Source organism: Streptomyces sp. NPDC043680 (genome assembly GCF_056436685.1).
The window spans coordinates 269178-325652 of sequence record NZ_JBWKCE010000003.1 but is presented as its reverse complement, the minus strand read 5'-3'; the positions used below and the strand labels follow the sequence as shown (position 1 = coordinate 325652).

48 protein-coding genes and 1 pseudogene (1 of these 49 cut by a window edge) are annotated in these 56475 nt (G+C 72.8%); 24 read left to right on the top strand and 25 right to left on the bottom strand.

Translation table 11 applies throughout. From position 1 onward, the window contains the following. On the top strand, positions 1-347 hold the 3' portion of the coding sequence (locus AC0666_RS08025; RefSeq protein ID WP_361714727.1) for a transaldolase family protein. It extends 682 nt beyond the left edge of the window; only the last 347 of its 1029 coding nucleotides appear in the window; its start codon lies off the left edge, out of view; its stop codon occupies positions 345-347. Here AC0666_RS08025 and pabB read toward each other — a convergent pair. Together pabB and AC0666_RS08015 are read right to left on the bottom strand one after the other, a co-directional pair. After that, positions 274-2457 carry an aminodeoxychorismate synthase component I gene (gene pabB / locus AC0666_RS08020; protein WP_478707277.1) on the bottom strand — a complete coding sequence of 728 codons (2184 nt, stop codon included), beginning with the start codon at positions 2455-2457 and terminating at the stop codon, positions 274-276. The two genes, AC0666_RS08025 and pabB, sit on opposite strands and share 74 nt — an antisense overlap. A gap of 24 nt (positions 2458-2481) precedes the next feature. Next, positions 2482-3240, bottom strand: a complete 759-nt coding sequence (locus AC0666_RS08015) for a methyltransferase domain-containing protein (protein WP_468965937.1) — start codon at positions 3238-3240, stop codon at positions 2482-2484. Between the two features lie 323 nt (positions 3241-3563). Between AC0666_RS08015 and AC0666_RS08010 the strand changes: the two genes are divergently transcribed. Beyond that, positions 3564-5471: a helix-turn-helix domain-containing protein gene (locus tag AC0666_RS08010; protein WP_478707276.1), complete on the top strand. Its 1908-nt coding sequence runs from the start codon at positions 3564-3566 to the stop codon at positions 5469-5471. A gap of 40 nt (positions 5472-5511) precedes the next feature. On the opposite strand, the gene AC0666_RS08005 is transcribed toward AC0666_RS08010, so the two are convergent. Next, positions 5512-6669, bottom strand: coding sequence for an IS701 family transposase (locus tag AC0666_RS08005; RefSeq protein WP_361714715.1), 1158 nt, complete (start codon positions 6667-6669; stop codon positions 5512-5514). Between the two features lie 364 nt (positions 6670-7033). Between AC0666_RS08005 and AC0666_RS08000 the strand changes: the two genes are divergently transcribed. Next, the gene (locus tag AC0666_RS08000) at positions 7034-8254 is read left to right on the top strand and encodes a DUF1266 domain-containing protein (protein ID WP_468965941.1); all 1221 of its coding nucleotides are present in this window, start codon (positions 7034-7036) and stop codon (positions 8252-8254) included. 74 nt (positions 8255-8328) lie between these two features. Then, the gene (locus AC0666_RS07995; protein ID WP_468965942.1) at positions 8329-8745 is read left to right on the top strand and encodes a PPOX class F420-dependent oxidoreductase; all 417 of its coding nucleotides are present in this window, start codon (positions 8329-8331) and stop codon (positions 8743-8745) included. A gap of 12 nt (positions 8746-8757) precedes the next feature. Here the strand turns inward: AC0666_RS07995 and AC0666_RS07990 are convergent, their stop codons facing one another. The 9 genes and pseudogenes from AC0666_RS07990 to pdhA (AC0666_RS07950) form a co-directional block, all read right to left on the bottom strand. Then, on the bottom strand, positions 8758-9513 hold the full coding sequence (locus AC0666_RS07990; RefSeq protein WP_468965944.1) for a hypothetical protein: 756 nt from the start codon (positions 9511-9513) through the stop codon (positions 8758-8760). Positions 9514-9521: 8 nt separating this feature from the next. Then, positions 9522-10256 (bottom strand): hypothetical protein, encoded by a 735-nt coding sequence (locus AC0666_RS07985; protein ID WP_468965946.1) that lies wholly within the window; start codon positions 10254-10256, stop codon positions 9522-9524. Beyond that, positions 10249-14883, bottom strand: a complete 4635-nt coding sequence (locus AC0666_RS07980) for a putative T7SS-secreted protein (RefSeq protein WP_478707275.1) — start codon at positions 14881-14883, stop codon at positions 10249-10251. Before AC0666_RS07980 ends, AC0666_RS07985 begins: the two co-directional genes overlap by 8 nt. Further along, positions 14883-15440, bottom strand: a complete 558-nt coding sequence (locus AC0666_RS07975; RefSeq protein WP_478707274.1) for a hypothetical protein — start codon at positions 15438-15440, stop codon at positions 14883-14885. The genes AC0666_RS07980 and AC0666_RS07975 overlap by 1 nt, the downstream gene beginning before the upstream one ends. Continuing rightward, positions 15440-15835: an SseB family protein gene (locus AC0666_RS07970; protein WP_468965956.1), complete on the bottom strand. Its 396-nt coding sequence runs from the start codon at positions 15833-15835 to the stop codon at positions 15440-15442. The genes AC0666_RS07975 and AC0666_RS07970 overlap by 1 nt, the downstream gene beginning before the upstream one ends. Before the next feature lie 48 nt (positions 15836-15883). Continuing rightward, positions 15884-16821, bottom strand: a pseudogene (locus AC0666_RS07965) (GNAT family N-acetyltransferase). Between the two features lie 78 nt (positions 16822-16899). Next, a complete protein-coding gene (locus AC0666_RS07960) occupies positions 16900-18342 on the bottom strand; it encodes a dihydrolipoamide acetyltransferase family protein (protein ID WP_478707361.1) in 1443 nt (480 codons plus the stop codon). Between the two features lie 34 nt (positions 18343-18376). Next, on the bottom strand, positions 18377-19357 hold the full coding sequence (locus AC0666_RS07955) for an alpha-ketoacid dehydrogenase subunit beta (RefSeq protein ID WP_361714689.1): 981 nt from the start codon (positions 19355-19357) through the stop codon (positions 18377-18379). Further along, complete coding sequence (gene pdhA, locus AC0666_RS07950; protein ID WP_356845701.1) at positions 19357-20559, bottom strand: pyruvate dehydrogenase (acetyl-transferring) E1 component subunit alpha; 1203 nt, start codon at positions 20557-20559, stop codon at positions 19357-19359. Before pdhA (AC0666_RS07950) ends, AC0666_RS07955 begins: the two co-directional genes overlap by 1 nt. A 325-nt stretch (positions 20560-20884) precedes the next feature. On the opposite strand from pdhA (AC0666_RS07950), the gene AC0666_RS07945 reads away from it, so the two are divergent. After that, positions 20885-21547, top strand: coding sequence for a response regulator transcription factor (locus tag AC0666_RS07945; RefSeq protein WP_361714686.1), 663 nt, complete (start codon positions 20885-20887; stop codon positions 21545-21547). Positions 21548-21566: 19 nt separating this feature from the next. Here the strand turns inward: AC0666_RS07945 and AC0666_RS07940 are convergent, their stop codons facing one another. Then, positions 21567-23162 (bottom strand): protein kinase domain-containing protein, encoded by a 1596-nt coding sequence (locus AC0666_RS07940; RefSeq protein WP_468965962.1) that lies wholly within the window; start codon positions 23160-23162, stop codon positions 21567-21569. A gap of 229 nt (positions 23163-23391) precedes the next feature. On the opposite strand from AC0666_RS07940, the gene AC0666_RS07935 reads away from it, so the two are divergent. From AC0666_RS07935 to AC0666_RS07890, 10 genes are all read left to right on the top strand, one after another. Continuing rightward, entirely contained in the window at positions 23392-25032 is a 1641-nt protein-coding gene (locus tag AC0666_RS07935; RefSeq protein WP_468583168.1) for a Stk1 family PASTA domain-containing Ser/Thr kinase, read from the top strand. 169 nt (positions 25033-25201) lie between these two features. Continuing rightward, on the top strand, positions 25202-25753 hold the full coding sequence (locus AC0666_RS07930) for a hypothetical protein (RefSeq protein WP_478707273.1): 552 nt from the start codon (positions 25202-25204) through the stop codon (positions 25751-25753). Positions 25754-25860: 107 nt separating this feature from the next. Beyond that, the gene (locus AC0666_RS07925; RefSeq protein ID WP_468583170.1) at positions 25861-26535 is read left to right on the top strand and encodes a PadR family transcriptional regulator; all 675 of its coding nucleotides are present in this window, start codon (positions 25861-25863) and stop codon (positions 26533-26535) included. Positions 26536-26562: 27 nt separating this feature from the next. After that, positions 26563-27318, top strand: a complete 756-nt coding sequence (locus tag AC0666_RS07920; protein ID WP_361714671.1) for an ABC transporter ATP-binding protein — start codon at positions 26563-26565, stop codon at positions 27316-27318. Then, positions 27315-30140, top strand: coding sequence for an FtsX-like permease family protein (locus AC0666_RS07915; protein ID WP_478707272.1), 2826 nt, complete (start codon positions 27315-27317; stop codon positions 30138-30140). The genes AC0666_RS07920 and AC0666_RS07915 overlap by 4 nt, the downstream gene beginning before the upstream one ends. Before the next feature lie 94 nt (positions 30141-30234). Further along, positions 30235-30768, top strand: coding sequence for a bacterial proteasome activator family protein (locus AC0666_RS07910; protein WP_361714665.1), 534 nt, complete (start codon positions 30235-30237; stop codon positions 30766-30768). Between the two features lie 115 nt (positions 30769-30883). Further along, positions 30884-31768, top strand: coding sequence for an NTP transferase domain-containing protein (locus AC0666_RS07905; protein WP_478707271.1), 885 nt, complete (start codon positions 30884-30886; stop codon positions 31766-31768). Continuing rightward, positions 31765-33087 carry a molybdopterin molybdotransferase MoeA gene (locus tag AC0666_RS07900; RefSeq protein WP_478707270.1) on the top strand — a complete coding sequence of 441 codons (1323 nt, stop codon included), beginning with the start codon at positions 31765-31767 and terminating at the stop codon, positions 33085-33087. The genes AC0666_RS07905 and AC0666_RS07900 overlap by 4 nt, the downstream gene beginning before the upstream one ends. Then, on the top strand, positions 33075-34172 hold the full coding sequence (locus AC0666_RS07895) for a potassium channel family protein (RefSeq protein WP_478707269.1): 1098 nt from the start codon (positions 33075-33077) through the stop codon (positions 34170-34172). Before AC0666_RS07900 ends, AC0666_RS07895 begins: the two co-directional genes overlap by 13 nt. Before the next feature lie 52 nt (positions 34173-34224). Beyond that, positions 34225-35202: an NAD(P)H-quinone oxidoreductase gene (locus AC0666_RS07890; RefSeq protein WP_468965981.1), complete on the top strand. Its 978-nt coding sequence runs from the start codon at positions 34225-34227 to the stop codon at positions 35200-35202. 38 nt (positions 35203-35240) lie between these two features. Here AC0666_RS07890 and AC0666_RS07885 read toward each other — a convergent pair whose 3' ends face one another. After that, positions 35241-35801, bottom strand: a complete 561-nt coding sequence (locus AC0666_RS07885; RefSeq protein WP_478707268.1) for a TetR/AcrR family transcriptional regulator — start codon at positions 35799-35801, stop codon at positions 35241-35243. A gap of 81 nt (positions 35802-35882) precedes the next feature. Between AC0666_RS07885 and AC0666_RS07880 the strand changes: the two genes are divergently transcribed. Beyond that, the gene (locus tag AC0666_RS07880) at positions 35883-37145 is read left to right on the top strand and encodes an FAD-dependent monooxygenase (protein ID WP_478707267.1); all 1263 of its coding nucleotides are present in this window, start codon (positions 35883-35885) and stop codon (positions 37143-37145) included. On the opposite strand, the gene AC0666_RS07875 is transcribed toward AC0666_RS07880, so the two are convergent. The 3 genes from AC0666_RS07875 to pdhA (AC0666_RS07865) are packed head-to-tail and all read right to left on the bottom strand — an operon-like array spanning position 37094 to position 40610. Then, positions 37094-38440, bottom strand: coding sequence for a dihydrolipoamide acetyltransferase family protein (locus AC0666_RS07875; RefSeq protein WP_468965991.1), 1347 nt, complete (start codon positions 38438-38440; stop codon positions 37094-37096). The two genes, AC0666_RS07880 and AC0666_RS07875, sit on opposite strands and share 52 nt — an antisense overlap. Then, the gene (locus tag AC0666_RS07870) at positions 38440-39408 is read right to left on the bottom strand and encodes an alpha-ketoacid dehydrogenase subunit beta (RefSeq protein ID WP_361714790.1); all 969 of its coding nucleotides are present in this window, start codon (positions 39406-39408) and stop codon (positions 38440-38442) included. Before AC0666_RS07870 ends, AC0666_RS07875 begins: the two co-directional genes overlap by 1 nt. 50 nt (positions 39409-39458) lie before the next feature. Further along, on the bottom strand, positions 39459-40610 hold the full coding sequence (gene pdhA / locus AC0666_RS07865; protein ID WP_468583182.1) for a pyruvate dehydrogenase (acetyl-transferring) E1 component subunit alpha: 1152 nt from the start codon (positions 40608-40610) through the stop codon (positions 39459-39461). A gap of 178 nt (positions 40611-40788) precedes the next feature. On the opposite strand from pdhA (AC0666_RS07865), the gene AC0666_RS07860 reads away from it, so the two are divergent. Next, positions 40789-41358, top strand: coding sequence for an Lrp/AsnC family transcriptional regulator (locus tag AC0666_RS07860; RefSeq protein WP_468583183.1), 570 nt, complete (start codon positions 40789-40791; stop codon positions 41356-41358). Between the two features lie 106 nt (positions 41359-41464). Here the strand turns inward: AC0666_RS07860 and AC0666_RS07855 are convergent, their stop codons facing one another. The 3 genes from AC0666_RS07855 to AC0666_RS07845 all read right to left on the bottom strand — a co-directional run bounded on the left by AC0666_RS07855 (position 41465) and on the right by AC0666_RS07845 (position 45383). Then, positions 41465-43150 carry a PKD domain-containing protein gene (locus AC0666_RS07855; protein WP_478707266.1) on the bottom strand — a complete coding sequence of 562 codons (1686 nt, stop codon included), beginning with the start codon at positions 43148-43150 and terminating at the stop codon, positions 41465-41467. A 119-nt stretch (positions 43151-43269) separates the two neighbouring features. Then, positions 43270-43860 (bottom strand): TetR/AcrR family transcriptional regulator, encoded by a 591-nt coding sequence (locus tag AC0666_RS07850; RefSeq protein WP_468965999.1) that lies wholly within the window; start codon positions 43858-43860, stop codon positions 43270-43272. Further along, positions 43857-45383, bottom strand: coding sequence for a 3-hydroxyacyl-CoA dehydrogenase (locus AC0666_RS07845; protein ID WP_468966002.1), 1527 nt, complete (start codon positions 45381-45383; stop codon positions 43857-43859). Before AC0666_RS07845 ends, AC0666_RS07850 begins: the two co-directional genes overlap by 4 nt. Before the next feature lie 169 nt (positions 45384-45552). Between AC0666_RS07845 and paaN the strand changes: the two genes are divergently transcribed. Further along, positions 45553-47235 carry a phenylacetic acid degradation protein PaaN gene (paaN, locus tag AC0666_RS07840; RefSeq protein WP_468966005.1) on the top strand — a complete coding sequence of 561 codons (1683 nt, stop codon included), beginning with the start codon at positions 45553-45555 and terminating at the stop codon, positions 47233-47235. Here paaN and AC0666_RS07835 read toward each other — a convergent pair. Genes AC0666_RS07835 through AC0666_RS07825 form a run of 3 tightly spaced genes read right to left on the bottom strand, consistent with a single transcriptional unit; the run spans position 47232 to position 49997 of the window. Beyond that, positions 47232-48002 carry a TrmH family RNA methyltransferase gene (locus AC0666_RS07835; RefSeq protein ID WP_468583189.1) on the bottom strand — a complete coding sequence of 257 codons (771 nt, stop codon included), beginning with the start codon at positions 48000-48002 and terminating at the stop codon, positions 47232-47234. The two genes, paaN and AC0666_RS07835, sit on opposite strands and share 4 nt — an antisense overlap. Positions 48003-48012: 10 nt before the next feature. Next, positions 48013-49260: an HTTM domain-containing protein gene (locus AC0666_RS07830; RefSeq protein WP_478707360.1), complete on the bottom strand. Its 1248-nt coding sequence runs from the start codon at positions 49258-49260 to the stop codon at positions 48013-48015. Continuing rightward, positions 49257-49997 (bottom strand): DUF5819 family protein, encoded by a 741-nt coding sequence (locus tag AC0666_RS07825; protein WP_468966009.1) that lies wholly within the window; start codon positions 49995-49997, stop codon positions 49257-49259. The genes AC0666_RS07830 and AC0666_RS07825 overlap by 4 nt, the downstream gene beginning before the upstream one ends. Positions 49998-50134: 137 nt before the next feature. On the opposite strand from AC0666_RS07825, the gene paaA reads away from it, so the two are divergent. The 6 genes from paaA (at position 50135) to AC0666_RS07795 (ending at position 55129) form a co-directional block, all read left to right on the top strand. Further along, positions 50135-51178: a 1,2-phenylacetyl-CoA epoxidase subunit PaaA gene (paaA, locus tag AC0666_RS07820; protein WP_468966012.1), complete on the top strand. Its 1044-nt coding sequence runs from the start codon at positions 50135-50137 to the stop codon at positions 51176-51178. After that, entirely contained in the window at positions 51175-51459 is a 285-nt protein-coding gene (gene paaB / locus AC0666_RS07815) for a 1,2-phenylacetyl-CoA epoxidase subunit PaaB (protein ID WP_356845677.1), read from the top strand. Before paaA ends, paaB begins: the two co-directional genes overlap by 4 nt. After that, positions 51456-52181: a 1,2-phenylacetyl-CoA epoxidase subunit PaaC gene (gene paaC / locus AC0666_RS07810; protein WP_468966015.1), complete on the top strand. Its 726-nt coding sequence runs from the start codon at positions 51456-51458 to the stop codon at positions 52179-52181. The genes paaB and paaC overlap by 4 nt, the downstream gene beginning before the upstream one ends. Then, positions 52175-52702, top strand: a complete 528-nt coding sequence (gene paaD / locus AC0666_RS07805) for a 1,2-phenylacetyl-CoA epoxidase subunit PaaD (RefSeq protein ID WP_361714615.1) — start codon at positions 52175-52177, stop codon at positions 52700-52702. The genes paaC and paaD overlap by 7 nt, the downstream gene beginning before the upstream one ends. Then, positions 52703-53857: a 1,2-phenylacetyl-CoA epoxidase subunit PaaE gene (gene paaE, locus AC0666_RS07800; protein WP_478707265.1), complete on the top strand. Its 1155-nt coding sequence runs from the start codon at positions 52703-52705 to the stop codon at positions 53855-53857. It abuts the gene before it with no gap. Between the two features lie 126 nt (positions 53858-53983). Further along, a complete protein-coding gene (locus AC0666_RS07795; RefSeq protein WP_478707264.1) occupies positions 53984-55129 on the top strand; it encodes an acyl-CoA dehydrogenase family protein in 1146 nt (381 codons plus the stop codon). Positions 55130-55145: 16 nt separating this feature from the next. Here the strand turns inward: AC0666_RS07795 and AC0666_RS07790 are convergent, their stop codons facing one another. Further along, complete coding sequence (locus tag AC0666_RS07790; protein WP_468583196.1) at positions 55146-55490, bottom strand: rhodanese-like domain-containing protein; 345 nt, start codon at positions 55488-55490, stop codon at positions 55146-55148. Between the two features lie 87 nt (positions 55491-55577). Continuing rightward, on the bottom strand, positions 55578-56399 hold the full coding sequence (locus tag AC0666_RS07785; RefSeq protein WP_469154593.1) for a J domain-containing protein: 822 nt from the start codon (positions 56397-56399) through the stop codon (positions 55578-55580). Positions 56400-56475 lie beyond the last annotated feature (76 nt).

Sequence of the window (56475 nt, the reverse complement as noted above, 5' to 3'; positions counted from 1 at the left end):
CCAACGGCGCGCCGCAGCCGCGCCTGCTGTGGGGGACCGGGGCCGACGGCAGTGTGGGCACGCTCATCGGCTGGAACACGGCCCTGGCCCTGTCCGTGGACACCCTGGAGGAGGCCGCGCAGGACGCGGAGCTGTCCGGCGACACCCTGCTGAACGGGGACGGGGCCGCGACCTGCGCCCTGCAGGCACTGGAACGGCTCGGCGTCCCCGCGGAGCAGGTCGCCGCCGTGCTGGAGACGGCGGAACTCGCCCGTCTCCAGCACCGCTGGCTCCTCAGGAGGGGATCCGGTCTCGCTGCCTCTCCGGGAAGCGAGTACTGGTCAGCGCCAGCAGCGGAGCAGCCTTGACCGCGGTCTCCTCGTACTCCGCTGCCGGGTCGGACAACGCCACCACGGCTCCGCCCACCCCGTACGAGACCCGTCCGCCGGTGACGGTGGCGGTGCGGATCACGATGCTCAGATCGGCGGCGCCCGAGAGGGAGAAGTAGCCGATGGCTCCGGAGTACACCCCGCGCGGGCCCGCCTCCAGCCGGTCGATGATCTGCATGGTCCGGAGCTTGGGCGCGCCGGTCATCGAACCGCCGGGGAAGGCGGCGCGTACGCAGTCGACGGCGCTCGCCTCCGGCCGCAGCCGGGCCCGTACGGTGCTCACCAGCTGGTGGACGGTGGCGTAGGTCTCGACCCGGAAGAGCTCCTCGGCCTCGACCGAGCCCGGCACCGCGCACCGGCCGAGGTCGTTGCGGACCAGGTCGACGATCATGAGGTTCTCGGAGCGGTCCTTCTCGTCGCTCAGCAGGTCCGCGACCAGGGCCGCGTCCTCGGCGGGCGTCGCGCCGCGGGGCCGGGTGCCCTTGATGGGCGAGGACTCGACCAGGCCGTCGCGGGAGACCCGCAGGAACCGCTCGGGCGAGGTGCTGAGCACCGACAGCTCGCCGAACTGGAGCAGCGCGGCGAACGGCGCCGGGCTGGTGCGGCGCAGGGTGCGGTACGCGGTCCAGGGGTCGAGGGAGGTCTCGGCCTCGGCCATGTTGGTGAGGCAGACCTCGTAGGTCTCGCCGGCGGTGATCTCCTCCAGGCAGGTGTCGATCAGGTCCAGGTAGGCCCCGCGGTCGTGGCGCAGGGTGATCTCCCCGGCGGCGGCGGGCGGCCGGGGGGCCGGCAGGCGCAGGCCGGCGAGCCGTGCGAGCCGTTCCGCCGTGCCGACCAGCCAGGCCTCGGCGGCGGCTTCGGACGCGTGCGGCGCGCCGTGCCCTTCGCCGGCCCCTTCGGTGCCCTCTCTTGTGCCCTCTTCGACGAGGGCGAGCAGGTGGGTGGTGCCGGTGGCGTGGTCGAGGACCAGGGCCCGGTCGGCGAAGACCATGGTGGCGTCGGCGACCGGGGAGCGGTGCACGAGGCCCCCGCCGCACTCGGCCTTGAGCTCGTAGCCGAGGTAGCCGACCCAGCCGAGGGTGAAGTCGAAGGGGAGCTCGGACGGCGCGGGGAGCTCCGTGTGCAGGGAGCGCAGGTCGCGGTCGATCCACTCCAGGAAGGCGCCGGCGACGAGCTCGCTCTCGCCCGCTGCGGAGGTGACGGTGACGACCCCGCTCCAGACGTCGGCCGTGGCGACTCGGGCCAGCGGTCCCGTGGCGTCGCCCATGACGGAGAACCGGCCGCGGTCACCGCCGGGCAGGCTGCTGTCCAGCCAGTAGGCGTGGTCGTTGCCGCGGAACAGCTGGTCGAAGACGGCCTCGGCGTCCCAGCGGGTGGGCAGCCGGCGGGTGGTCAGGCGCAGGCGGCGGGCGGCGGCGGGCGCGGCCTCGGGCGCCGGGGCGTCGGCGGGGGCCGGAGCCGGAGCCGCTGAAGGGGCCGGGGCGGTGAGGCGGACGGCCCGGTGCTCCGCCTGGTGGGAGCGGGTCAGTTCGGCGAAGTTGGCGAGCAGCTCGGTTCCGTACTGACTGCAAATCGACTCGGGGTGGAACTGCACCCCCCACAAGGGTCTCTTCCGGTGGCGCAGCCCCATCAGGATGCCGTCCGGCGTCCAGGCGGTGGCCGCCAGCTCGTCGGGCAGGTCCGTCACCGCGAGGGAGTGGTAGCGCACCACCTCCATCGGGGAGGGCAGCCCGGCGAACAGGCCGGTGCCCTCGTGCAGCACGGGCGAGGTGCGGCCGTGCCGGGGCTCGGGGGCCCGGTCGACGGTGGCGCCGTGCAGGTGGCCGATGCCCTGGTGGCCGAGGCAGATGCCCAGGAGCGGCACGGGCGAGTGCTCGACGATCCCGGCGCAGATGCCGAAGTCGGCGGCCCGGTGCGGCGTCCCGGGGCCGGGCGAGACGACCACGTTGTCGAACGCGGCAAGTTGTTCGATCTTCCAATGCGGGTCGTCATTTCGGACGACTTCCGGCTCCCGACCATTGACCTCGGTCAGATAGTGGAAGAGGTTATAGGTAAAAGAGTCGTAGTTGTCGACCAGAAGCGTGCGCACGATGAAATCTCCCCCCGGAGCGGCTCAGGACAAGTTTGCGGCAGTTGGCTTGATTTCGATCAGCATGTGCTCAACCATGTCCTCTCCGTACTCGCCCTCGCGGACCCGGCAGCTGGCGACCGTCTCCAGTTCGCGCCGGCAGGCGTCGGCGATCTCGTACAGCGCGGCCAGGTCGCCGCGGTCGCTGAAGTGCAGCAGGACGCGGCCGCCCGGGGCGGTCCAGTGCACCGACTGCTCCAGGTAGCGGCGGTGCGTCTGGTAGCCGGTGTCCACGTAGGCCCGCTCGTGCACCGACTTGTACTCGTAGCTCTCCGGCCCCATCACGTAGTTGGAGCTCCAGAAGACGACGTCGAACCGCTCCTCCTCGCGCAGCCCGGAGAACAGGTCGCTGTGCACGGCCTGCAGACGGTCCGCCACCCCGTGGCGCTCGGCGTTGACGGAGGCGTTCTCCACGGCGGAGGGGCTGATGTCGGCCGCGACCACCCGGTCGTATCCGGCCAGTGCCGCCGTCACCGCTATCACGCCGGTCCCGCACCCTATCTCCAGGAACGAACCCGAACGCGGCGCGGCCTGCGGGAGGTTGAGGCCCAGCAGCTCCAGCGCCACCCCCGTGGAAGGGGAGTAGACGGGGGCGAAGACCTCGTCGAACAGGTCCCACTCGCGGTCGCCGAGGGTGAACACCCGGGGGCGGTCCTCGCGGGTCAGGGACAGCCGGCTGCGCAGCAGCGACCGCTCGTAGCTCTGGAGCTGAGACAGCTGATCCAGCTGAGACAGCTGAGACATGCGAACTCCTCGTGAAACTTCGGGCTGTGGACGGCACGGTGGTGGTGCCGGCGGTGGCGTCGGCACCGGAACGCTCGGCGCTCAGCCTGCCCTTGAGTGGTCCTCGACCAGAAGGTGTCCACGTGACAGGATCACTCATGGAGAGTGGTGACCCGATCACCCTCCGCGTCGCTGACCTGTGATCACTTGTCCGGCGTTTCTTGACCGATTCTTGCCCCAAGGGATACTTTCAGGCGGGCCAGGGATTGCTTGCACCTGAGTTGGTGCAATCGTGAACGGCTTTATGGGGGTCGGGGGAAGTCGTGGTTGACCACGCTTACGAAATGCTGGAACTGCTGAACAGAGAGGCGCCTGCGGCTGCCTTCGACGAGGTGGTCCGCAAAGCGCGTGAATCCGGCCTGTCCGGGGATGCACTCGCACAGCTCAGCAGGGCCAGGGACCAGAGCCTCGGCATTCGCGCCCTCTTCGTGCGGCGCCAGCAGCGCGAGGCCGGCCTCGCCGCGCTCGTCGACACCGCGCGGGACCTGACCCTCCCGTACGACCTCGACGAACTCCTCAAGGTGATCACCCGGCGCGCCCGGCTGCTGCTGGGGCTCGACATGGCCTGGGTGAGCTTCGACGACCACGAGGCACAGGTGTCCCGGGTGCGTTCGGCGGACGGCCACGCCTCCGCGCTGACCATCGGCTTCGCCATCCCGCTGACCGGCGGGGGCGTGGGCAAGCGGGCCTCGGACGGCTCGGCCCCGTTCTGGTCGGCCGACTACATGAACGACAAGACCTTCCAGCACAGCCCGGTGATCGACGAGGTGGTGCAGGCCGAGGGACTGCACGCCGTGATGGCCGTGCCGCTGCGGCACGCCGGGACCGCCCTGGGCGCGCTGTACGTGGCCGACCGGCACATCCGGCACTTCACCCCCGACGAGGTGTCGCTGATGAGTTCGCTCGGCGACCTTGCAACCGTTGCGATCGAAAAGGCGCGGCTGCTGGAGCAGACCCGGTACGAGGTCGAGGAGCTGGAGCAGGACACCTCCCGCGCCCTCGATTCCTCCACCACCGCCCGCCAGCTCCGCGAGACGCACGGCCGTCTCCTCGACCTGGTGCTCCAGGGCGTCGGCCTCGGCAGCCTGGCCGCCGAGGCGGTCAAGGGCCTCGACGGCACCCTGCTGGTACGGGACGCCGCCGGCCGCGATCTCGCCTGCCCGGGCGGGGAACCCCCGCAGCTCAACGAGGCGGAGATCCGCACCGTGCTGCTGGACGCGCACACCGACCGGCAGCCGCGCAGCACGAGCGACGGCACCTGGGTCGCCTCGGTCGCGGCGGGCGACGACATGCTGGGCACCCTCATCCTGGTCTGCGACGAGCCCGTCACCGACCGGCAGATCCAACTCCTCGCGCTCACCGCCCAGGTGACCGCCGTGGTATTGCTCATGGAGCAGGGCATGGCCGCCGCCGAGGGTCACATGCGCGACGAGTTCTTCCACGACCTGCTCCGCGGCACTTCGCTGTCCCCCGTGCAGATCGCCGAGCAGAGCCGCCGGCTCGCGCTCAACCTCGACGAGCCCCACGTCATCGTGATCGCCCGCCCCGAGGGCGGGGTCCAGGGCCGCGTGCTCGCCTGGGCGGCCTCGTACGCCAACCGCCACCACGGCCTCAAGAGCGTGGACGGCGACGTGGTGGTGCTGCTCCTGCCCGGCACCGAGGCGGGCGCCATAGCCCGTGCGGCGTCCAAGGAGCTCTCCGAGGTGCTCGGCAAGCCGGTGACGGCCGGCTCGGCCGGACCGGTCGACGATCCGGTGGCGATCGTCCGCATGTACCAGGAGGCCCGCCGCTGCCTGGACGCGGTGGCGGCGCTCACCGGCACCGGCAGCACCGCTTCGCCGGAGGAGCTCGGCTTCCTCGGCGTGCTGCTCTCGGAGAAGCCGGACATCGCCGGGTTCATCAACGACACCATCGGCCCCGTGCTGGACTACGACGACCAGCAGTACACGGAGCTGATCCGCACGATGGAGGCGTACTTCGCCTCGGCCAACAGCCCCTCACGGGCCGCCGAGTCGCTGCACGTCCACCCGAACACGGTCTCCCGCAGGCTGGAGCGGATCACCGAGATCCTCGGCGAGGACTGGCAGAAGCCCACCCAGGCCCTCCAGGTCCAGCTCGCCCTCCAGCTCCAGCGCACCCGCCGGGCCCTCAACCAGGGCCGCCGCGGTCCGTCCCGCCAGACCATCGGCTGATCCCCCGGAAGCCGGCGGCGCGGTCGGGCACGGCATGCGGTCAGGCGCTCTCCTGGGCGCGCTGCGTCAGCATCCGTACGGCATGGGCGGCGGAGGCCAGGGTGGTGTGGCGGTGCCAGCCGCCGAAGGACCGGCCGCCGAAGTCGGTGAGCCCCACCTTCCGGGAGATGTTCGCGAAGTCGGCCTCGACGTTCTGGGACCGCTTCGCCAGCCGCAGCAGTGCTCCGGGCGGCGCCTGCGTCATATCGCTGATCCAGCACTGCTCGGGCCAGCCGCGCGGGTCGTTCCACTCACCGAACAGCAGCAGCGGACGCGGGGAGTGCGGCAGTTCCACCCGTACGCCGACCACCAGGGTGGTGCGCGGACGCATGGTCACCGGATCCATCCAGGTCACCGGGCGGCGCAGCGTCCGGGCCATCAACAGCAGCTGGTGCGCGGCGAGTTCGCGGTTGCCACTGGACGGCAGCACCGGATCGGCGCACTTGACCCGCAGGGAGCCGCGGGCCGCGGCCACGAAGTGCATGCCGGACGGCCCGAAGCGCCGGGCCACCGCGCCCGGGTCGACGTCGGGCAGGTCCAGCACCACGGGCCGGTGGATGCGGCCCACCCAGTCCCGCAGTTCCTCGACCGCTCCGGCGGCGCATTCGAGCGGGGTGGTCGCCAGCTCCGATTCGTGGACGTTGGGGGAGAGCGGTCCCACGCTGTCCCGCCACTTCTGGGTGAGCGCGAGACGCCAGTTCACCGGGCAGCTCTGCTCCTCGCCGACCGACCACACCCCGAAGGCGATCTGGCTGTTGACCATCTGCCCCCGCTCCGGCACGAACCGGCGGGCCACGCCGACGGACTCGGTACCGGCCTTGGAGATGACCACCGGCTGGACGACCCAGGCCCGGGGGCGCAGCGCCCGCTCCAAGTAGCGGGCGAGGGCGGCCCGTACGGGACCCCAGTCCCAGGTGGAGGACACCACGAAGTGGTGCAGGCTCTGCTCGGCCGCCCGGTCACCGACGTGGGCCGCGATGTTCCGTATGGACTTGCGGCCCTCCGCCTTGAGCAGACCGCGCAGGTACACCTCCCCCTTGCGGCGCTGATCGCTGCGCGGCAGCGAGGCGAACAGCTCGGCACAGAGCTCGTCCACGATCAGGTCCGGTACGAACCGGCTGCTCAGGGTCTCCAAGCGTTCGAGACTCGGTGCGCTCATGATGGATCCATCCCTTCCCCCGGTGTTCTCTCCAGCCCCTCAACCCTGCGTTCGGGCAGGGCGGGAGAACCAGGTGGAGCCGTCACACACATTCGCCCGCCCGTGCACCGCGGGTCATCAGCCCCCGACGAGCCCCGGCGAGCGGTTGATCATGTGACGAAGTGCCCTGCAGGGCCTTGGCCTGGTCGGGGACCGGTCGCAGACTCGTCGAGGGCTGCTGGAGTCCTGTCGACCCATCCGCCCCACGCGCCCCAGCCCGGCCGCGCCCCCGCCGGATGGTGGTCAGCCCACCGTCACCTCGGCCGCCGATGGTGGCCCGCCCACCACCGACGGGCTGACCAGGGGCCCCGGTTAGGGTTCCCCCATGGGGACGTGGAAGGCGCCGAGCGCCATTGAGCGAGAGCTGTACGAAGCCAAGACCAGGAACGACTGGCCCGCCTACTTCGACACCCTCGCCCGCTCCTGGCTCTTCACCCCGCAGTCCCGCGCGTACCAGGACTCCCACCCCAACCTCGTGCGGCTCCAACCCGTCCACTTCCCGCAGATCCGCGGCACCGCCCATGTCGTCCACACCGCCGGCATGCTCCCCGTGCCCACTGCCGACCCGGTCTTCGAGAAGGTGAGCCTCGACTGGATGGCCGAGCGGTTCGGCTCCGGCAGCCCCGCCTACCTGGCCGTCAATCCCGGCACCCCCTGCGAGGCCTTCCTGCCGGCCTCGCCCGCCGACCGGGCCGTGTGGAAGTACCACTGGGACCGCAACACCGAGTACGGCCTGCCGCAGAACACGGTGCACGCCCTGCACGTCGGCGGCCCACTGCACGGACCCGTCGCCTTCGGACTCGCCTGCGGCGCACACCTGGCCGTGCGCAACGGGGTCTTCTGGAACGCCCTCGCCTACCACGGCGAGGGGTACACGGCCCAACGCGAGAGCCTCCGCGACTCCTGGGGCGTCACCACCCGCGAGGAGTGGCTGCGCAGCACCGAGCGGCTGCTGGCCGCGGACATGGTGAGCGCGGTGTGGGAGTTCACGCTCAGGATCCGCTCGGCCCTCGCCAAGGAATTCGCGGGACCGGTGGACATCGAGCACTGGCGCCACACCACCGAGGCCACCCTGCGGGCCAATGCCGAACGGGCCGCGGAGCCCCGCATCACCCCCGAGGGCGTCACCGTCGCCCGGCCCCGGTCCACCGCCGAGATCGAAGGGGAGATCGCGGGGGTGCAGCGGGTCATCGGCCGCATCACCCGCTACGAGCAGCGCTTCCGCGCCGACGGGATCCTCGGCGAGGACCGGTTCGTCCGGTCCGTGGAGGCCTGGGACTACGGACGGGCCTCGCAGATGGCCCGCTGGGGCCTCGGCGCGCGCTTCGGCACCATCGAGGAGGCCGAGGACGCCGTCATACGCGCCGGCCGCGTCTGCCGGCTCTCGTACCGGTCCTGGGAGGACCTCTCGGCGGGTTTCATCCTGGGCCGCTGCCTGCAGTTCGACGAGGAGGAGTACGGGCACTGGTACACGGACATGGCCGCCACCCACCGGGCACTGATGTCCGACCCGGGCAGCCCCTGGGTCAACCTGCCCTGGAACTGAGCGACTTGCCCTAGTCCGCGCGGCCGCGGAGGAACCGGTCCGAGGGCTCGCAGGCCCCAACTATCCTCGCCGCCATGACGATTGCGTTGAACGACACGGTGCGCAGGCTGCTCGACGCCCCGCACCCGGCGGTCCTGTCCACGCTCAACCCCGACGGCAGCCCGCAGAGTTCGGTGGTCTGGGTGTCCCGGGACGGCGGCGACCTGCTGGTCTCCACGGAGCAGGGGCGCCGCAAGGAGCGCAACATCGTGCGGGACGGGCGGGTCGGGCTGACCGTCTTCGACACCGCCAATCCTTACGTGTACGTGGAGATCCGCGGCACCGCCACCGTCACCGAGGACAAGGACCGTGCGGTCGCCGTCCGCATCGCGGAGGAGTACCTGGGTCCGGGCGGCGGCAAGGAGTACGCGGAGGCTCCGGGCGAGAACCTGAGGGTCGTCGTCCGCATCACCCCGACCAAGGTCCTCGGCAACGCCGCGAAGGCGGGCTGAGGGCTTCCGGGGCTACGGCAGGGCGGGACCGACCGCCAGCCAGGCGTCGACGTCCGCCCGCAGCGGGTCGTCGGCCGCCAGGTGGGGGCGGACCAGCGTCATCCAGGGCAGCAGGCCCTTGATCCGCCTCAGCCGCCCGGCCCCTCCCCGGGGGAGCACCCGCCAGTCCCGGGCCTGCGTCCGCGCCTGCTCGGGGGTCAGGCCCAGCAGGGCCAGCAGCTCGCGGCACAGCTCGGCCGGGTCACCGCCGCGGCCGGGCCCGAACTCCCGGATCATGTAGCCCCGTACGGAGGCCAGTCCGGCCGCGCGTGCCAGCGCGTCCGGATACTCCACCCGGCCGATCGCGGCCAGGGCCACCCTCCCCCAGCGCAGTCGCACCGCTTCGGGCAGGTCCTCGTCGTGCATCCCGTTCACGGCGAGTGCCCGCAGCGGCTCCGGATGCGGCTCCTCACACAGCGGCGGATCGTCGGCCAGCCAGGCTTCCAGGTCCGCCAGGGTGTGCCCGGCGGGCGGTACGCAGGTGAGCACCTGCCCGTCCGCCAGCAGGGCGACCATGGGGCCGGTGAGGTGGACCCGCGCCGCGTGCGGGGGGTCGACCTGCTCGCGGGGGCCGCCCCACGCCTCGATCCGGGTCAAGCGCAGGCGCATGCCGCCCGCGGCATAGACCTGTCCGGGGCGGGCGACCCCGCCGATGACACGGACGATGCACACCCCGCCCGAGACGTCCGCCTCCTCGACCTCGTACACCTGCAACTCGGCGATGGCCACCCCGCCCCCTACGCGTCGGACGCCGTGAGGCGCTCCAGCAGGGGCGCGGCCCAGTCCGGTAGGGCCGCCGCGTCCGGCCGGCGCGGGCGGGGGTCGGCCGTGATGCCGATGCCGCCCGCCGGGTCCCCGTAGACGTGGCGCCCCGACCAGTCCAGCCAGTGGCGGACGAAGAGGTTCGCGCTCCACACCAGGGCGAGGGCGCCGCGCTGCGCCGGGGCCTCGTACCAGTAGCTGGTGAGCACCACGGCGCGGGAGACCGCCTCGTCCGTGTCCGCCGGGCGGGAATCGGCGGTGAGGCCGGCCGCCAGGACCGAGGCCGCGAAGCGGTTGTCCGCCAGCAGACCGCCGCTGTCCCGGACGACCGCGTCCAGGAGCTCGGCGGGGAGGGTCAGGGCAGCCTCCTCCAGCTCCGCCAACAGCACGGGCAGGGCAGGATCGGCGGCCGTCTCCAGGCCGGGCACCACCCGCAGGGCGGCCGGCAGCCGGTCGTCCGCCGTCCGGGCGGCCAGGACGTGCAGGTAGGCCAGCGCGCGCAGGGTCTGCCACCGGCAGAGCGTGTCCAGCAGCGCGATCCGCGACGCGCGGAAGGCGAGCCGCACCGGCCAGTGCGCGGCCCGGACCGCGTCCCCGAGCGCTCGCAGCTCCGCGGGCACGGGGGCGGGGAAGACCAGGCGCTGGCCGCGGTCGTAACCAGGCTTCGTACGGTAGCCCGGCCACGCCGTTCCAGGGTCCTCGCTACTCATTCAACTCTTCCGGTTTCGGGGTTCGCCACTTCGCCGCATCCTTCCCGTCCCTCGGAGTGATGTAGTTGGAGAGGTCCGACTCGTCGATGTGGTAGGCGTGGATCATATGGTCCTGGCGGATGATCGCCACCGGCCGCGACGGGTCGAGGCTGCGATCGATGATGATCCGCGCCCCCGACTGTGCGTCGACGTAGTTGGCCGGCCCCTGCAGATGGCTCCTCAGGTACTTGTCCAGTTTGGCCTCGTCGCCGCCGATACCCTCCAGGTAGTGGTTCGACTTGCCGCTCTCCGCCTCGTTGAGCTGGTGGTCCACACCCTGCGCCGCCCGGGTGCTGTCCGAGTACGGCGCCAGGCCGAAGGGGTCGCACCACTGGTGCGGGTTGGCGACGTACGCCGACGGGTTGGGCGAGGGTTCGAGGCCCATCGGGTCCGGGCTCAGATAGCGCGCGGTCTCGGGGTCGTAGGTGCGGAAGTAGTTGTGGTGCAGCCCCGATTCGGGGTCGAAGTACTGGCCCGGGAACCGCAGCGGGGTGTAGGCGGTGGCGTCCCGGTGCCAAGCGGTGGCCCCCCACAGGGTGGACCGGCTGCGCCAGGCCACTGCGCCCCGCTCGTCGACGAGCTCGGTGGGCGCCCCGACCAGGTCGGTGACGATGGCGTAGAAGCGTTCGTCGACCACCTCCTGGTCGGCCGTCAGGATCCGCTCGGTCTGCGCGAGGGGCTGGAGGCCCTGGAGGTCCCAGGTGACGGCGATCCCGTGGTCGGTGTCCGCCGAGGTCGTGGTCTGCTCGCACAGCACGTTCCCGTCCCAGGTGAAGACCGTCCGCTCGGCCACCTGCGCCCCGTCGGCCGTCAGCCGCTCCTTGGCCGTGCGCCGGCCCAGTGCGTCGTACGCGTACCGCCAGCGCGTCCCGTCCGGGGTGGTGACGGCCGTGATGCGGTCCTCGGCGTCCCATTCGTAGCGCCAGGTGTCGGGCCCCCGCGAGAGGCGGGTCTTCTGCCGCAGCACGACCCGCCCGAGGGCGTCGTGCTCGTGGCGGACGCGGCCCGCGGTGAGCAGCCGGGTGCCCTCGTAGACGCGGGGTCCGGTGGCCTCCTGGCCGCCGGGGTGGGACGCCGGCCAGGACGCCGAGGTCTGGTTGCCCGCCTCGTCGTAGGCGTAGCGCTCGGTCCAGTCCTCGGCGTGCACCGCCGTCACCCGGCCGCGCTGGTCGAGGTCGAAGGTGCGCGGCCCGGCCAGCAGGTCGTCGATGCCGGTCAGCGCCCCGTCGGCCCGGTAGGTGTATCCGCGGCGCTGCAGGACGCGCCGGTCGTGTCCGGTCACCTGCCGGCCGGTCAGCCGGCCGGCCCCGTCCCACCGGCTGTCGAGGGTGACCCCGTCCCCGTAGGCGCGGGTGAGCTCCCGGCCCGCCGCATCCCAGGTGAAGGCGATCCGGCGGCCGGACGTGGTCAGGGCGTCCCCGCGGCCGGCGGCGTCGTACGACCACTCGGCGGCGGCTCCCGACGGGGTGGTCCGGCGGATGCGGCGCCCCGCGCCGTCGTACCCGTACGCGAGCGTGCGGCCGTCCACCGTCTCCTGGAGCAGCCGGCCCGCGCGGTCCCGCAGCCGCGTCAGCGTGCAGCCCGCGCGCTCCGCGGAGGCGAGCTGGTCGAAGACGTCGTACTCGTACGTCGTCACCTCGCCCGCGGCGTCCTTGCGCAGGACCTGGCCCAGGGCGTTGCGCTCGTAGGCGGTCCGCTGCCCGAGGGCGTCGGTACGGGCGGCCAGCCGGCCCGCCGGGTCGTAGGCGTAGCGGAGGCTGCGGCCGTCGAAGTCCTTCTCCTCGATCAGCCGGCCCGCCGGGTCGTAGACGTACTCCCAGGTCAGGCCCTGCGGGTTGCGCACCGCGGTCAACTGCAGCCCGGCGTCGTACGTGTACGCGTGGCGGGAGCCGTCCGCGTCGGTGCGCGCGGCGACGAGGTCGAAGTGGGTGTACTCGAAGCGCACCACCGCCCCGGCCGCGTCCTCGACGGTCAGGCAGTTCCCCTCGCCGTCGTAGGTCCAGGAGCGCCGGCCGCCGTCCGGGGTGCTCCGGTGCAACGGTTTGCCCTCGACCGACCACTGCGTGCGGGTCACCGCGCCGAGCGGGTCGGTGACGGCCGTGGGACGCCCGAAGCCGTCGCGCTCGTACGTCGTGACGGCGCCGAGCCGGTCGGTGACGGCGAGCGGCAGCCCGGCCGGGTCCGTGCGGATCCGGGTGACCGCGCCGAGCGGGTCGGTGATGGCGGTGAGGTGGCCGCGCTCGTCGTAGGTGAAGCGGGTGACGGTGCGGTCGGGCCGGGTGACCGAGGTGCGGTTGCCGCGCTCGTCGAACGTCTGCCGCACGACCGTGCCGTCCGGGGCGACCACCTTCACCGGGCGGCCGAGCTCGTTGTACTCCGCCCGCGCCTCGCGGCCGTCGGGGCGGACCACCGAGACCAGCCGGCCCGCCTCGTCGTAGCTGCTGCGGGTGGTGTGGCCGAGCGGGTCGGTGACCGCGATCCGCCGGCCCCGGCGGTCGTACTGGTAGCGGGTGACCGCGCCGAGCGGATCGGTCTCGGCGACGACCCGGTACCGGTCGTCGACCAGGTAGCGGCGGGTGTGGCCGGCGGCGGTGGTCATCCGGGTCACCCGGTGGCCGGTCTGCGGGTCCACCTCGTCGTAGCCGAAGGTGAGGGCGATGTGGCCCGCCTCGCCGGCCTCGGCGATGCAGCGGTCGAGGTCGTCGTAGGCGTACTCGTACCGGCGGTCGTTGGTGTCGGTCCAGGAGGTGATGCGGGCGCGGTCGTCGTAGGTGAGGCGCAGCGGCAGGCCGGAGGAGTTGGTGACCTCGGTCAGGTTCCCGCCGGTGTAGCCGTACGCGAGGATGCGCGGCCCGCCCGCCAGGTGCAGGCCGGTGATGCGGCCGTCGGCGGTGTCGAAGCGCAGGCGGTGGCCGCCGGAGTGGGTGATGCCCAGCGGGGTGCCCTGCGCGTCGTACTCGAACTCGATCCGGTTGCCGTTGCGGTCCGCCAGCTGGACGATCGGCGCGAGGCCGTCCTGCGCGCCGTCGACCGGAGGGGCGAACCTGCGGACGTGCCCGGTCTCCGGGTCCGTCAGGGTCCAGTCGCCGTCCGGGGCGCGCTCCAGCGGCCACTGCGGGCCCGTCGCCGCCGTCGGCAGGACCGGCACGCCCGGCGCCGGATGCGGATAGCCGACGACGAGGCCGTCCTCCGTGACCAGGACGACCCCCTCGGCGTCGACCTCCAGGTGCTGGTCGGCGGTGGACGCCCAGGTGGGGCCGAACCAGCGGCCCGCCGTGTAGCCGGACTCCGCGCGGCGCGTGAAGGCCAGCGGGAGCACGCCGGGCAGGACCACGTCCGTCTGCGGCAGGTACATCCGCCCGGTGGCGAGGTCGACGGGGTCCGTGCCCTCGCTGGGCTTGTCCGGGTCCGGCCGCTCGCCGTGGTGCGGGCCGTGCTCGTCCAGCCCCTTGCGCCCCGGACCCTTGACGTCGTCCAGGTCGTCCAGGTGCTTGGCGGCCGAGCCGACCTTCTTCAGCGAACCCAGGCCCTTGGACCCGATCAGCTCCGGCAGCATCTTGCCGATGCCCTCGGAGGGGTCCTTCATGAACTCGTCGAGCATCTGCTTGCCCGCGCCCCACGGATCGTTGGCCATCGTGACCAGGCCGGCGGCCGTGGAGTTGAGGCTCGTCAGGTACTCGGCGGGGTGGGTCAGGTTGTACGGGTCGGTGGGGTTGAGCGCGCGGGCGAAGTCGACCAGGCCGGCCGTGCCCTTGACGACCCCGCCCGCCAGGTGCGTCCGGGCGAGGTCCAGGTAGTCCAGGCCGTCCCCGAGCTGTTCCGCGTACGAGGGCTTGGGCGGGGCGTTGTCGCGGGCCGCGCGGACCGCCGCGGCGGCGGTCTCGGCCACCTCGTTGCGCTGCGTGCGGGCGTTGTCGAGCTTGTCCTGGGCCGCCTTGGCCATGGACGTGCCGGGATCGTGGAACTCGCCGGGCTTCGGCGGCAGCGTGTCCTTCTTCGCCTTCACCGCGTCTTCGTAGGCCTCGGCCTGCTTGGTGTGGGCGTCGCGGGCGTCCTGGGAGGCCTTCTTCGCCTTGTTGTAGTCCTCCAGGGCCTCCTTCGCCTTGCCCTGCGCCCACTCCACCGTGTCGGCGAACCGGTTCATCGCGTCGGCGGCCTTGCCGAAGGCCTCCGCCGCCTTGAACCAGCGCGGCGGCTCCTTGGCGGCCGCCTCGCGGAACGCGTCCGCCGACTTGCCCTTCAACCCGTCCGGCTCCGCCAGGGACTTGAGGCCGTTGCCGACCAGCGTGAACGACACCTCGAAGTCGCTCAGGTGCGACACCTGGGCGCGGATCTTGGAGACGCTGCCGTAGACCAGCTTCTTCGGATCCTCGGTCTGGCCGAGCTCCAGCTCGGACACGTCGGCGCCGAGCTGGTTCGCGGCCGACCGGGACTTGTCGCGGATCCAGTCGCCCGCCTCGTCCAGCCCGACCTCCTCGGCGAGGTCGGCGGCCTTGTCCCCGCCCCACTCGACGAAGTCGCCGACCTTCTCCGCGCCGTCCTCGACGACGTCCTCGACCGAGTCCGGTACGAAATCCCGCCAGCCCATCAGCCGCTCCCCCCGTCAGCCTGGTCCAGCAGGTCCTTCAACGAGCCGATCTTCCCCGTCGAGGTCACCGTGTCCTTCGTGTCCGACCAGGTCTGCTTGACGTCCTGCGCGCTCTTCTCGAAGGACTCGGCGCTGTAGTCCGGCTTGTAGACGTCGGCGCTGAAGATGTCGCCCCAGGACTTCTTCTCGATCTCGTCCTCACCGGCGTGCGGATTGCCGTACGCCGCGTTCACCGCCACCTTGAACGCACCCTGGACGTACTGGTCCTCCTCCCACATCGTCCCGGCGGCGATGCCGAGATTGCCGGCGAGGGTGGAGGCGTTCTGGATCAGGCTGCGCACGCCCCACTCCCAGCGCTCGCAGAAGTCCTCGAAGTCCTTCGACAACGCGCCGTGCCCGGTCTCCATCGCCGTCATCGACAGGTTCTCGAACCCCGCCCCCTGCGAGGCCCCGGCCGCATCCCCCGACTCCCGCAGCTCCGAAATCGCCGCCCGCAGACCCTTCTGGATCGCGGCCACCGCCTGGGGGGAGACCTCCAGGTCCCCGTCGCCCGCCATCAGGCGGCATCCGTACGGTCGACCGCACACGCGTCGGGGACGATGCCGACGACCGGCGGGAACAGCATCGAGCCGTCCTCGTCGGCCACGTTGACGGCGACGCCCGCCGGGCCGTCCACCATCGGAACGACCGCGTCGACGAGGCGGGCGCCGAGGACGGACAGGTACTCCCACTCCTGGTGGGCGGCCCCGCGCGCCTCGGCGAACCGGGCGAGGGCCTGCTCGTCCGTGAACGCGTACAGCCAGCGGATACCGCCCTCGACGGCCGACATCAGGCCGCCCTCGGCCCCGTCCGCCAGCGGAGCGAGCAGCAATGCCCGCCGGAACTCCCCCACCAGGCGGGCCGGGTTGCCCCTGCCGTGCCGGTACGCGGCGATTTCTTCCGCCAGTTGCATGGTCTGCATCCCCTTTCGGCGTGCTCCCGCTCCCAGGGGAAACGGTACTCAGGCCCCCGGCGGTTCCTCCAGAACGAGCCGGATCTCGGTGACCTCGTGCCGGCGCGGTCGAAGGCCGCGGCCATCGGGGTGTTGACGGTGTCCGTGGTCGCCGTGATCCGCTGCGCGCCCTGCCCCGCGTGGAAGCGGGTGATCTCGGCCAGGATCTCGTCGATCAGGCCCTGGCCGCGCTGTTCCGGTACGACGCCCAGGTAGCCGACATTGCGGTTATAGGGGGTCGCGGACGGAAGGGCCATGCCCGCGAGGGTGCCGTCCGGGAGCTCCGCCAGCCGCCACCAGGAGCGTTCGCCGGGGCAGTCCCGGTAGAAGGCGAAGTCCTCGCGAGCCAGTTGTCCGGCGTCCATCGCGCGGAGCTCGTTCTGGGTGGCCACGTCCAGACTGCCGTGCGACAGGCGGACGAAGGCGTCGAGGAACTCCTCGTCCGTGCCCTCCCGGAAGACCAGCCGCGCGGTGGGGTCGGCGGTCCCGGCGGACGGGGTCCACTCGTAGCGCAGCCGCTCGATCTCACGGGTCAGGCCCGTCCGGTACGCCGCTTCCCGCCGCCAGTCCACGGCCGCGACCAGATCGGGGCCGGTGCGCCAACCGCCGGGCAGGGAGAGGTTGTAGAGCGGCCGGTTCCCGAAGGCCGCATGTCCGGCGGCCAGCAGTCCGGCGGCGACGGCGGCCGGGTCGGGCACGTGGGCCCGTACCTGGAGGCAGTCGAGCGCGAGGGGCCGCTCGCTGTCCGCGCGCCCCCACCACAGGACCCGGGCCAGCACCTCGCCTGCCTCGTCCTCGGCGAACCAGATCCATTCGGGCCGGAACCGGTGCGCGGAGAGCTCCTCCCGGATCCGGTCGGCGCAGAGGGCGGCGACGGGGCCGTCGGCCGGGTAGGCGGCGGCGCGGTCGAGGTCGGCGGGGTCTGCGGTGGCAGCACGGAATCTCATCCGGACATGATCATCGACCGGTCGCCGACATGCCGATGGCCGGCCTCCCCGGGGGGAAGGCCGGCCATCGGACTGCCGTCACGACCAGGTGATCAGGCGGCGGGGGTGCTCCAGGACCGCCGCGATGTCGGCCAGGAAGCGGGAGCCGAGCTCGCCGTCGATGAGGCGGTGGTCGAAGGACAGCGCCAGGGTGGTGACCTGGCGCGGCTTCACCTTGCCCTTGTGGACCCATGGCTGGAGCTTGATCGCGCCGACCGCGAGGATCGCGGACTCGCCGGGGTTCAGGATGGGCGTACCGGTGTCGACGCCGAAGACGCCGACGTTGGTGATGGTGATGGTGCCGTTCTGCATGTCGGCCGGGGAGGTCTTGCCGTCGCGGGCCGTGGCGACCAGGTCGGACAGGGCCTCGGAGAGCTCCGGCAGCGTCTTGGCGTGGGCGTCCTTGATGTTCGGGACGATCAGGCCGCGCGGAGTGGCCGCCGCAATGCCCAGGTTGACGTAGTGCTTGAGCACGATCTCCTGGGCCGCCTCGTCCCAGGACGCGTTGACGTCGGGGTTGCGGCGGATGGCGACCAGGACCGCCTTGGCGATGAGCAACAGCGGGTTGATCCGCAGCCCCGCCAGGTCCGGGTCGGCCTTGAGCTCCTGCACCAGCTTCATGGTGCGCGTCACGTCGAGGGTGATGAACTCGGTGACGTGCGGGGCGGTGAAGGCGGAGCCGACCATGGCCTGCGCGGTGACCTTGCGGACGCCCTTGACCGGGATACGGGTCTCCCGCGCGCCCGGGACCACGGCGGCCGGGGCCTGCGGTGCCTGGACCGCCTGCGGCGCCTGGGCGGCCGGAGCCGCCGCGGCGGCCGCGGGCCCGGCCTGCGGAGCGAGCGCGGCCGCCGCAGCGGCGTGCACGTCCTCCCGGGTCACGACCCCGCCGTCGCCGGTGGGCACCACGGAGGCCAGGTCGATGCCGAGGTCCTTGGCCAGCTTGCGCACCGGCGGCTTCGCCAGCGGCCGCTCGGCTCCGGCCACCGCGTGCCCGTTGCCGTTCAGCCCCGCGGCCGGGGCCGGCGTGGGCTGGGCGGGGACCGCGGGGGCCGGGGCGGTGCCGTTCTGGGCGGGGGCGCCCGGCACGGCCTTGCGCGGGCGGCGCTTGGTGGAGGCCTGGGAGACCCCGTAGCCCACCAGCACGGGCTGGCGCCCCTCGGCGGCCGGCTCGGCGGTCTCGGCGGCGGCCGGAGCCTGGGCGGCGGCCGGGGCGGCCGCGGCCGCCTCGGCCCCGGCAGTCTCCGTACCGGCGGCGCCGCCCTCGGTCTGCACCGAGATGATGACCTGGCCGACGTCGACGGTGGTGCCCTCCTCGAAGAGGAGCGCGTGCACGGTGCCGTCGAACGGGATCGGCAGCTCCACGGCCGCCTTCGCCGTCTCGACCTCGCAGACGACCTGCCCGTCGGTGACCGTGTCACCCGGCTGGACGTACCACTTGAGGATCTCGGCCTCGGTGAGGCCCTCGCCCACGTCGGGCATCTTGAATTCGCGGATCGTCACGGGAACGCTCTCCTCAGTACGCAAGCGAGCGGTCGACGGCGTCGAGCACCCTGTCCAGGCCCGGCAGGTACTCGTCCTCCAGGCGGGCCGGCGGGTACGGGGCGTGGAAGCCTCCGACACGCAGCACCGGCGCCTCCAGGTGGTAGAAGCACCGCTCCGTGATGCGGGCGGCGATCTCCGAGCCCACGCCCAGGAACACCGGCGCCTCGTGGACGACGACGAGCCGGCGGGTCTTCTCCACCGACGCCTGCAGCCCGTCGAAGTCGATCGGGGACATCGAGCGCAGGTCCACGACCTCCACCGACTTGCCCTCCTCGGCCGCCGCGGCCGCCGCCTCCAGGCAGACCTTCACCATCGGGCCGTACGCCGCCAGGGTCAGGTCCGTGCCCTCCCGCGCCACCCGCGACGCGTGCAGGGCGTCCGGGATCGCGTCGGTGTCGACCTCGCCCTTGTCCCAGTAGCGCCGCTTCGGCTCGAAGAAGATCACCGGGTCGTCGCTGAGGATCGCCTGCTGGAGCATCCAGTACGCGTCCGAGGCGTTCGACGGAGAGACCACCTTCAGGCCCGCGACGTGCGCGAACAGGGCCTCCGGGGACTCCGAGTGGTGCTCGACCGCGCCGATGCCGCCCGCGTACGGGATGCGCACGACGACCGGCAGCTTGATCTTGCCCAGGGCCCGCGCGTGCATCTTCGCGAGCTGCGTGACGATCTGGTCGTACGCGGGGAAGACGAACCCGTCGAACTGGATCTCCACGACCGGCCGGTACCCGCGCAGGGCCAGGCCGATCGCCGTGCCGACGATGCCGGACTCCGCGAGCGGGGTGTCGATGACCCGCTCCTCGCCGAAGTCCTTCTGCAGGCCGTCGGTGATCCGGAAGACACCGCCCAGCTTGCCGACGTCCTCACCCATGATCAGGACCTTGGGGTCCGTCTCCAGGGCCTTGCGCAGCGACTCGTTGAGCGCCTTGGCGATCGACATCTTTTCGACAGCCATCAGTGACCCTCCTCGAAGGACGCGAGGTAGGCGGCGAACTGGGCGCGCTCCTCGTCGACGAGCGCGTGCCCGTCCGCGTAGACGTTCTCGAAGATCGCCATGGTGTCGGGGTCCGGCATGGCGCGCACGACCTCGCGCACCCGCTTGCCCAGGGCCTCGCTCTCCGCCTCCAGCTCCGCGAAGAACGCCTCGTCGGCGCCGCCGCTCGCCAGCAGGTGGGTCTTCAGGCGCAGGATCGGGTCCTTCGCCTCCCAGGCCTGCGTCTCCTCGTCCCGCCGGTACTTCGTCGGGTCGTCGGAGGTGGTGTGGGCGCCCATGCGGTAGGTGAACGCCTCGACCAGGGTCGGGCCCTCGCCGCGGCGCGCCCGCTCCAGCGCCCAGCGGGTGACCGCGAGGCAGGCCAGTACGTCGTTGCCGTCGACGCGGACGCCCGGGAAGCCGAAGCCCTGGGCGCGCTGGTAGAGCGGCACGCGCATCTGGCGCTCGGTCGGCTCGGAGATCGCCCACTGGTTGTTCTGGCAGAAGAACACCACGGGGGAGTTGTAGACGGCCGAGAAGGTGAACGCCTCGGCCACGTCGCCCTGGCTGGACGCGCCGTCGCCGAAGTAGGCGATGACCGCGGAGTCCGCGCCGTCCTTGGCCACACCCATCGCGTAACCGGTCGCGTGCAGCGTCTGCGAGCCGATGACGATCGTGTACAGGTGGAAGTTGTTGGTGTTCGGGTCCCAGCCGCCGTGGTTCACGCCGCGGAACATGCCGAGCAGGTTCGTCGGGTCGACGCCGCGGCACCAGGCCACACCGTGCTCGCGGTAGGTCGGGAAGACGTAGTCGTCGTCGCGCAGGGCCCGGCCGGAGCCGATCTGAGCGGCCTCCTGCCCGAGCAGCGAGGCCCACAGGCCCAGCTCGCCCTGGCGCTGGAGGGCGGTCGCCTCGCCGTCGAAACGGCGGGTCAGGACCATGTCGCGGTAGAGCCCGCGCAGGTCCTCGGTGGTGATGTCCTCGACGAAGGACAGGAACTCTGCGTTTTCAGGATGATCAGCGGCGCTGAGCCGTTCCCCTTCGGGCGTCAGCAGCTGTACGAGCTGGGGCTCGGTGTTCTGCGCGGTGGCAGCGGCGGTCTTGCGGGCGCTCGCCGCGCCTGCCGCCCGCTTGGTGCCGCTGCTGCGTCGCGGCTTGCGCGCGGCAGTGCTCTCCACGGTCACGTGTGCTCCTCCGTCGGTCCGGCTCCCGGGTTCTCCGGGGTCCAGTGCGGCTCACCTGATCCGTACCCGCACACGGGGTGGGTGCGCGTCGCAGTACGGGATCCAGGCGTGACAGGTGCCCCGGCAAGTGCCCTGCGCAATGCACGTTACCCAGTGCGCCGCATAACTGCGAAACCCCATTTGACCTGCGTTTTTGCTTGGATTTCCAAGTAAATCCGCCGGGCTGGGAACAAGCACTGGTCACAGCCTTGCAGGGGGCCGGAACAACGGCACGTTATCCCGGGTAACCGCGGCAGGGAAGGGGTGAATGTGTGAAACTGAGTTCGTGCGCGAAGACGGAAAAATCAAGGTATTCCTCCTGGACGACCATGAAGTGGTACGACGCGGCGTGTATGAGCTCTTGTCGGTCGAAGAGGACATCGAGATCGTCGGCGAGGCCGGTACGGCAACGGAAGCCCTGGTCCGCATTCCCGCCGCCCGCCCCGACGTGGCCGTCCTCGACGTGCGCCTTCCCGACGGCAGTGGCGTGGAGGTCTGCCGCGAGGTCCGCTCGCAGGACGACTCCGTCAAATGCCTGATGCTGACCTCGTTCTCCGACGACGAGGCCCTCTTCGACGCGATCATGGCCGGCGCCTCGGGCTACGTGCTCAAGGCGATCCGCGGCAACGAGCTGCTCAGCGCCGTACGGGACGTCGCGGCCGGCAAGTCCCTGCTGGACCCGGTCGCCACCGCGCGGGTGCTGGAGCGGCTGCGCGACGGCAGCGGCGGCAGGGGCGACGACCGGCTCTCCCACCTCACCGAGCAGGAGCGCAGGATCCTCGACCTGATCGGCGAGGGCCTGACGAACCGGGTCATCGGTGAGCGGCTGCACCTGGCCGAGAAGACCATCAAGAACTACGTCTCCAGCCTGCTGTCCAAGCTGGGCATGGAGCGCCGCTCGCAGGCAGCCGCCTACGTGGCCCGCCTCCAGGCGGAGCGGCGCGCCTGACCCCGGGCGCGCCCCGGGGTCATTCCGAGTCCCCCTGACCCTGGTTCGGCGGCTCTACCGGGGGCGAGTGGCTCTTCGAGGGCGACGGCGCCGACTTCGACGGCGACGGGCTCGACTTCGAGGCCGAGGGCGAAGGGCTGTTCGACAGCGACGGCGAAGGGGTGGGGCTCGGCGAGAACCGGCTGTAGGACGGCGACGGCGAGTAGTCCTCGGTGGAGCGCGGCGAGTTCGACTTCTCCTGCGACGGCGTGCTCTGCGGACTCGCCGAGGTGTTGCCCTGGCCGCTGGAGGAACTCTGCACCGCGGGCGGATTGTTGTCGTTCTTCTCCTTGTGGCCCACCGAGTTGACGGCGTACGCCACGCCGGCCGCGACGGCCAGGACCGCGAGGACCGCGAACAGCCACAGCTTCCAGCGGCTTCCGCCGCGGTCCTCGTAGCCGTCGTAGCCGTCGTAGCCGCCCTGGCCCCCGCCTTGGGCGAGACCGCGGGTGTCGTACTGGCCGCCGCCGGGGAAGGCCGAGCCGTCGTCCGGGTTCAGCGGCGGCACCATCGGCTGCTGGAACTGCGAGGTCGACGCGTGCGCCGCGTACTGCTGCCGGCCGCCGCCCGGGCCCGCCGGCATGGCCGTGGTGGGTGCGCCGCCGCGGCCGTGCGGCAGGGCCATGGTGACCGGGCCGGTGTTCCAGGTGCCGGTGTTGGCCCCCTGGTCGTGCAGCATCTGGAGCGCGTACTGGACCAGCCCGCGCATCTCCTCGGCGCTCTGGAACCGGTCGTCCGGGTCCTTGGCCAGGGAGCGCATGACCAGTCCGTCGAGCTCCTGCGGGATGTGGTGGCCCTCCGGCAGCTGCGAGGGCGGGACCGGCGCGTCCTGCACGTGCTGGTAGACCACCGACAGCGGGGTCTCTCCCGTGAAGGGGGGCCGCAGCGCCAGCAGTTCGTACAGCAGGCAGCCGGTCGCGTACAGGTCGGAGCGGTGGTCGACGGCCTTGCCGAGCGCCTGCTCGGGCGAGAGGTACTGCGGGGTGCCCATGACCATGCCGGTCTGGGTCATCGTCGACTGCGCGCCGTGCAGGGCGCGCGCGATGCCGAAGTCCATCACCTTCACCGCGCCGGCGTCGGTGATGATGACGTTCGCGGGCTTGATGTCCCGGTGCACGATGCCGTGCTGGTGGGAGTACGCGAGTGCTTCGAGCACGCCCGAGACGATGATCAGCGCCTGCTCGGGTCCCGGGGCCTCCGCGCTCATCAGCAGGTCGCGGATGGTGCGGCCCTCGACCAGCTCCATGACGATGTACGGGACCGTGCTGGGGCCGACCTTGTCCTCACCGGAGTCGTAGACGGCGACGACGGCGTGGTGGTTGAGCCCGGCGACCGACTGGGCCTCACGCGTGAAGCGGGCCTTGGAGACCGGGTCCTCGGCGAGGTCGGCGCGCAGCAGCTTCACCGCGACGGTCCGCCCCAGGCGGACGTCCTCGGCGGCGAACACCTCGGCCATGCCGCCGCGGCCCAGCCGGTGGGTGAGCCGGTAGCGGCCGTCGCCCACCAGGCCGCCGGCTCCCCAATGCTCAGGACCCTCGGCCGTCCCGGCGCCGTTTCCCTCGGGTTCGGGTGCCATCAGTCCTCGCCGTCGTCTCTCTCGGCCGCCGCTCAGCGGTAGGTCCTTTTCGTGTGCTCCGATGCACGCTACAGCCTCGGAACAGGTCGCCGTTCGGACATTGGCGTGCGGTGGCCGTGTGGTCACGAAGCGGGCACCCGGCTTGACGTGTGCTTGCCCTCCGGCAGACTGGGCGCGACATGCGCTCAGCCAGACGCGTAGGGACACATCCCGAGGGGAAGCAACAGTCATGAGCCAGGACGGCACTCAGGGCCAGTACGCGGGCGGCTCTCTGGCCGGTGGCCGTTACCAGCTAAGGGACTTGCTCGGCGCCGGCGGTATGGCGTCGGTCTACTTGGCGTACGACTCGGCGCTCGACCGCCAGGTCGCCATCAAGACCCTGCACAGCGAACTCGGGCGGGAACAGTCCTTCCGTGAGCGGTTCCGCCGTGAGGCGCAGGCTGTTGCGAAACTGTCGCACACGAACATCGTCTCGGTATTCGATACGGGTGAGGGCGAGGTCACCTTCGCGTCCGGGGCGAAAGACGCCGCGGTGATGCCGTACATCGTGATGGAGTACGTGGAGGGGCAGCCGCTCGGCTCCGTCCTGGAGGCCGACATCCGCCAGTACGGGGCGATGCCGGCCGACAAGGCGCTGAAGGTCACGGCCGACGTGCTCGCGGCGCTGGAGACCAGCCACGAGATGGGGCTCGTCCACCGCGACATCAAGCCCGGCAACGTGATGGTGACCAAGCGCGGCGTGGTCAAGGTGATGGACTTCGGCATCGCCCGGGCGATGCAGTCCGGGGTCACCTCCATGACCCAGACCGGCATGGTGGTCGGCACCCCGCAGTACCTCTCACCGGAACAGGCGCTGGGCCGCGGCGTCGACGCCCGCTCCGACCTGTACTCGGTCGGCATCATGCTCTTCCAGCTGCTGACCGGGCGAATCCCCTTCGACGCGGACTCGCCGCTGGCGATCGCGTACGCGCACGTCCAGGAGGAGCCGGTCGCGCCGTCCTCCATCAACCGCTCGCTCACCCCGGCGATGGACGCGCTCGTGGCCCGGGCCCTGAAGAAGAACCCGAACGAGCGCTTCCCCACCGCGGCGGCCATGCACGACGAGGTCACGCGGGTGCTGTCGGCCGGTCAGGCCGGCGCCCCGGCCATCGTGCCGGGCGCGCACACGGGCGGCAGCGGCGCGGGCGTGGGCTCGACCGTGTTCCCGCCGCTGGACTCCGGATTCCAGCCCTCGCCCCACCCGTCGGTGCAGCAGCCGTACGCGCCGACCCCGACGCCGTCCCCGTACGCGCCCACGCCGCCGCCGCAGACGCACGGTCAGGGCGGCTACGCCTACCCGCAGCAGGTGCAGCAGCAGTACGCGCCGCAGACCCCGCCGCCGTTCACCATCTCCCCGGTGGCGAACGCGGCTCCTGCGGCTGCGGGCGGCGGCAAGCGGAACACGCCGGTCGTGGTGGGCGCGGTCGCGGTGGCCGTGCTGGCGGTGGGCGGGCTGATCGCGGCCGTGGCGATGAACGGCGACGAAGACAAGGGCCGTACCGCGAGTCCCTCCACGTCGACCTCCGCCTCGGCCAAGAGCGGCTTCAAGGGCCCGGACATCTCGCGCACGATCGACCCGGCCAAGTGCAAGGACCCGTCCAAGCACTACAGCGACGCCACGAAGTACACGGCGCCGGACCTGCGCTACAAGAACCTGCTGTCGGTGAAGGAGTGCATCCAGGCCTCCGGCGGCAAGTACAAGATCGTCGAGAAGGACGAGGCCGTGTACGGCAAGGACACCGTCCTCGACCAGAACCCGCGCCCCGGAGACAAGATCGACAAGGAAGGCACGGAGTACACGCTGACCGTGTCGACCGGCAATCCGGAGTAACGCGCACCGCGCGCCCCGCACCATGCAGCACGACACACCGGCATCCCGGGCAGCCCTGATGGGCCGCCCGGGATGCCGCTTTTGCCCCACCATGTGAACCTGAGCGAAACATCTCGGTCTCCCCCTGACTCCGTCCGGGGGGCACCCCCAGGGACGGGAGGGGCTCCCCGTGTCGCAACGCCTGCGGGCACAGCGCTGGCTGGCCGGGGCCGCCCTGGCCGCCGCCGCGCTGGTGCCGACCTCCTCCTCGCTCGCCACGCCGCCCGCCCGGACCACGGCTCCCGCGCGCCCCGAGGCAGCGGCCCCGCTGGCCGCCACCGCCGTTCCCCCGCGCCCCGACCCCTCGGCCGACGTCGCCCACGAGGCCTACGGGGAGCTGGCCGGAAGCGTCGCCGGGGTCGGCCGCAGGCATCCGGGGCGGCCCGAAGCCGAGCCCGCGAACCCCGAGTCCGTGATCGTCTCCCGGCCCCTGCCGGCCCGGCCGCAGCCGCACCAGCGCCCGCACCAGCGCCCGCACCAGCGCCTGCACCAGCGCCCGCATCCTCAGACCCCGCTGCCGCGGATCGCCCCGAGCCCCCCGCAGACGGTCACCGCCCTGGGCACCGGACCCAACGAGCGGGCGGCCGACCTGGCCGCCCACCTCCTGCCGCTCGGCACCGGATTCGCCCTGATGGGGGTCGGCCTGGGCTACCTCGGGGTGCGCCTGCGCAGAGGCGCCTGACCGCAGCCGCGGCCCGTGCCCACCGGCCCGGCGGGCGCCCCGTCGCCCTTGCGACGTACGCCTCAGGATGGTTGCACTGATCGACATACTCGGTATACATACTGAGTATGTCGATCCGCCACGGCCTTCTCGCCCTGCTGGAACGGGGTCCTCGGTACGGCTCCCAACTGCGTACCGAGTTCGAATCCCGCACCGGCTCCACCTGGCCGCTCAACGTCGGGCAGGTGTACACCACCCTCGCCCGGCTCGAACGCGACGGCCTCGTCGCGCCCGACGGCGAAGACGCCGCCGGGCACACCCTCTACGCCATCACCGCCGGCGGACGCGCCGAACTGCACCAGTGGTACGAGCGCCCCGTCGACCGCACCAACCCGCCCCGGGACGAGCTGTCCATCAAGCTCGCCATGGCGGTGGGCGCGCCGGGCGTGGACATCCGCGCCGTCATCCAGGCACAGCGGCACGCCACCATCCGGGCGATGCAGGACTACACCCGGCTCAAGGCGCAGGCGCTCGCCGCGATCGAGAGCGGGCAGTCCCGCGAACGCGACGACGTGGCCTGGCTGCTGGTCCTCGAACAGCTGATCTTCCAGACCGAGGCCGAGGCGCGCTGGCTCGACCACTCCGAGGCCCGCCTCGTACGGCTCGCCCTGCAGGCCGACCGGCGAGCCGAAGCCGAACCGCCCCAGGCCACCGACACCACCGGAACCGGAACCCTCAGCGGCGCCGGCACGGACACCGGAACAGCACCGCAGCTCCGCCCCGCCCGCACGCGCCGGAGCTGACGACACCACCGTCCCAGGGGGGACCCCATGCCCGACCCGCAGTCCGCACCCGTCCACGGCGAGCCCGTCCTCCGGCTCGACCGGCTCGTCCGCACCCACGGCAGCGGCGCCACCGAGGTGCACGCCCTGCGCGGCATCAACCTCTCCGTCCACGCCGGCGAACTCGTCGCCGTCATGGGGCCCTCGGGCTCCGGAAAGTCCACGCTGCTCACCCTGGCCGGCGGCCTCGACACCCCCACCAGCGGGCACGTCATCGTCGAAGGCACCGACATCACCGCGGTGAACCGCAGGCAGCTGGCCGCGCTGCGCCGCCGCAGCATCGGGTACGTCTTCCAGGACTACAACCTCATCCCGGCCCTCACCGCCGCCGAGAACGTGGCACTGCCCCGGGAACTCGACGGGGTGTCCGCCCGCAAGGCCCGTGCCTCCGCCCTGGCCGCCCTGGAGGAGATGGGCCTCGGGGAGCTCGCCAACCGCTTCCCCGACGAGATGTCCGGCGGCCAGCAGCAGCGCGTGGCCATCGCCCGGGCCCTCGTCGGCGACCGCCGCCTGGTGCTCGCCGACGAACCCACCGGCGCCCTCGACTCCGAGACCGGCGAATCCGTCCTCGGCCTGCTGCGCGCCCGCTGCGACGCGGGCGCCGCCGGGATCCTCGTCACCCACGAACCGCGCTTCGCCGCCTGGGCCGACCGCGTGGTCTTCCTGCGCGACGGCAGTGTCGTCGACGAGACCCTGCGCAGCCAGGCCGACTCGCTGCTCACCGGGCAGGCGGCCGGCCAGTGAAATCCCCGTACCCCGCGTGGATCGCGGCCATCCGGATAGCCCGCCGCGACGCCTGGCGCGCCAAAGGCCGCAGCGCCCTCGTCCTCGCGATGATCGCCCTGCCGATCGTCGGGGTGAGCGCCGCCGACCTCACCCTGCGCAGCGCGGAGCTCTCCCCCCAGGAGGCCGTCACCCGGGAGATCGGCGCCGCCGACGCCCGGCTGCGCGACTCGGGCCTCGGCATACCCGGTTACCAGAACCGGGAGGGCAGCAACTTCATGCCCGTCGGCGGCTACGACGCGTACGACCCCTCCAAGGAGACGGATCCGCGGGCCCTGACCGCGACGCTCCCGGCCGGCGCCGAGTACCTGAAGGACAGCACCGCCCACGCCAAGATCCGCACCAAGTACGGCCTGCTCGACTCCGAGCTGCGCGAGATCGACGCGGCGAGTCCCCTGGTCGAGGGCATGATCACGCTGAAGCGCGGCCGACTGCCCCTGGAAGCGGGCGAGGTCCTCGCCACCACCGCCTTCCTGGAGAAGTCCGGCTTCTTCGTGGGCTCCGAGTTCCTCGCCCGCGGCTCGCACACCTGGTACCGGATCGTGGGTGCCTACGAGCTGCCCTCCGAGCTGGCGAAGACCGAGGTCCTGGCCCCGCCCGGCACGCTCCTCGGACCGCTGGACAAGGCCCTGCGGGACGCCGGGGTGCCCGGCGTGGTCGCCGAGGACACCTACCTCGTCAAGGTCGGCGGCGATGGTTTCACGTGGAACATGGTCAAGGAAGCCAACACGAAGAGCGTGGTGGTCGTCTCCCGCGCCGTGCACCTGCATCCGCCGGCCGACTCCGACGTGCCGTACCTGGTCCAGCAGAAGGAGCTGGGCTACTCCCTTCCGGACGACGGGCTCCCGGTGACCGAACTGGCCGTCCTGGCCACCGTCGTCGGCCTCGCGATGCTGGAGATCTGCCTGCTGGCCGGACCGGCCTTCGCGGTCGGCGCCCGGCGTTCGCGCCGCCAGCTCGGCCTGGTCGGCGCCAACGGCGGTGACCGGCGCCACATCCGGGCCATCGTGCTCTCCGGCGGCCTGGTCATCGGCGCGGCGTCCGCCGTCAGCGGCACCGTCATCGGCGTCGCGCTCACCGTCGGGCTGCGGCCGGTGCTGGAGGAGTACCTCGGGAAGCGCTTCGGCGGCTTCGAGTTCCGCCCGCTGGAAATCCTCGGCATCGCCCTGCTCGCCGTGGTCACCGGCCTGCTGGCCGCCGTCGCCCCCGCCGTCACCGCCTCCCGGCAGACCGTGCTGGCCTCGCTGACCGGCCGCCGCGGGGTCCGCCGGTCCAACCGGGTGCTGCCCGTCATCGGGCTGCTCGCCCTCGGCGCCGGCGCCGCGATCGCCCTGTACGGCACGGCCTCTCGGATGGGCGCCACGGTGGTCGCGGGCGGCAGCGCCCTGGCCGAACTGGGCATCGTCGCCCTCACCCCGGTGCTCGTCGGCCTGTTCGGCCGGCTCGGGCGCTGGCTGCCGCTGTCGCCGCGGCTCGCGCTGCGCGACGCCGTACGCAACCGGGGCCGTACGGCGCCTGCCGTGGCCGCCGTACTGGCCGCCGTCGCCGGAACCGTCGCGGTGGCCACGTACGCACACAGCTCGGACCTCCAGGCCCGCCACGACTACGTGGCCGAACTCCCCTACGGGGCCGGGCTGGTGGCGGTGCAGGAGAGCGGACGCCACAAGGACGTGCCCGCGGTGCGCGAGGCGCTGAACCGGGAACTCCCGCTCGCGGTCCGGGCGGACGTGGACTACATCTCGGTCGGCAAGGCCGGCTGTGAGACGTTCTCCACCGAGGACGGCTGCGGCCGGGCCGAGATCATCCAGCCCAAGGAGCAGCGCTGCCCGCTCTACGAGGCGAAGAACGGGCCCGGCTCCTTCACCGAGGAGCAGACCCGGGAGCTGCGCAAGGACTGGCGGTGCCGGATGAACCGGCACTCCTCGCGCTACGACACCGTCGTCGCCGACGAAAAGCTGCTGACGGTGCTCGCGGTCACCGATCCGGGTGCGGTGTCCGCCCTGAAGGCCGGCAAGGCCGTCTCCTTCGACAAGCGCAATGTGAAGGACGACAAGGTCACCCTGCGGCTGATCTCCAACAAGGATGCCGTCGGCCGGGAGCCCGGCGTGGACCCGCCCGGTGAGGACAAGGTCTTCCCCGTCCACCAGACCGCCGACACCGCCGAGGGCTACGGCATCGCGCTCGTCCTGCCGCCCGCCGCGGCCAGGAGCGCGGGGCTGTCCACCCTGCCGTTCGGCTCGTACTTCACACTGGACGGCAAGGCCACGAGCGAGCAGCGGCAGCGGCTCGACGGGCGGATCGACCAGATCGGCGTGGAGGCCCCCGTCACCATCGAGGCCGGCTACCAGGGCCAGGACGACATCGGCACGGTGGCCCTCACCGTCTTCGCCGGCCTGGTCACCATCGGCGCGGCCGGCATCGCCACCGGACTCGCCCAGGCCGACGCCGAGGCAGACCTGAAGACCCTGGCGGCGGTCGGCGCCGCGCCCCGGGTGCGGCGCACGCTCAGCGGCTTCCAGTGCGGGGTGGTGGCCCTGATGGGCGTCGTCCTGGGCACGCTGGCCGGGATCCTGCCGGCGGTGGGACTGCGGCTCGTCCAGCGCCGCGAGCGGGCCCACCTCATGGAGGCGGCCGGCGAACCCGGCGACGTGCCGTACGTGCCGATCGCCCTGCCATGGGAGACCTTCGGGTCGCTGCTGATCCTGGTCCCGCTGGGAGCGGCCCTGTTGGCCGCCCTGGTCACCCGGTCCGGCGGCGCCCTGGCCCGCCGCGCGGCGGCCTGACGGTCACTCGCTGTTCCCGCCCCCGTACAGGTTGGATCACGCCTGTACGGGGGCACACCGTGTGAGTACGAAGGTGTGCGAGACAATGACCGGCATGGAGATGCCGAGGAGTGAACGGTCGCAGGACAGTCCCCCGCACGTCCTGATCGTGGGACAGGACGGGATGGCGGTCGGCGGCGCCGATGACGAGTCGCGCGAGGTCCCGGTGACGGAGATGGTCGAACAGCCCGCCAAGGTCATGCGGATCGGCAGCATGATCAAGCAACTTCTTGAAGAGGTGCGCGCCGCACCTCTGGACGAGGCCAGCCGGGTCCGTCTCAAGGACATCCATGCCGCGTCGGTGAAGGAACTGGAGGACGGCCTGGCTCCCGAGCTCGTGGAGGAACTGGAACGCCTCTCCCTCCCGTTCACCGAGGAGGCCATCCCGTCCGAGGCGGAACTGCGCATCGCGCAGGCCCAGTTGGTGGGCTGGCTGGAGGGCCTCTTCCACGGCATCCAGACCGCCCTGTTCGCACAGCAGATGGCGGCGCGGGCCCAGCTGGAACAGATGCGCCGCGCCCTCCCGCCGGGCGCCCCGACGGACGACGAGGAGTCCCACGGCGCCATCCGCTCCGGCCCGTACCTCTGACCGCCCCCGCCCCGCCGCCGAGCGGCGGCACCCTCTGTCCGCAGGCCGGGCGGGGCCGCCCGGCGGCGGCCGGGCAAGTCCGGCCGCCCGGAGGCGACATCGCATACTCGGGGGTATGAGCTACGACGCGATCGTCCTCGCAGGCGGCGCCGCGCAGCGCCTGGGCGGGGCGGACAAGCCCGGCCTCCGCGTCGGCGGCCGCACCCTCCTCGACCGCGTCCTCGACGCCTGCTCCGACGCCACGACCACCGTCGTCGTCGGCCGGCGCCGTCCCACGGCCCGCCCGGTCCGCTGGACCGTGGAGGACCCGCCCGGCTCCGGCCCCCTCGCCGCGCTGGCCGCCGGCCTGTGCGGCACCACCGCCGACCGGGTCCTGGTCCTCTCCGCCGACCTCCCGTTCCTCGACCGGAACACGGTCCGCGCCCTCCTCGCCGCCCCCCTCGCCGAGGGGGCCGACGGAGCCCTGCTGCGCGACCCCACCGGCCGCGACCAGCCCCTCGTCGCCGCCTACCGCGCCGAGTCCCTGCGCCGCGAGATCGCCCTCCTCGCCACCGAGCACGGCAGCCTGTACGGCCTCCCCCTGCGCGCCCTCACCGCCGAGCTCGACCTGGCCAAGGTGACGGACACTGCGCCACTCGCCTCCTTCGACTGCGACACCTGGGAGGATCTCGCATCCGCCCGCGCCAGGATCAGAGAGCATGGAACCGTGCTGGACCAATGGATCACCGCCGTCAAGACCGAGCTCGGGATCGACCTCGCCGTCGACACCAAGACCCTGCTCGATCTCGCCCGTGACGCCGCCCACGGCGTCGCCCGGCCCGCCGCCCCGCTGACCACCTTCCTGGTCGGCTACGCGGCGGCCCACGCCGAAGCCACCGGCGCCGACCCCGCCACCGCCGTCGCCGAGGCCTCCCGCAAGGCCGCCGACCTCGCCCTGCGCTGGGCGGCCGAAGCCGGGCCCGACGCCGGCACCGGCACCGACGACAACCCCCCAGGATGACCCGGATGCCCCCCACCGACGCCGCCGACCACGCCCTGGACGAAGCCCTGGCCCTCGTCAGCCGCGACACCCGCTCCGGCCCGGCCGCGGACGGCGGCGGTGGCGGCGGCAGCCCCGCCACCACCTGGTCGCAGGCGCGGGAGACCGCCGTCCGCGCCGGATCCGGCGTCCGGCCCCGCAGCCACCGGGTCCCCCTCGCCGCCGCGCTGGGCGAGGTGCTGACCGAACCCCTGGAGGCCCTCACCGACCTGCCGTCCTTCGACACCTCCGCCATGGACGGCTGGGCCGTGGCCGGGCCGGGCCCCTGGACCGTCCGTCCCGGCGAGGGCGTGCTGGCCGGCTCCGAGCGCCCCGAGCCGCTCACCGACGGCCAGGCCGTACGGATCGCCACCGGCGCCCGGATCCCCGGCGAGACCACCGCCGTGATCCGCAGCGAGCAGTCCCGCGAGTCCGGCGCCCACCTCTACGCCGAGCGGCCCGTCCTCACCGGCCAGGACATCCGGCCGCGCGGCCAGGAGTGCCGCTCCGGGGACCTCCTGCTGCCGCCCGGCTCCCTCGTCACCCCGGCCGTCCTCGGCCTCGCCGCGGCCGCCGGGTACGACGAGCTCCCCACCCGGCCCCGGCCCCGCGTCGAGATCCTGGTGCTCGGAGACGAGCTGCTCACCGAAGGCCGCCCCCACGACGGGCTGATCCGGGACGCCCTGAGCCCCATGCTCGGCCCATGGCTGACCCGGCTCGGCGCCGAGGTCACCGGCACCCGGCGGCTCGGGGACGACCCCGCCGGAGCCCGGGCCCTGCTGGACGCCGTCACGGGCTCCGAGGCCGACCTGGTCATCACCACCGGCGGCACCGCCTCCGGCCCCGTCGACCATGTCCACCCCGTCCTGCTCCAGGCCGGTGCGGAGCTGCTCGTCGACGGGGTCGCCGTACGCCCCGGCCATCCCATGCTGCTGGCCCGGCTCGGAGACCGCGCCGACGGCCGCCATCTGGTGGGCCTGCCCGGCAACCCGCTCGCCGCCGTCTCCGGACTGCTGACCCTCGCCGAACCGCTGCTGCGCGCCCTCGCGGGCCGCCGCCGGCGTCCCCGCTACACGGCCCCGGTCCGCGACGACGTGCCCGGCCACCCGTACGACACACGGCTGGTCCCGGTCGTGCTGACCGACGAGCACGCCGTACCGCTGCGCTACCACGGCCCGGCGATGCTGCGCGGGGTCGCCGCCGCCGACGCGCTGGCCGTCGTGCCCCCGAACGGCGCGCGGTCCGGGCAGGACCTGGAGATCCTCGACCTGCCGTGGGTCGCGGGGGGATGTTTCACGTGAAACTCCCCGGCCAGGACGCGATGGCCCGGGGCGACGACGAGAAGCTGGTCTCCCGCCGCATCACGCTGCCCAAGCGCATCGTCGAAAGACCGTCGAAGCAGGTCGCCAAGCGTCTGCTGATGGCGCTGTTCGTCCTGTTCCTGACGGTCCTGATCGTCTGGCTCGACCGCGACGGCTACCACGACAACGCCGACGACGCCGTCGACCTGCTCGACTGCGTCTACTACGCGACCGTCACCCTCTCCACCACCGGCTACGGAGACGTCGTCCCGCACAGCGACAGCGCGCGGCTGGTCAACATCCTGCTGGTGACCCCGCTGCGCGTGCTGTTCCTGATCATCCTGATCGGCACCACCCTGGAGGTCCTGACGGAGAGGACCCGGGAAGAGTGGCGGCTGAACCGCTGGAGGAAGAACTTGCGCGAGCACACGGTCGTGGTCGGCTTCGGCACCAAGGGCCGCTCGGCCCTCCAGACGCTGCTGGCCACCGGCCTCGCCAAGGACCAGGCCGTCATCGTGGACCCCAGCGCCAAGGTGATCGACTCGGCCAGCTCAGAGGGATTCACGGGGGTGGTCGGCGATGCCACCCGCTCCGAAGTGCTGCTCCGCGCCGAGGTGCAGCGGGCCCGGCAGATCGTCATCGCCACCCAGCGGGACGACACGGCGGTCCTGGTCACGCTGACGGCGCGGCAGCTCAACCGCGGGGCGAAGATCGTCGCTGCGGTACGCGAGGAGGAGAACGCGCCGCTGCTGCGCCAGTCGGGCGCGGACGCGGTCATCACGAGCGCGAGCGCGGCAGGCCGGCTGCTGGGCCTCTCGGTGCTGAGCCCGAGCGCGGGCACGGTGATGGAGGACCTGATCCAGCAGGGCAGCGGGCTGGACCTGATCGAGCGGCCCGTGAAGAAGTCCGAGGCGGGCCGGGGCGTGCGGGAGACCGACGACCTGGTGGTGAGCGTGCTCCGGGGCCACCGGCTGCTGGGCTACGACGATCCGCACGCGAGTCCGCTCCAGCTGACGGACCGTCTCATCACCATCGTCCGCGCGCCGGTGGCCGAACTGCCGCCGCCGAAGTGGGGTCCGGCGTAGCCGTTCCCTTCGGTCGGTGCCCTGAGGCCGCGGTTGGCGTACCCTCCGGGCCATGCATGCGATCACCATCGAACAGCCCGGCGGCCCCGAGGCCCTCGTCTGGGCCGAGGTACCCGATCCGGTGGCCGGCGAGGGGGAGGTGCTCGTCGACGTCGTGGCCGGCGCCGTCAACCGGGCCGACCTCCTCCAGCGGCAGGGGTACTACGATCCGCCGCCGGGCGCCTCGCCCCATCCCGGCCTGGAGTGTTCCGGGCGGATCACCGCGGTCGGACCGGGCGTATCGGGCTGGGCCGTCGGCGACGAGGTGTGCGCCCTGCTCGCCGGCGGCGGGTACGCGGAGCGGGTGGCCGTTCCGGCGGGCCAGCTGCTGCCGGTTCCCGCCGGTATCGACCTGGCGACCGCGGCTTCGCTGCCGGAGGTGGCCTGCACGGTGTGGTCCAACGTCTTCATGGTGGCCCACCTGCGCCCCGGCGAGACGCTGCTCGTGCACGGCGGCTCCAGCGGCATCGGCACCATGGCCATCCAGCTGGCGAAGGCGGTCGGCGCGAAGGTGGCGGTGACGGCGGGCGATGCGCAGAAGCTGGCCCGCTGCAAGGAGCTCGGCGCGGACGTCCTCGTCGACTACCGCGAGCAGGACTTCGTCGCGGAGGTCAAGGCCGCGACGGACGGTGCCGGGGCAGACGTGATCCTGGACATCATCGGCGCGAAGTACCTGGCGCGGAACCTGGACGCGCTGGCCGTCAACGGCCGGCTCGCGGTGATCGGCCTCCAGGGCGGCGTCAAGGCCGAACTGAACCTGGGCGCCCTGCTGTCGAAGCGGGCGGCGATCACGGCGACCTCGCTGCGGGCGCGGCCGCTGGAGGAGAAGGCGACCATCGTCGCAGCCGTACGGGAGCACGTGTGGCCCCTGCTGTCGGCAGGGGTGGTCCGCCCGGTGGTGCACGCGGTCCTGCCGATGCGGGAGGCGGCCGAGGCGCACCGCATGATGGAGGCCGGCACGCACGTCGGCAAGATCCTGCTGACCACCTGACTGACCACCTGCCCACCTGCCGCTCGTGGTCCGGCCGCTCACCGCCTGAGTGCGGCGGCGACGAGCCCCTCCAGGGCATCCCGGGGAACCGGGGTGCCCGTCGGCAGGTGGTCCAGGACCAGGCCGTCCACGCATGCCAGCAGGCTGCGGGTGCGGCCGTCCGGGTCGGGCACCCCGTGCGCGGCGAGGAAGGCCCGGGCCAGCTCCCGTCCGGCGTTCTCGCGCGGGACGAGGATCTCCCGCAGCTCCGGGTCCCGGACGCTCTCCAGGGCGCAGGCGTAGCGGGCCAGCGAGCGCACCCGGCCTTCGCCCGTGAGCCGGGCCACCGTCAGCCCCTCCAGGGCGTCGGTCAGTTCGGCGGACGTGCGCGGGAACGGCATGCGCTCGCCGGCCTCCTGCAGTTCGGTCTGGTCCCGGGCGACGAGGCGGCGTACCAGCGCGGTCAGGAGGGCGGAGCGGGTCCGCAGGTAGGCCGAGGTGGTGCCCGCGGGCAGGCCGGCGGCCCGGTCCACGGCCCGATGGGTCAGCCCGCGCATGCCGGAAGCGGCCAGTACCTCGATGGCGGCATCGGCCAGGACGGTCCGTCGTTCTTCACTCACCCCCTCTTTCTACACCTGTAGAAGGCCGGGAGTACGCTTCTCCCCGAGACTTCTACAGGTGTAGAAAGAGGGGGTCCCGCCATGGGCAGGAGCAGCGGCACGGACAGCGGCAGGAGCAGCGGCCAGAACGCGGCCGGGGACAGCCTCAGCAGCGACGGCAGGACGGCCCTGGTGATCGGCGGGGGGATCGGCGGCCTCGCGGCCGCGATCGCCCTGCACCGCACCGGCTGGCAGGTCACGGTGCTGGAGCGGTCCGCCGTCCTGGAGGATGCGGGAGCCGGCATCTCGCTCGCCGCCAACGGCATCCGGGCACTGGAGGCGCTGGGTCTGGGCGAGGCCGTACGCCGGGCCGCCCACCCCCAGTACACCGGCGGCACCCGCACCCCCGACGGGCGGTGGCTCTCCCGTATGGACGGCGCCGCGCTGGAACGCGCCCTCGGCGTCCCCGTGACCGGCATCCGGCGGGCGCAGCTCCACCGACTGCTGCGGCAGGCGCTGCCACCGCACTGCCTGCGCACCGGAGTGACGGGCTCACCGGACTCGGCCGACGCCGATCTGGTGGTCGCGGCCGACGGAGTGCGCAGCGCGATCCGCACCCGGCTCTTCCCGGACCACCCCGGACCCGTCTACAGCGGTTCCACGGTGCTGCGCGCCATCACCGCCGAGCCGCTGGCCCTGGACACGGACTTCACGCTCACCTGGGGCCCCGGGGCGGAGTTCGGGCACATCGGGTTGCCCGACGGCCGCGCGGAATGGCACGCGGTCCTGGCGGCCCCGGCGGGAGTGCGCCATCCGGACCCCGTGGCCTTCCTCGGCCGCCGCTTCGCGGGCTGGCACGAGCCGACGGCCCGCCTGCTGGCGGCCACCCGGCCCGAGGACGTGCTGCACCACGACATCCACGAGCTGGTGACCCCGCTGCCCTCGTACGCCCTCGGCCGGGTGGCGCTGCTCGGCGACGCCGCGCACGCGATGACACCGAACCTGGGGCAGGGCGCGTGCCAGGCCCTGGAGGACGCGGTGGTCCTGGCGGCCGAGGTGTCGGCCGGCCCGGACGTGGAGACGGCCCTGCTGCGCTACGACGCCGTTCGGCGGCCGCGTGCGCAGGCCGTGGCCCGGGCGGCCCGCCTGGCCGGGCGGATGGGGCACCGGCTCAGCCACCCGCTGGCGGTCTCCCTGCGGAACCGGGCCCTGCGGCTGGCCCCGTCCGGGGCCACCGTCCGGGCGATCCTGCGCCACGCGGACTGGGCCCCGCCCCGGCTCCCGCCGGCGCCCTGCGGCGCCGGCGGGGACGGTCACAGCGAACGCAGCAGCACCGCCGGGGACTCCACGCAGTCCGCGACATAGCGGAGGAAGCCGCCCGCCGTACCGCCGTCGCAGACCCGGTGGTCGAAGGTCAGCGACAGCTGGACCACCTGGCGCACCGCCAGCTCGCCCGCGTGGACCCACGGCTTCGCCACGATGCGGCCCACGCCGAGCATGGCCGCCTCCGGGTGGTTGATGATCGGCGTCGAGCCGTCGACCCCGAACACCCCGTAGTTGTTCAGGGTGAAGGTGCCGCCGGTCAGGTCCGCCGGGGCCAGCTTCCCGGCCCGTGCCACCTCGGTCAGGCGGGCGAACTCCGCCGACAGGGACTCGGCACTGCGCACGTGGGCGTCGCGGACCACCGGGACCACCAGACCGCGCTCGGTCTGGGCCGCGAAGCCGAGGTGGACGGCGGGCAGCCGGACGATCTCGTTCGCCGCCAGGTCGACGGTCGAGTTGAGCTCCGGGTAGCGCGCGAGCGCCGCCGTGCAGATCCGGGCGAGCAGCGCCAGCACCGAGACCTTCGGCCCGCCCGCGGCGTTCATCGCGGCCCGCGCCGCCATCAGCTCGGTGGCGTCCGCGTCGACCCAGCACGTGGCGTCCGGGATCTCCCGGCGACTGCGCGAGAGCTTCTCGGCCACCGCGCCGCGCAGCCCCTTGAGCGGGATGCGCTCACCGCCGGCCGCCGCGGCGGCCGGAGCGGCCGCGACCGGCTGCGGCTCCTGCTGCGGCGCCCGCAGCGCCGCCTCGACGTCCGCCCGCAGGATCAGGCCCTCGGGCCCGGAGCCGCGCAGCGCGCGCAGGTCGATCCCGTGGTCCCGCGCCAGCTTGCGCACCAGCGGCGAGATCACCGGCACCGGCCCGGCGGCGACGGGCACGGCTGCGGCCGTGACCGTGACCGCAGCCGTGGTCGTGGCGGCGACCGGCGCCGCGGCCGCAGCAGTTGCTCCGGCAGGAACCGGCGCGGCGGAGCCTGGTCGCACCCGCCTCCGACGCGCCGTGCGCGAGTGGTCGGTCCCGTAGCCGACCAGCACGTTGCCCGACCCCGAGCGCTCGGTCTCCTCCGGGGCGGGCGACCCCGACCCGGCCCCGGCCCCCACCGCCACCGTGATCAGCGGTGCTCCGACGGGGAGTTCCGTGCCCTCCTCCCCGAAGCGGGCGGTGACCACACCGCCGTAGGGGCACGGAACCTCCACCATCGCCTTGGCCGTCTCGACCTCGACCACGGGCTGGTCGACGGCGACGACATCGCCCACCGCGACCAGCCAGCGGACGATCTCGGCCTCGGTCAGGCCCTCCCCGAGGTCGGGGAGCTTGAACTCCATTACCTGCGGCATCAGTTCTCCCACTGCAGGCGGGCCACGGTGTCCAGGATCCGGTCAACGCCGGGCAGATGGTGCTTCTCCAGCATCGGCGGCGGATAGGGGATGTCGAAGCCCGTCACCCGCAGCACCGGCGCCTCCAGGTGGTGGAAGCACCGCTCCGTCACCCGAGCGGCGATCTCCGCGCCCGGTCCGCCGAAGCCGTTCGCCTCGTGCACCACCACCGCGCGCCCCGTACGCCGTACGGACGCCACGACGGTCTCCTCGTCGAAGGGCACCAGCGAGCGCAGGTCCACGACCTCCAGGTCCCAGCCCTCCTCGCGCGCCGCCTCCGCCGCCTCCAGGCACACCGGAAGCGAGGGGCCGTACGTGATCAGAGTCGCGCTCGTCCCGGTCCGCCGGACCACCGCCTTCCCGATGCCCGGCACGGCGGCCGGCGCCTCGGGGTTCCAGTCCGCCTTCGACCAGTACAGCCGCTTCGGCTCCAGGAAGACGACCGGGTCGTCGCTGGCGATCGACGCGCGCAGCAGCCCGTAGGCGTCCTCGACCGTCGCCGGGGTCACCACGTGCAGGCCGGGCGTCGCCACGTAGTACGCCTCGGAGGAGTCGCTGTGGTGCTCCACCCCGCCGATCCCGCCGCCGTACGGCACGCGGATGGTGATCGGGAGCGGCATCGCGCCCCGCGTGCGGTTGCGCATCCGCGCCACGTGCGAGATCAGCTGCTCGAACGCCGGGTACGCGAACGCGTCGAACTGCATCTCCACGACGGGCCGCAGCCCGTACATGGCCATGCCCACCGCGGTGCCGAGGATGCCGGCCTCCGCGAGCGGCGTGTCCGTGCAGCGGTCCTCGCCGAACTCCTTCGCCAGGCCGTCCGTGATGCGGAAGACCCCGCCCAGCGTCCCGACGTCCTCGCCCATCACGTGGACCGCCGGGTCCTCGGCCATCGCGTCCCGCATGGCCCGGCCGAGCGCCTGCGCCATCGTCGCGGGCTTCGCCGCCGCCTTCACCGCGGACTGCGCCGCCACCGTCGTCACGACTGCTCCTCCGCTTCGGCCGCTTCCGCCTCAAGCTCGGCCCGCAGCATCCCGGCCTGCTCGCGCAGCCGCTCCGTCTGCTGTGCGTACACGTTCTCGAACAGGTCCATCGGGTCGAGGACCGGCTCCGCGTTCATCCGTTCCCGCAAGGTCGCCGCCATCTCCTCGGCGGCGTCCTTGGCCGCCCGTATGCCCTCCTCGTCCAGCAGCCCGCGCGCGGTCAGCTCGCGCTCCAGCAGGTCCACCGGGTCGTGGGCCTTCCAGGCCTCGACCTCGGCGTCGCCGCGGTAGCGGGTTGCGTCGTCGGCGTTGGTGTGGGCCTCGATGCGGTAGGTGACGGCCTCGATCAGCGTCGGTCCGCCGCCGGCCCGGGCCCGCCGGACCGCCTCGGACAGCACCTCGTGCACGGCGGCGATGTCGTTGCCGTCGACGAGGCGGCCGGGCATCCCGTACCCGACGGCCTTGTGGGCGAGGGTGGGGGCGGCGGTCTGCTTGGCCAGCGGGACCGAGATCGCGAAGCCGTTGTTCTGGACGAGGAAGACCACCGGGGCCTGCCAGACGGCCGCGAAGTTCAGCGCCTCGTGGAAGTCGCCCTCGCTCGTCCCGCCGTCGCCCACCAGGGCGAGGGCGACCACGTCGTCGCCGCGCAGCCGGGCCGCGTGGGCCAGGCCCACCGCATGCGGCAGCTGGGTGGCGAGCGGGGTGCACAGCGGGGCGATGCGGTGCTCGTGCGGGTCGTACCCGGTGTGCCAGTCGCCGCGCAGCAGGGTCAGCGCCTGGACGGGGTCGAGCCCGCGGGCCACGGCCGCGAGGGTGTCGCGGTAGCTCGGGAAGAGCCAGTCCTGCTCCTCAAGGACCAGCGCGGCCGCGATCTCGCAGGCCTCCTGGCCGACGGTCGAGGGATACACCGCGAGCCGGCCCTGCCGGGTGAGGGCGGTGGCCTGGGCGTTGTAGCGGCGGCCGCGCACCAGCTCGGCGTAGCAGCGGCGCATCAGCTCGGGGTCGAGCCCGTCGGCGGCCGGCGTGCCCAGCACCCGGTACGGCTCGGGGTCCGGGAGCAGCGGCGCGGCGTCCGTACGGGGCCTCCAGGCGGGCGGCGGGGTGGAGCGGTGGGACGCACCGGCACCGGGCAGCTCTTGGACCGTCATGGCGGCGTGCACCTCCTCGTGGGAAGCGGGCAGGGGGTACCCCGGATGTGAGGCCCCTCACCAACCGATTGTTCGGTTGTCTGCGCAATTTGGCTACAGGCGGCTCCAGGCTGTGGACAAAGTGGCTCCGGGGCCCTGGGATGGATGCAGGACGTCCAGGAGAGTGAGGCAGTGGCCCATGTCGGATGAACAAATGGCCGCGGCGGGAGCTACCGCCGGTAGCGCACCGGCGGGCCCGGGGGGTGCCGGCGCGGTCCCACAGGTGCCGCCCCGTCCCCTGGATCCCATCGACCGTTCCATCATGCGACTGCTCCAGGCGGACGGCCGGGCGTCCATACGCTCGGTGGCGGAGCAGGTCCACGTCTCCCGCGCCAATGCGTACGCCCGGATCAACCGGCTCATCGACGACGGGGTGATCCGCGGCTTCACGGCCCGCATCAACCACGAACGGGCAGGCCAGGGTGCCTCCGCCTACATCACGCTGAAGATCGTCCAGAATTCCTGGCGCACGGTCCGCGAGAAGCTGAGCGAGCTCCCGGGCGCGGCGCACATCGCCCTGGTCAGCGGCGATTTCGACGTCCTCCTGCTGGTCCACACCCCGGACAACCGCACCCTGCGGGAGCTGGTCCTCACCCGCCTCCAGTCCATCCCGGAGGTCCTCTCGACCCGCACCCTCCTGGTCTTCGAGGAGACCGACCTGCTGGCCCCGGGGCCCCCGGCGGGTGCCCCGGCGATCGCCGAGGAGTAGCGCGAAGCGCCCCGGGGACGGCCTGGCAGGGCCGTTCCCGGGGCGCTTCGGAGAGCACTCGCGCCGCAACGGAGCACTCACGCTGCACGGAGCACTCGCCGGTGGATCACTTCGTCTCGTAGTACCCGAAGATGTCGACGATGAGGTCCGTGGTGTTGAAGCTCTGGTTCCAGAAGTCGACGACCCCGTTGACGCCGCCGGAGCTCGCCTGGACCAGGTTGGGGACCGTCTTGCCCGGCGTCCAGTTCAGGGTGGACGAGGTGGGCCGGGTCAGCTGGACCTCGGTGCCGTTCTCGTACTGGTCCGGCGTGTTCGAGTCCGGGGCGACCGAGAGGAACCCGCTGTCCTTGGTGTTGGTCACCGTGGTGTTCAGGACGTAGCCCGCGATGCCCTGCTCGCCGTGGGAGATGGGCATCCAGATGTAGCCGCGGGCGTACATCGGCCCGTAGCCCCAGGAGCGGGTGTCGAGCATCCGGTGCGGGGTGACCGACATGAAGGAGCCCGCGCTGTCCGGGCTGTAGTAGCCGACGACGTCGACGATGACGTCGGCCCCGGCCCAGGCGCCGTTGAAGATGTTGACCTTCCCGTCGGGGCCGATCGGGACGATCACCGAGTTGGCGACGGTCTGGCCTGCCCGGAAGTTCACGTTCGAGGTGTTCGGGGCCTGCTGGCCGCTCGGGTAGGCCGTCAGGTGGCCGTCCTCGCGCGGGTTGGTGACGGTCACGTTCAGCGCCACGGCGGTGGCGCGCTCGGGGACGTACGAGCCGCCGAGCTGGACGCCGATCGAGCTGCGGCCCGCGACCTGGCGCGGGGGCGCGCCCAGACCGGAGCGGGTGTCCACGGCGCGGACCGGGGTCATCGGCGTGTAGCCGCCGGCCGCGGTGCGGGTGAAGTAGCCCGTGGCGTCGGCGATCAGGTCCACCGACTTCCAGCTGCCGTTGTACAGCTCGACGGTGCCGTCCTTGCCGACCGGGACGACGACCATGTTCGGGACGGTCTGGCCGGCCTCGAAGTTCAGGTTCGAGGTGGTCGGACGGGTGCCGCCGCCGGGGAACGCCGTGACGTGCCCGGGGGTTGCGGTGTTGGTGGCGGTGACGTTGAGGGCCACGGCGGTGACCCCGGCGGGGATCTTGCCGTTTCCGCCGATCTGGAGCTTGACCGAGGTGTACGGGGCGACATATCCCCGCGGGGCTCCGATGCCGTCCCGGGTGTCCAGGAGACGGGTCGGCGCGTACGGGGTGAACTCCGAGCCGACCGTCGACAGCGGAAGCGTGTTGACGACCTCGGCCTGGTTCGCGGCGTCCGTCACGGTGACCTTGACGTTGTACTCGCCGAGCTCGGCGTAGCTGTGCTTGAACGACACCTCCAGGCCGGGGGAGGCGTTGGTGGCGTCGGTCGTCCCGTCGCCCCAGTCGTAGGTGACGCGGAGCGTCGCGCCCGGGGAGCTGAGGACCTGGGAGCGCAGCTCCACGCCGTGCGCGGAGATGCTCTGCGCGTCGAGGACGAGGCCCAGGTCCGGGTTGCCGGCGGCCGCGTCCACACCCTGGGCGGTGGCGGCCGCCTTGTCCTTGGCCGCCGGCAGCGCCTTGCGGACCGAGTGCTCCTTCGGGCTGTGGAAGGTCTTGACGTCGGACCCACCGAGCGCTGACAGGTCCGTCGCGGGAGCGGACACCCCCTTGGCCCCCGGTGCGGCCGGGCCGGCCGCCTGGGCCGTGCCCGCGACCAGGCCCATGCCGATGCCGGTCGCGGTGACCACGGCGACGGCGGAAAGTACGAGACGGCGATTGCGCACCGGCCCCCCCATTTTCATTTTTGAACGTGCTCAGGAACGAGTGGGGTTCAGCCTACCCGCCGCGCGGGGGTTGTCCGGACACATTTTCGGTCGATCGCCGCACGGCCCGGCCCGGCCGGCTACGCCGCCGTGCGGCGCAGGCCGTCGAAGGCCATGTGGACGACGGTGTCGGCCAGTTGGTCCGGGCTGGTGCCGGGGTGCGGGCGGTACCACTCGACCAGGGAGTTGACCATGCCGAACAGCAGGCGGGTGGCCAGGCGGATGTCCACGTCCGCGCGGAGGTCGCCCTCGGCCGCGGCGGCCTTGAGGAGGTCCGCGACCTGGTGGTCGAACTCGCGGCGGCGCTCCAGGGCCCACCGCTCGGTGCGGGTGTTGCCGCGCACGCGCAGCAGCAGCGTCACGTACGGGAGCTCCGCGACCAGCACCTCGACCGTGCGCCGCGTGACGTACTCCACCCGGTCGACGGCCCGCCCGCGTACCGCCCCGGGCTCCTCCAGTACCGCGAAGAGGCCGTCCAGCGCGCGGCTGACGGCCCGCTGGAGGAGCTCCTCCTTGCCCGCGACGTGGTGGTAGATCGAGGACTTGGAGATGCCCGCCGCCTTGGAGAGGTGCTCCATGGACGTGCCGTCGTAGCCGCGCTCGTTGAAGACCTGCACCGCCACGGACAGCAGCGTCTCAGGGGTGTACGTGTCCCGTTTGGCCGTCGTCATTCCGAGTCCTCCCCCTCGTCGGCCTCCTGGCCGTCCTCCGCGTAGCCCAGCTTGAACAGCGCCAGCGAGGGCGCGTAGCGGCCGCCCGGGCAGCGCTCGTCGAGGTGGTGGAGCAGGTCGTACGCCCAGTCGCGGCCGAGCCGGTCGTGCCACTCGGACGGGCCCAGCGGGTAGTTCACGCCGAGCCGCATCGCCGTGTCGATGTCCTCGGGGCTGGCCACGCCCCGGGCGACGGCGTCGGCGGTCAGGTCGATCAGCATGGCGACCGTGCGGGCCACGATCATGCCGGGCACGTCGCCGATGACGGAGACCTGCTTGCCGAGCTTCTGGAACAGGCCGACGGCCTCGGCGAGGGTCCGCTCACTGGTGTCCGCCCCGGCGGACAGCGCGATGCGGGTGGCGCCGCGGTAGTCGAGCGCGAGGTCGAAGTAGACGACGTCGGCGAACTCGACCGAGGTCTTGCCGTCCGCGAGGACGAGCTGCCCCTCGCCGGGCAGCTGGATGTACGGGCCCCCGTGCTCGGCGGTGGTGACCGCGATCCCGGCTTCCTCCAGCAGCTCGACCAGCCCGGCGGCCGGTCCGAGATCACCGACGACGGTGACCTTGTCGGGGGCTTCCTCGGGGCCCGCGGTGTGCGGGGCCGGTGCGGCGGCGCCCGGGCCGTACGGGAACCAGCCGTGTCCCGACTTGCGGCCCAGGCGGCCCGACTGGACCAGTCGGCGCTGCGCGAGGGAGGGCGTGAACTTCGGGCTGCGGAAGAAGGACTCCCACACGGAGCGGGTGACGGCCTCGTTGACGTCCTGGCCGATCAGGTCGGTCAGCGCGAACGGGCCCATCTTGAAGCCGCCGCACTCGCGGAGCACCGCGTCGATGGTGGCCGGGTCGGCGCCCTGCTCCTCGTACACCGCGAAGGCCTCGGCGTAGAAGGGGCGGGCGATCCGGTTGACGATGAAGCCGGGGGTGTCGGCGCAGCGGACCGGCGTCTTCCCCCAGCCCAGCACGGTGCGGTACGCCAGGTCGGCGGCGGCCGGGTCGGTCGCGTGACCGCTGACCACCTCGACGAGGGGGAGCAGCGGGGCCGGGTTGAAGAAGTGCAGGCCGAGGAAGCGGCCGGGGTGCCCCAGGTCCGCGGCGAGCTCGGTCACGGAGAGGGAGGAGGTGTTCGTGGCCAGCACGGCCTCGGGCGAGACGACCTCTTCGAGGGCGGCGAACAGGGCGCGCTTGACGTCGGCGTCCTCGACGACCGCCTCGATCACGAGGGCGGCGTCGGCGAGGTCGGCCAGCGCGTGCGCCGATCCGATCCGGCCGATCGCGTCCTCGGCCTCGGCGTGATCGAGGCGGCCCTTCGCGGCCATCCGCTCGACGCGGTCCTGGACGATGCCGACGCCGTCGGCGGCGAGAGCGGCGTTGATGTCGTAGATCAGCACCCGGTGACCTGCGAGGAGGGCCACCTGGGCGATTCCCTGGCCCATGGTGCCGGCGCCGATGACCGCCACAGTGCGGGACCGCTCGATTGCTGTCATGGCTCTGATCCTCCCGCACGGGGTTGTCCACAGGTCTGGCGGGCCCTCTTGTCCCGACCGATCGTTCGGTTACTCTAGCTCCAGTCTGCTCTTCTTCACCCGCCCCTGCCTGATCTCAGGACTGCGAACCAGCCTGATCTTGCCCGGCTCAACGAGGAGTTGGTCCCTGATGGCCGCCGAGCTCACCGTTCCCCAGCTGTCCGCCAAGCACCGGACGACCCTCGACCAGGCGCTGGCCGCCATCCGCAGCCGCGCCTACTGGTCACCGCACCCCGAACACCCCAAGGCGTACGGCGAGACCGCGCCGGCCGACGGGCTCGCCGCCTTCCAGTCGCTGAACGGCACCCGGCTCGACCTCGGCCAGCCCGGCACCGACGGCTGGACCGGCGGCGAGGTGTCCCCGTACGGCCCGGAGCTGGGCGTGGAGTACCCGCACGCCGACCTGGACGTGCTGCTGCCCGCGATGCGGGAGGGGATGGGCGCCTGGCGGGACGCCGGCCCCGAGGTGCGCGCCCTGGTCTGCATCGAGATCCTGTCCCGGATCAGCGCGCGGACGCACGAGTTCGCGCACGCGGTCATGCACACCAGCGGCCAGGCGTTCATGATGGCGTTCCAGGCGGGCGGCCCCCACGCCCAGGACCGCGGCCTGGAGGCGGTGGCGTACGCGTACGAGGAGCAGACCCGCGTCCCCGGCCGCGCCGACTGGTCCAAGCCGCAGGGCAAGAAGGACCCGCTGGAGCTGGGCAAGACCTTCACGGCCGTCCCGCGCGGCATCGCGCTCGTGATCGGCTGCAACACCTTCCCGACCTGGAACGGCTACCCGGGCCTGTTCGCCTCCCTGGCCACGGGCAACGCGGTGCTGGTCAAGCCGCACCCGCGGGCCGTGCTACCGCTGGCGCTCACCGTCCAGGTCGCCCGCGAGGTCCTCGCCGAGAGCGGCTTCGACCCGAACCTGGTGGCGCTGGCGGCCGAGCGTCCGGGGGAGGGCATCGCCAAGACCCTCGCCGTCCGGCCCGAGGTCAAGCTGATCGACTACACCGGGTCGACGGAGTTCGGCGACTGGCTGGAGGCCAACGCCCGCCAGGCGCAGGTCTACACGGAGAAGGCCGGCGTCAACACGGTCGTCATCGACTCCACCGACAACTACAAGGGGATGCTCGCCAACCTGGCCTTCTCGCTGTCCCTCTACAGCGGCCAGATGTGCACCACCCCGCAGAACCTGCTGATCCCGCGGGACGGCATCGCCACGGACGCCGGCCACAAGACGTACGACGAGGTCGTCGCCGACCTCGCGGCCTCCGTAGGCGGCCTGCTGGGCGACGACGCCCGGGCCAATGCGCTGCTCGGCGCGCTGGTCAACCCGGACGTCAAGACCCGACTGGAGGCGGCGGCCGCCCTCGGCGAGGTCGCCCTGCCCTCCCGCGAGGTCGTGAACCCGGAGTTCCCGGACGCGGTGGTGCGCACCCCGGTGATGGTGAAGCTGGACGGCTCCAAGCCGGACGCGGAGGCCCCCTACTTCTCGGAATGCTTCGGCCCGGTGTCCTTCGCGGTGGCGGTCGACTCGACCGCGGACGCGCTGGAGCTGCTGCGCCGCACGGTGCGGGAGAAGGGCGCGATGACGGTGGGCGCGTACACGACGTCCGCGCACACCGAGCGGGCGATCGAGGAGGTCTGCCTGGAGGAGTCGGCGCAGCTCTCGCTGAACCTCACCGGCGGGGTCTACGTCAACCAGACCGCGGCCTTCTCGGACTTCCACGGCTCGGGCGGCAACCCGGCGGCGAACGCGGCCCTGTGCGACGGGGCGTTCGTCGCGAACCGCTTCCGCGTGGTGGAGGTCCGCCGCCAGGCCTAGGCGGTGCCGGGGTGCGGCCCGCCCGGGTGCGGGCCGCCCCAGTGGAAGAGGGTCATGGCCACGCTGGTGGCCAGGTTGTAGCTGGACACCTGCGGCCGCATCGGCAGGGACACCAAGTGGTCGGCGCGGGCGCGCAGCTCGGGCGAGATGCCGTGGCGTTCGGAGCCGAAGGCGAGCAGGGCGTCGTCCGGGAGGGTGAGGGCGCGGATGTCCTCGCCCTCCGGGTCCAGTGCGTAGACGGGACCGTGCGGCAGGGTCTCGATCTCCACCCGGTCGACGGTGGTGGCGTAGTGCAGCCCGGCGCCGGCCCGGACCACGTTCGGGTGCCAGGGGTCGAGGTCGCCGCGGGTCACCACTCCGGTGGCGCCGAAGCCGGCGGCGAGTCGTACGACGGCGCCGACGTTGCCGAGGTTGCGGGGGTTGTCCAGCACGACGACGGGCGCGCTGCGCGGCATCCGCTCCAGCCTGGCCCGCCCTTCGGCCCGGTCCGGCCTGACCGCCAGCGCCGCGACGCCGGTGGGGTGGATGCGGGTCAGCAGCGTCCGCAGCTCCGCCCCGCGCACCAGCCGCGCCACGTCGGCCTCCACGTCCGGAGCCAGCTCGGCGGCGAGCGCCCGTACCGCCTCGGGCTCGTCGGCGACGGCGGCCACCACGCGGGCCCCGAACCGCAGGGCGTGCTTCAGCGCGTGGAACCCGTCGAGGAGCACCACGTCCTCCCGCTCGACGGCTTCCCGCCACTCCCGCGCCGTCTGCTCCCGCTCACTCATACCGCCGACCCTAAGGCCCCGCCGGAGCGGTCACGGGACCGCCGTCGGCGGGAGCCGGGACGGGACCGCCCTCCGCCGGAGCCGGGACGGGACCGCCGTCGGCCGGGCCCGTCCGCGGAGCTCCGTCTCTCCGCGCGGCCAGCACGAGCCCGGCGGCCCGGCCGCCCAGCCACACCAGGAACCCCGTAGGCAGGAACACCGCGTCCGCGGCGATCATCGCCATCGAGAAGAACGGCAGCCCCAGCAGCACCGCGATCCCGGCGTGCTCCAGCATCATCAACGCCAGCAGCACGTTCTTGATCCGCCGGTTGAACACCGTGAACGGGAAGGCGACCTGCACCACCACCGTTCCGTACGACAGCAGCATCACCACCAGCCCGCTGCCCGCCACCAGCGAGGACAGCCCCGGCCACGGACTGAAGTAGTCCAGCCCGAGCGGGTAGTACAGCGCGGTCCCGTCCTGCCACCGCGACCCCTGGACCTTGTACCAGCCCGCCGTCGCATAGATCAGGCAGACCTCCGCCATGACCACCAGCATCCCGGCGTTGTGCAGCACGTTCGCCAGGACGTCCAGGACCGCCCGGCCCTCTCCCTGCGGCTCGTACCGGTCCACCATCCACCACACCGCGGCCAGCACCCACAGGGCCGCGAAGACCGCGAGCCAGCCGTAGCCGAACCCCGCCGTCACCGCCCCGTACGCGAACCCCGCGCCCAGCACGGCCCACAACGCGGGGCCGGCCGCCCCCGCCGTCGCCGAGCCCCTGCGCCGCGCCCTGCGCGCGTCCAGCGACCACACCTGCGCGCACCGGGTCAGCACCAGGTACATCGCCATCAGGTGGATGACGTTGTCCCCGCCGTCGCCCATGAACACGCTGCGGTTCTGCAGGGACAGCACCCCCACCATGAACAGCGGGGACATCGCCCGCGTCCGCCAGCCCAGCAGCAACAGCGCGCTCGCCAGCACGGCCACCGCGTACACGGCCTCGAACCACACCGCCGAGTCCGACCACATCAGCACCGTGAAGGCCCGGTTCGAGTCGGTCAGGCGGCGCGCCAGCTCCCAGCTCCAGGGCCCGTCCGGCCCGTAGAGCTCGTGCCGGTGGGGGAACTCCCGCAACAGGAAGAACAGCCACGTCGCGGAGAAGCCGATGCGGACCACCGCGCTCTGGTACGGGCCCAGCGCCCGCCCCGTGACCTGCGCGAGCAACCGCCCGGCGGCGGCCCGCGCCGCCCGGCCGGCCGCGACCGGGCGCCTCACACCGTCCACCACGGCAACTCCCGGTAGTACGTCTGCGTGTCCGTCGTCTCGTCGCTCCACTGCGGCGCGGCCACCGCCCGCGTCGCCGAGCGCAGCTGGATGCGTACGATCTCGCCGCCCGCCGCCCCGCCTCCGGGGGGCCCGGGGGTGGTCAGCCGCTCCAGCACGATCCGCCGCAGGTACTGCTCCGAGAGCTCCCCGTGCTCGCCGGACGGCTTCTCCTCCTCGTCGTGGGAGCTGGTGTAGAAGTCCCAGGCCCGGCGCAGCTCGTTCTGCCGCGTGTGGCTCGGCAGCAGACGGTGCCGGATGGCCGCGCCGTCCTCGGCGGACAGGTCGCGCCAGCTGCCGGTGACCACCTCGCCGCCGGCCGTCCGCATCTGCGCGCGGACCTCGACGGCGATGTTCTGCTGGAGCGGGTTGGGGGCGAAGAGCTTCCAGTTCTGCTCGAACTCGGGATAGATCCAGTCGTCGATCGCCTCCGCGTGCCGCTTGCTCAGGGTGTTGGCGGGGGCGACGTGCAGGAAGACCAGGGCCAGGTGTGCGCAGGCGGCGAGGCCGACGACCGCCAGCACGAGCGCCGCGAGGACCCGGTAGGGGGCGGACAGCCCGGCGATCCCGCCGGCCCGCGCCGGAGCCGGGTCGGGGGACGGGTCGGGGCGCGCTGCGCCCGGGGAATCGCCCGGCGGGGCGACCGGCGGAACGGTCTGTTCCGCGGCCTCGCGCTCGTTCGAAACCATCCCGCCCCGTCCATCCGGCGACCACACGGTTGACCCCAGAGGTTGACACCCTACGGGCCCTCGTCTCACCATTGAAGAGGACGAACCGAACGATCGGTCGGTCGGGCGGTCAACGAAAACACTGGCAGGGGGCCGGGATGGTGGCAGTGACCCCGGAAACGGGGCAGGACACGAGCCTCGGGGCTGACCTCGGGGCACAGCTCGCGGCGGCCTTCGACGCGGCCGTGGCCGCGGACGAGCGCGTGGAGCCGCGCGACTGGATGCCCGAGGAGTACCGGGCCTCGCTCGTACGCCAGATGGCCCAGCACGCCCACTCCGAGATCATCGGCATGCAGCCGGAGGCCAACTGGATCACCCGGGCGCCCTCGCTGCGCCGCAAGGCCATCCTGATGGCCAAGGTCCAGGACGAGGCGGGGCACGGGCTGTACCTCTACAGCGCCGCCGAAACCCTCGGCACCAGCCGCGACGAGCTGCTCGACAAGCTCCACTCGGGTCGGCAGAAGTACTCCTCGATCTTCAACTACCCCACCCTGACCTGGGCCGACGTCGGTGCGATCGGCTGGCTCGTGGACGGGGCGGCGATCACGAACCAGGTGCCGATCTGCCGCTGCTCGTACGGGCCGTACGCGCGCGCCATGGTCCGGATCTGCAAGGAGGAGTCCTTCCACCAGCGCCAGGGCTTCGAGCTCCTCATGACCCTCTCCAAGGGCACCGAGGCGCAGCACGCCATGGCGCAGGACGCGGTCGACCGCTGGTGGTGGCCCTCCCTGATGATGTTCGGCCCGCCCGACGACGAGTCGGCGCACTCCGCGCAGTCGATGGCGTGGCGGATCAAGCGGCACTCCAATGACGAGCTGCGCCAGCGCTTCGTGGACATCGCCGTGCCGCAGGCCGAGGCGCTGGGCCTGACCTTGCCCGACCCGGACCTCAAGTGGAACGAGGAGCGCGGGCACTACGACTTCGGCCCGATCGACTGGGCCGAGTTCTGGGACGTGCTGAAGGGCAACGGCCCGTGCAACGAACAGCGGATCGGCCAGCGGCGCCGGGCCCACGAGGAAGGCGCATGGGTCCGCGAGGCGGCCGCGGCGTACGCGCGCAAGCACGCGCCGCAGCCCGAGGGCCGGAGCGTGACCCCGGACGGGAACGCGAAGCAGAACGTGAACGAGGAGGCAGGGGTATGACGCAGAACTGGCCACTGTGGGAGGTGTTCGTGCGCTCGCGCCGCGGTCTCTCGCACACGCACGCGGGCAGCCTGCACGCCCCCGACGCGGAGATGGCCCTGCGCAATGCCCGCGATCTCTACACCCGGCGCGGCGAGGGCATCTCGATCTGGGTGGTGCCCTCCACCGAGATCACCGCCTCCTCGCCCGACGAGCGGGACCCGTTCTTCGAGCCGTCCGCCGACAAGCCGTACCGGCACCCCACCTTCTATGACATCCCCGAGGGGGTGAGCCACCTGTGACCAGCACCGATGTCACCCAGGCGGCCGCCCTCGCGCTCGGGGACGACGCGCTGATCCTCTCCCACCGCCTCGGCGAGTGGGCCGGCCACGCCCCCGTCCTGGAGGAGGAGGTCGCCCTTGCCAACATCGCGCTCGACCTGCTCGGCCAGGCCCGCGTGCTGCTGTCCACGGCCGGGGACGAGGACGAGCTCGCCTTCCTGCGCGAGGAGCGGTCCTTCCGCAACCTCCAGCTGGTCGAGCAGCCGAACGGCGACTTCGCCCACACCATCGCCCGGCAGCTGTACTTCTCCCTCTACCAGCACGAGCTCTACGCGGTGCTCGCCGCCGGGGACGGCCCGTTCGCCCCCCTCGCGGCCAAGGCCGTCAAGGAGACCGCCTACCACCGCGACCACGCCGAGCAGTGGACCCTGCGCCTCGGCGACGGGACCGAGGAGAGCCACCGCCGGATCCGGGCGGCCCTGGACGGGCTGTGGAAGTACACCGGCGAGCCGTTCCAGCCGGTGGAGGGGCTCGACGGGGTGGACTGGACCGCCTTGGAGAACCGCTGGCTCACCGCACTGGGCGACGTACTGGAGCGGGCCGGGCTCGCACTCCCCGAGGGCCCGCGCACCGGGGCCTGGGCGGCCGGAGCGGGCCGCGAGGGCCTGCACACGGAGCCGTTCGGCAGGCTGGTCGCCGAGATGCAGCACCTGCACCGCAGCCACCCGGGGGCGTCATGGTGACGGATCCGGCGCAGACCGCCGCCGCGCACGAGGGCACGACCCGCCTGGAGGCGGAGCTGGCCGAGCTCGCCGGCTCCGTCCCGGACCCGGAGCTGCCCGTCCTCACCCTCGCCGAGCTCGGCGTGCTGCGCGGGGTGCGGGTGCAGGAGGACGGCCACGTCGAGGTCACCCTCACCCCCACCTACACCGGCTGCCCCGCCATCGAGGCCATGTCCGCCGACATCGAGCGGGTCCTGACCGGCCACGGCATGGCGGACGTCCGGGTGCGCACCGTCCTCTCCCCCGCCTGGTCGACCGACGACATCAGCGCCGAAGGCCGCCGCAAGCTCGCCGAGTTCGGCATCGCCCCGCCCCGCCCGCACGCGGCGGGCGGGCCGGTCCCGCTGACCCTCTCGGTCCGCTGCCCCCACTGCGGCTCGACCGACACCGAGCTGCTCAGCCGGTTCTCCTCCACCGCATGCAAGGCGCTGCGCCGCTGCACCGCCTGCCGTGAACCGTTCGACCACTTCAAGGAGCTGTAGATGGCCGAGTCCACGCCGTCGCCCGCGCCGACGTCCGCTGCGGTGGCCCCGCGCCCCGCGCGCCACGGCGCCTTCCACCGGCTGACGGTGGCGGCGGTCGACCGGCTCACCGACGACTCGGTGGCACTGACCCTGGAGGTACCGCAGGAGCTGCGCGCCGAGTACCGGCACGCCCCCGGCCAGCACCTCACCCTGCGCCGCAGCACCCCCGAGGGCGTGGAGATCCGCCGTACCTACTCCATCTGCTCGCCCGCACCGGAGGCGGGCGGTCCGGGCCCCGCCCATCTGCGGGTCGGCGTGCGGCTGGTGGAGGGCGGCGAGTTCTCCACCTTCGCGCACAAGGAGGTCGCGGCCGGGGACGTGCTCGATGTCATGGTCCCGGCCGGCCGGTTCGTCCTGGAGCCCGCCGCCGCCCCGGCGGCGGGGCACTATGCGGCGATCGTCGGCGGCAGCGGGATCACGCCGGTGCTGTCGATCGCGGCCTCGCTGCTGGCGGCGCGTCCCGACGCCCGGTTCTGCCTGGTCCGCAGCGACCGTACGGCGGCTTCGACGATGTTCCTGGAGGAGGTCGCCGACCTCAAGGACCGCTACCCGGACCGGTTCCAGCTGGTGACGGTCCTGTCCCGGGAGGAGCAGGAGGCCGGCCTGCCGTCCGGGCGCCTGGACGAGGAGCGGCTGAAGTCGCTGCTGCCCGCCCTGCTGCCGGTCGCGGAGGTGACGGGCTGGTTCCTCTGCGGTCCGTACGGGCTGGTGCTCGGCGCGGAGCAGGCGCTGGGCGCGCTCGGGGTCGCACGGACCCGGATCCACGAGGAGGTCTTCCACGTCGAGGACGCCACGGTCCCCGCTCCCGCGGCGGCGTCCGCGGCCGCGGTGGCTTCCGGCGGGCAGGTCACCGCCCGCCTCGACGGCCGCTCCGGCACCTGGCCGGTCCGGGACGGGGAATCCCTGCTGGACGCGGTCCTGCGCAACCGCGCCGACGCCCCGTACGCCTGCAAGGGCGGGGTGTGCGGCACCTGCCGGGCCTTCGTGGTGCGGGGCGAGGTCCGGATGGACCGGAACTTCGCGCTGGAGTCGGAGGAGACGGAGGCCGGGTTCGTGCTGGCCTGCCAGTCGCACCCGGTGACGGACGAGGTGGAGATCGACTTCGACCGCTGACCGCTGACCGCTGTCCGGACCGCTTCGGGGGCTGCCGGTCCCGCCCCTGGGCAATTCCGGGAACCTGTTCTATCTTGACGCTCCGTCAGATCAGAACGGGTTCCGGTGCGCGCGGGAGGACAGGCAGTGGACTTCACCTTCACCGAGGAGCAGCAGGCCGCCGTCGAGGCGGCCAAGGCCGTCTTCACGGATGTCGCCCCGGACAGCGTGCCCAGCCCCGCGCTCACCCCCGGGGCGGTCGCCGACGATTTCGACCGGCCCCTGTGGGCCAAGCTCGCCGCATCGGATCTGCTGGGCCTGGTGCTGGCCGAGGAGCACGGCGGGGCCGGACTCGACACCATCGCCCTGTGCCTGGTGCTGCGCGAGGCGGCAAAGGTGCTGGCCCGGGTGCCGCTCCTGGAGCACTGCGCCACCGCCATGGCCGTCCAGGCCCACGGCAGCCCCGCACTGGCCGCCGCCCTACTGCCCGGCGCCGGGCGCGGAAGCCTGGTCCTCACCGCCGCCGCCCACGGCCGCAGCGGGCACGACCCGGCCGAACTCGCCGTCACCGCCCGCCGCGAGGGCAGCAGCGGGTGGGTCCTCGACGGCGTACAGACCGCGGTCCCTTGGGCGCAGAGCGCCGACTGGATCGGTGTACCGGCCCACACCGGCGACGGGGAGGCCGTCCTCGCGCTCGTCCCCCGTACCGCCGAAGGCCTCACCCTGGCCGACCAGTTCTCCACCAGCGGGGAGCGCCTCGCCGAACTGGCCCTGCACGGGGTGCGGGTGCCCGGGACCCACCTCATCGAGACCCCGGAGGCCTGGGAGCGCCTCCGCCGGCTGCTCACCACGGGCACCTGTGCGCTGGCGCTGGGCCTCGGCGAGCGCGTCCTCGCCATGACCGGCGAATACACCGGCAAACGCGAGCAGTTCGGCTTCCCGGTGGCCACCTTCCAGGCCGTGGCCGTCCAGGCTGCCGACCGCTACATCGACCTGCGCGCCATGGAGGTCACCCTCTGGCAGGCCGCCTGGCGGCTCGACGCGGCGACCGGCGCAGCGGGCGGCCCGCTGCCCAGCGACGGCGATGTGGCGGTCGCCAAGATATGGGCCGCGGAGGGGGTGCGCCGGGTCGTACAGACGGCACAGCACCTGCACGGCGGCTTCGGCGCCGACACCGACTATCCCCTGCACCGCTACCACGCCTGGGCCAAACAGCTGGAGCTCCAGCTCGGCCCGGCCGCAGCGCACGAGGAGGCGCTGGGCGACCTCCTGGCCGCCCACCCCCTCGCCTGAGGTTCCGGCAGCCCCGCTAGAGCACGAAGGCCGGGTTACCGCTGGTGGAGACCATCGGGCGCCCGGCACCGTCCCAGGCCTGCATCCCGCCGTCGACGTTGACCGCGTCGATGCCCTGGCGCACCAGGTACTGGGTCACCTGCGCGGAGCGCCCGCCGACCCGGCACATCACGTGCACCCGGCGGCCGTCCTCGACGACCTCCGCCAGCTCACCGAAGCGGGCGACGAAGTCGCTCATCGGGATGTGCAGAGCGCCTTCCACATGCCCGGCAGCCCATTCGTCGTCCTCGCGGACATCCAGCACAAAGCCTTCGGCGGGCACCGCGGCGGCGTCCACCGAGGGAAGCGGCCCGAAGTTCATACGTCGCCTTCTCTCATCACGGATCTCCCACCCAACCTAGCGGACACCGCCCCCGGCACAGGGCCCCGCAGCACCCGCATCGGGAGATCACCGGGCGGCAAGGGCCTCAAGCTCTGCCTCGCGCTCGGCGACCTGCCCGAGCAACTGCTCGGCGATCTCCTCCAGCAGCCGGTCGGGATCCTCCGGTGCCATCCTCAGCATCGAGCCGATCGCGCTGTCCTCCAGCTCCCGGGCGACCGCCGCCAAGAGCTCCTTGCGCTGCGCCAGCCACTCCAGCCGGGCGTAGAGCTCCTCGCTCTCGTTCAGCCGCCGTACGGCCTCCGGCACCGGACCCGCCGCCCACTCCTCGGCCAGCGCCCGCAGCACCTGCTCGTCACCGCGTCCGTACGCCGCATTGACCCGCGCGATGAACGCGTCGCGCCGCTCCCGCTCGGCCTCGTCCTGCGCAAGGTCGGGATGCGCCTGGCGGACCAGCTCACGGTAGAGCCGGCGTACCTCTTCCGAAGGCCGCACCCGCTCCGGCGGCCGCACCGGCCGTTCGGTGAGCATCGCGGAGGCGTCGTCGGACATGCCCTCGGAGTCCAGCCAGTCGTGGAACAGCTCGTCCACGCCCGGCATCGGCATCACCAGCGACCGCGCCTCCCGCGCCCGCCGCAGGTCCTCGGCATCGCCGCTGCGCGCCGCCTTCGCCTCGGCGATCAGCGCGTCCAGTTCGTCGAGCCGCGAGTACATCGGGCCGAGCTTCTGGTGGTGCAGGCGGGAGAAGTTCTCCACCTCCACCCGGAAGGTCTCCACCGCGATCTCGAACTCGATCAGCGCCTGCTCGGCGGCCCGTACGGCCCGCTCCAGGCGGGCCTCGGGACGTTCGTCGTCGCCGGGGACGGTCTCTTCGGTCTGCTGCTCGCTCACCCGGCCAGCCTAAGCCCGGTCCGCCCGGGGCCGATGTTCCACGTGAACCCGGTTTCCCGCGCCCTCACCCGCTCTC

Excerpts from the sequence above, each read along its gene's own strand:
- AC0666_RS08000 (WP_468965941.1), top strand. The coding sequence starts at position 7,034 with ATGGGGACGTGGAAGGCGCCGAGCGCCATTGAGCGAGAGCTGTACGAA.
- AC0666_RS07955 (WP_361714689.1), bottom strand. The coding sequence starts at position 19,357 with ATGGCTGTCGAAAAGATGTCGATCGCCAAGGCGCTCAACGAGTCGCTG.
- paaA (WP_468966012.1), top strand. The coding sequence starts at position 50,135 with ATGGTGGCAGTGACCCCGGAAACGGGGCAGGACACGAGCCTCGGGGCT.
- AC0666_RS08005 (WP_361714715.1), bottom strand. The coding sequence starts at position 6,669 with ATGAGCGCACCGAGTCTCGAACGCTTGGAGACCCTGAGCAGCCGGTTC.
- AC0666_RS07835 (WP_468583189.1), bottom strand. The coding sequence starts at position 48,002 with ATGAGTGAGCGGGAGCAGACGGCGCGGGAGTGGCGGGAAGCCGTCGAG.
- AC0666_RS08010 (WP_478707276.1), top strand. The coding sequence starts at position 3,564 with ATGCTGGAACTGCTGAACAGAGAGGCGCCTGCGGCTGCCTTCGACGAG.
- pdhA (WP_468583182.1), bottom strand. The coding sequence starts at position 40,610 with ATGACGGTCCAAGAGCTGCCCGGTGCCGGTGCGTCCCACCGCTCCACC.
- AC0666_RS07825 (WP_468966009.1), bottom strand. The coding sequence starts at position 49,997 with ATGGTTTCGAACGAGCGCGAGGCCGCGGAACAGACCGTTCCGCCGGTC.
- AC0666_RS07980 (WP_478707275.1), bottom strand. The coding sequence starts at position 14,883 with ATGGGCTGGCGGGATTTCGTACCGGACTCGGTCGAGGACGTCGTCGAG.
- AC0666_RS07895 (WP_478707269.1), top strand. The coding sequence starts at position 33,075 with ATGTTTCACGTGAAACTCCCCGGCCAGGACGCGATGGCCCGGGGCGAC.
- AC0666_RS07960 (WP_478707361.1), bottom strand. The coding sequence starts at position 18,342 with ATGCCCGACGTGGGCGAGGGCCTCACCGAGGCCGAGATCCTCAAGTGG.
- paaD (WP_361714615.1), top strand. The coding sequence starts at position 52,175 with ATGGTGACGGATCCGGCGCAGACCGCCGCCGCGCACGAGGGCACGACC.
- AC0666_RS07970 (WP_468965956.1), bottom strand. The coding sequence starts at position 15,835 with ATGCAACTGGCGGAAGAAATCGCCGCGTACCGGCACGGCAGGGGCAAC.
- AC0666_RS07995 (WP_468965942.1), top strand. The coding sequence starts at position 8,329 with ATGACGATTGCGTTGAACGACACGGTGCGCAGGCTGCTCGACGCCCCG.
- AC0666_RS07875 (WP_468965991.1), bottom strand. The coding sequence starts at position 38,440 with ATGCCGCAGGTAATGGAGTTCAAGCTCCCCGACCTCGGGGAGGGCCTG.
- AC0666_RS07870 (WP_361714790.1), bottom strand. The coding sequence starts at position 39,408 with ATGGCGCAGGCGCTCGGCCGGGCCATGCGGGACGCGATGGCCGAGGAC.
- AC0666_RS07910 (WP_361714665.1), top strand. The coding sequence starts at position 30,235 with ATGGAGATGCCGAGGAGTGAACGGTCGCAGGACAGTCCCCCGCACGTC.
- AC0666_RS07925 (WP_468583170.1), top strand. The coding sequence starts at position 25,861 with ATGTCGATCCGCCACGGCCTTCTCGCCCTGCTGGAACGGGGTCCTCGG.
- paaB (WP_356845677.1), top strand. The coding sequence starts at position 51,175 with ATGACGCAGAACTGGCCACTGTGGGAGGTGTTCGTGCGCTCGCGCCGC.
- AC0666_RS07905 (WP_478707271.1), top strand. The coding sequence starts at position 30,884 with ATGAGCTACGACGCGATCGTCCTCGCAGGCGGCGCCGCGCAGCGCCTG.
- AC0666_RS07920 (WP_361714671.1), top strand. The coding sequence starts at position 26,563 with ATGCCCGACCCGCAGTCCGCACCCGTCCACGGCGAGCCCGTCCTCCGG.
- AC0666_RS07860 (WP_468583183.1), top strand. The coding sequence starts at position 40,789 with ATGTCGGATGAACAAATGGCCGCGGCGGGAGCTACCGCCGGTAGCGCA.
- AC0666_RS07880 (WP_478707267.1), top strand. The coding sequence starts at position 35,883 with ATGGGCAGGAGCAGCGGCACGGACAGCGGCAGGAGCAGCGGCCAGAAC.
- AC0666_RS07975 (WP_478707274.1), bottom strand. The coding sequence starts at position 15,440 with ATGGCGGGCGACGGGGACCTGGAGGTCTCCCCCCAGGCGGTGGCCGCG.
- AC0666_RS07845 (WP_468966002.1), bottom strand. The coding sequence starts at position 45,383 with ATGACAGCAATCGAGCGGTCCCGCACTGTGGCGGTCATCGGCGCCGGC.
- paaN (WP_468966005.1), top strand. The coding sequence starts at position 45,553 with ATGGCCGCCGAGCTCACCGTTCCCCAGCTGTCCGCCAAGCACCGGACG.
- AC0666_RS07900 (WP_478707270.1), top strand. The coding sequence starts at position 31,765 with ATGACCCGGATGCCCCCCACCGACGCCGCCGACCACGCCCTGGACGAA.
- AC0666_RS07850 (WP_468965999.1), bottom strand. The coding sequence starts at position 43,860 with ATGACGACGGCCAAACGGGACACGTACACCCCTGAGACGCTGCTGTCC.
- AC0666_RS08015 (WP_468965937.1), bottom strand. The coding sequence starts at position 3,240 with ATGTCTCAGCTGTCTCAGCTGGATCAGCTGTCTCAGCTCCAGAGCTAC.
- AC0666_RS07935 (WP_468583168.1), top strand. The coding sequence starts at position 23,392 with ATGAGCCAGGACGGCACTCAGGGCCAGTACGCGGGCGGCTCTCTGGCC.
- AC0666_RS07940 (WP_468965962.1), bottom strand. The coding sequence starts at position 23,162 with ATGGCACCCGAACCCGAGGGAAACGGCGCCGGGACGGCCGAGGGTCCT.
- AC0666_RS07790 (WP_468583196.1), bottom strand. The coding sequence starts at position 55,490 with ATGAACTTCGGGCCGCTTCCCTCGGTGGACGCCGCCGCGGTGCCCGCC.
- AC0666_RS07985 (WP_468965946.1), bottom strand. The coding sequence starts at position 10,256 with ATGAGTAGCGAGGACCCTGGAACGGCGTGGCCGGGCTACCGTACGAAG.
- AC0666_RS07890 (WP_468965981.1), top strand. The coding sequence starts at position 34,225 with ATGCATGCGATCACCATCGAACAGCCCGGCGGCCCCGAGGCCCTCGTC.
- paaE (WP_478707265.1), top strand. The coding sequence starts at position 52,703 with ATGGCCGAGTCCACGCCGTCGCCCGCGCCGACGTCCGCTGCGGTGGCC.